This is a genomic window from Sporosarcina sp. P7, from assembly GCF_002743425.1.
Classification (GTDB): Bacteria; Bacillota; Bacilli; order Bacillales_A; family Planococcaceae; genus Sporosarcina.
Window position 1 is genome coordinate 57,672 of the sequence record NZ_PDZF01000007.1, and the last position, 57,671, is coordinate 115,342.

General features: G+C 42.6%; 61 protein-coding genes and 1 other annotated feature (2 of these 62 cut by a window edge). Of the genes, 9 read left to right on the top strand and 52 right to left on the bottom strand.

The window, feature by feature from the left end; all coding sequences use genetic code 11:
• From CSV60_RS08540 to CSV60_RS08565, 6 genes are all read right to left on the bottom strand, one after another.
• Nucleotides 1–484, bottom strand: the 5' end (the start) of a protein-coding gene (locus CSV60_RS08540) for a RelA/SpoT family protein (RefSeq protein ID WP_099629841.1). The gene continues 1,715 nt to the left of window position 1, outside the view; the window shows 484 of its 2,199 coding nt (coding positions 1–484); it begins with the start codon at nt 482–484; its stop codon lies beyond the left edge, outside the window.
• Between the two features lie 149 nt (nt 485–633).
• A complete protein-coding gene (locus CSV60_RS08545; RefSeq protein WP_099629840.1) occupies nt 634–1,146 on the bottom strand; it encodes an adenine phosphoribosyltransferase in 513 nt (170 codons plus the stop codon).
• Complete coding sequence (recJ, locus tag CSV60_RS08550; RefSeq protein WP_099636690.1) at nt 1,137–3,482, bottom strand: single-stranded-DNA-specific exonuclease RecJ; 2,346 nt, start codon at nt 3,480–3,482, stop codon at nt 1,137–1,139. Before recJ ends, CSV60_RS08545 begins: the two co-directional genes overlap by 10 nt.
• 981 nt (nt 3,483–4,463) lie before the next feature.
• Nucleotides 4,464–4,823 carry a LapA family protein gene (locus tag CSV60_RS08555; protein ID WP_099636691.1) on the bottom strand — a complete coding sequence of 120 codons (360 nt, stop codon included), beginning with the start codon at nt 4,821–4,823 and terminating at the stop codon, nt 4,464–4,466.
• 72 nt (nt 4,824–4,895) lie between these two features.
• Entirely contained in the window at nt 4,896–7,163 is a 2,268-nt protein-coding gene (gene secDF, locus CSV60_RS08560; RefSeq protein ID WP_099629837.1) for a protein translocase subunit SecDF, read from the bottom strand.
• A gap of 130 nt (nt 7,164–7,293) precedes the next feature.
• Nucleotides 7,294–7,605: a post-transcriptional regulator gene (locus CSV60_RS08565; protein WP_158232856.1), complete on the bottom strand. Its 312-nt coding sequence runs from the start codon at nt 7,603–7,605 to the stop codon at nt 7,294–7,296.
• Between the two features lie 131 nt (nt 7,606–7,736).
• On the opposite strand from CSV60_RS08565, the gene CSV60_RS08570 reads away from it, so the two are divergent.
• Nucleotides 7,737–9,254 carry a putative polysaccharide biosynthesis protein gene (locus CSV60_RS08570; RefSeq protein ID WP_099629835.1) on the top strand — a complete coding sequence of 506 codons (1,518 nt, stop codon included), beginning with the start codon at nt 7,737–7,739 and terminating at the stop codon, nt 9,252–9,254.
• Here the strand turns inward: CSV60_RS08570 and CSV60_RS08575 are convergent.
• From CSV60_RS08575 to CSV60_RS08605, 7 genes are all read right to left on the bottom strand, one after another.
• The gene (locus CSV60_RS08575; RefSeq protein WP_099636692.1) at nt 9,251–9,886 is read right to left on the bottom strand and encodes a DUF421 domain-containing protein; all 636 of its coding nucleotides are present in this window, start codon (nt 9,884–9,886) and stop codon (nt 9,251–9,253) included. The two genes, CSV60_RS08570 and CSV60_RS08575, sit on opposite strands and share 4 nt — an antisense overlap.
• Nucleotides 9,887–9,994: 108 nt before the next feature.
• Nucleotides 9,995–10,258 carry a preprotein translocase subunit YajC gene (gene yajC / locus CSV60_RS08580; RefSeq protein WP_099630010.1) on the bottom strand — a complete coding sequence of 88 codons (264 nt, stop codon included), beginning with the start codon at nt 10,256–10,258 and terminating at the stop codon, nt 9,995–9,997.
• Between the two features lie 50 nt (nt 10,259–10,308).
• Nucleotides 10,309–11,448 (bottom strand): tRNA guanosine(34) transglycosylase Tgt, encoded by a 1,140-nt coding sequence (tgt, locus tag CSV60_RS08585; protein WP_099636693.1) that lies wholly within the window; start codon nt 11,446–11,448, stop codon nt 10,309–10,311.
• Between the two features lie 6 nt (nt 11,449–11,454).
• Nucleotides 11,455–12,501, bottom strand: coding sequence for a tRNA preQ1(34) S-adenosylmethionine ribosyltransferase-isomerase QueA (queA, locus tag CSV60_RS08590; RefSeq protein WP_099636694.1), 1,047 nt, complete (start codon nt 12,499–12,501; stop codon nt 11,455–11,457).
• 18 nt (nt 12,502–12,519) lie between these two features.
• Complete coding sequence (ruvB, locus tag CSV60_RS08595; RefSeq protein WP_099636695.1) at nt 12,520–13,518, bottom strand: Holliday junction branch migration DNA helicase RuvB; 999 nt, start codon at nt 13,516–13,518, stop codon at nt 12,520–12,522.
• A 19-nt stretch (nt 13,519–13,537) separates the two neighbouring features.
• A complete protein-coding gene (gene ruvA / locus CSV60_RS08600; protein WP_099629830.1) occupies nt 13,538–14,143 on the bottom strand; it encodes a Holliday junction branch migration protein RuvA in 606 nt (201 codons plus the stop codon).
• 483 nt (nt 14,144–14,626) lie between these two features.
• A complete protein-coding gene (locus CSV60_RS08605) occupies nt 14,627–15,193 on the bottom strand; it encodes an NADPH-dependent FMN reductase (RefSeq protein WP_099629829.1) in 567 nt (188 codons plus the stop codon).
• Nucleotides 15,194–15,349: 156 nt separating this feature from the next.
• Between CSV60_RS08605 and CSV60_RS08610 the strand changes: the two genes are divergently transcribed.
• The 4 genes from CSV60_RS08610 (at nt 15,350) to CSV60_RS08625 (ending at nt 19,534) form a co-directional block, all read left to right on the top strand.
• Nucleotides 15,350–15,973, top strand: a complete 624-nt coding sequence (locus CSV60_RS08610; RefSeq protein WP_099636696.1) for a hypothetical protein — start codon at nt 15,350–15,352, stop codon at nt 15,971–15,973.
• A gap of 677 nt (nt 15,974–16,650) precedes the next feature.
• Entirely contained in the window at nt 16,651–16,854 is a 204-nt protein-coding gene (gene tatA / locus CSV60_RS08615; protein WP_099636697.1) for a twin-arginine translocase TatA/TatE family subunit, read from the top strand.
• A gap of 74 nt (nt 16,855–16,928) precedes the next feature.
• The gene (locus tag CSV60_RS08620) at nt 16,929–17,768 is read left to right on the top strand and encodes a gluconate 2-dehydrogenase subunit 3 family protein (protein ID WP_099629826.1); all 840 of its coding nucleotides are present in this window, start codon (nt 16,929–16,931) and stop codon (nt 17,766–17,768) included.
• Between the two features lie 17 nt (nt 17,769–17,785).
• Nucleotides 17,786–19,534 (top strand): GMC family oxidoreductase, encoded by a 1,749-nt coding sequence (locus CSV60_RS08625; RefSeq protein ID WP_099629825.1) that lies wholly within the window; start codon nt 17,786–17,788, stop codon nt 19,532–19,534.
• 189 nt (nt 19,535–19,723) lie between these two features.
• On the opposite strand, the gene CSV60_RS08630 is transcribed toward CSV60_RS08625, so the two are convergent.
• The 33 genes from CSV60_RS08630 to CSV60_RS08790 all read right to left on the bottom strand — a co-directional run bounded on the left by CSV60_RS08630 (nt 19,724) and on the right by CSV60_RS08790 (nt 48,510).
• Nucleotides 19,724–20,449 carry a YebC/PmpR family DNA-binding transcriptional regulator gene (locus CSV60_RS08630; protein ID WP_099629824.1) on the bottom strand — a complete coding sequence of 242 codons (726 nt, stop codon included), beginning with the start codon at nt 20,447–20,449 and terminating at the stop codon, nt 19,724–19,726.
• Between the two features lie 12 nt (nt 20,450–20,461).
• The gene (locus tag CSV60_RS08635; protein ID WP_099629823.1) at nt 20,462–21,331 is read right to left on the bottom strand and encodes a phosphotransferase; all 870 of its coding nucleotides are present in this window, start codon (nt 21,329–21,331) and stop codon (nt 20,462–20,464) included.
• Nucleotides 21,332–21,337: 6 nt separating this feature from the next.
• Entirely contained in the window at nt 21,338–22,438 is a 1,101-nt protein-coding gene (locus CSV60_RS15770; protein WP_143565333.1) for a LysM peptidoglycan-binding domain-containing protein, read from the bottom strand.
• 449 nt (nt 22,439–22,887) lie between these two features.
• Nucleotides 22,888–23,772: a prephenate dehydratase gene (gene pheA / locus CSV60_RS08645; protein WP_099630009.1), complete on the bottom strand. Its 885-nt coding sequence runs from the start codon at nt 23,770–23,772 to the stop codon at nt 22,888–22,890.
• A gap of 31 nt (nt 23,773–23,803) precedes the next feature.
• Nucleotides 23,804–24,259, bottom strand: coding sequence for an ACT domain-containing protein (locus CSV60_RS08650; RefSeq protein ID WP_099636698.1), 456 nt, complete (start codon nt 24,257–24,259; stop codon nt 23,804–23,806).
• A gap of 31 nt (nt 24,260–24,290) precedes the next feature.
• The gene (gene obgE, locus CSV60_RS08655; RefSeq protein WP_099636699.1) at nt 24,291–25,583 is read right to left on the bottom strand and encodes a GTPase ObgE; all 1,293 of its coding nucleotides are present in this window, start codon (nt 25,581–25,583) and stop codon (nt 24,291–24,293) included.
• A 3-nt stretch (nt 25,584–25,586) separates the two neighbouring features.
• Nucleotides 25,587–26,120 (bottom strand): Spo0B domain-containing protein, encoded by a 534-nt coding sequence (locus CSV60_RS08660; protein WP_099629821.1) that lies wholly within the window; start codon nt 26,118–26,120, stop codon nt 25,587–25,589.
• 331 nt (nt 26,121–26,451) lie between these two features.
• Nucleotides 26,452–26,745 (bottom strand): 50S ribosomal protein L27, encoded by a 294-nt coding sequence (rpmA, locus tag CSV60_RS08665; RefSeq protein WP_083031825.1) that lies wholly within the window; start codon nt 26,743–26,745, stop codon nt 26,452–26,454.
• 12 nt (nt 26,746–26,757) lie between these two features.
• Entirely contained in the window at nt 26,758–27,084 is a 327-nt protein-coding gene (locus CSV60_RS08670) for a ribosomal-processing cysteine protease Prp (RefSeq protein WP_085131021.1), read from the bottom strand.
• Nucleotides 27,085–27,090: 6 nt separating this feature from the next.
• Nucleotides 27,091–27,399 carry a 50S ribosomal protein L21 gene (rplU, locus tag CSV60_RS08675; RefSeq protein WP_085131022.1) on the bottom strand — a complete coding sequence of 103 codons (309 nt, stop codon included), beginning with the start codon at nt 27,397–27,399 and terminating at the stop codon, nt 27,091–27,093.
• 13 nt (nt 27,400–27,412) lie between these two features.
• Nucleotides 27,413–27,489: a sequence feature (ribosomal protein L21 leader region), on the bottom strand.
• Between the two features lie 70 nt (nt 27,490–27,559).
• A complete protein-coding gene (locus CSV60_RS08680) occupies nt 27,560–28,177 on the bottom strand; it encodes a metalloprotease (RefSeq protein ID WP_099629820.1) in 618 nt (205 codons plus the stop codon).
• Nucleotides 28,174–28,716 (bottom strand): peptidoglycan DD-metalloendopeptidase family protein, encoded by a 543-nt coding sequence (locus tag CSV60_RS08685; RefSeq protein ID WP_099629819.1) that lies wholly within the window; start codon nt 28,714–28,716, stop codon nt 28,174–28,176. Before CSV60_RS08685 ends, CSV60_RS08680 begins: the two co-directional genes overlap by 4 nt.
• Before the next feature lie 99 nt (nt 28,717–28,815).
• The gene (gene minD, locus CSV60_RS08690; protein WP_099629818.1) at nt 28,816–29,616 is read right to left on the bottom strand and encodes a septum site-determining protein MinD; all 801 of its coding nucleotides are present in this window, start codon (nt 29,614–29,616) and stop codon (nt 28,816–28,818) included.
• Nucleotide 29,617: 1 nt separating this feature from the next.
• Entirely contained in the window at nt 29,618–30,289 is a 672-nt protein-coding gene (minC, locus tag CSV60_RS08695) for a septum site-determining protein MinC (protein ID WP_085131026.1), read from the bottom strand.
• A gap of 19 nt (nt 30,290–30,308) precedes the next feature.
• Nucleotides 30,309–30,830: a rod shape-determining protein MreD gene (gene mreD, locus CSV60_RS08700; protein ID WP_099629817.1), complete on the bottom strand. Its 522-nt coding sequence runs from the start codon at nt 30,828–30,830 to the stop codon at nt 30,309–30,311.
• Complete coding sequence (mreC, locus tag CSV60_RS08705) at nt 30,827–31,720, bottom strand: rod shape-determining protein MreC (protein WP_099629816.1); 894 nt, start codon at nt 31,718–31,720, stop codon at nt 30,827–30,829. The genes mreD and mreC overlap by 4 nt, the downstream gene beginning before the upstream one ends.
• A gap of 24 nt (nt 31,721–31,744) precedes the next feature.
• The gene (locus tag CSV60_RS08710; protein WP_099629815.1) at nt 31,745–32,758 is read right to left on the bottom strand and encodes a rod shape-determining protein; all 1,014 of its coding nucleotides are present in this window, start codon (nt 32,756–32,758) and stop codon (nt 31,745–31,747) included.
• 169 nt (nt 32,759–32,927) lie between these two features.
• Nucleotides 32,928–33,626 (bottom strand): RadC family protein, encoded by a 699-nt coding sequence (gene radC / locus CSV60_RS08715; RefSeq protein ID WP_029053688.1) that lies wholly within the window; start codon nt 33,624–33,626, stop codon nt 32,928–32,930.
• A complete protein-coding gene (locus tag CSV60_RS08720; protein WP_099636700.1) occupies nt 33,626–34,222 on the bottom strand; it encodes a Maf family protein in 597 nt (198 codons plus the stop codon). The genes radC and CSV60_RS08720 overlap by 1 nt, the downstream gene beginning before the upstream one ends.
• 84 nt (nt 34,223–34,306) lie before the next feature.
• A complete protein-coding gene (locus CSV60_RS08725) occupies nt 34,307–34,933 on the bottom strand; it encodes a hypothetical protein (protein ID WP_099636701.1) in 627 nt (208 codons plus the stop codon).
• A gap of 91 nt (nt 34,934–35,024) precedes the next feature.
• Complete coding sequence (locus CSV60_RS08730) at nt 35,025–35,780, bottom strand: prepilin peptidase (RefSeq protein ID WP_099629812.1); 756 nt, start codon at nt 35,778–35,780, stop codon at nt 35,025–35,027.
• Nucleotides 35,781–35,791: 11 nt separating this feature from the next.
• Nucleotides 35,792–36,478 carry a pilus assembly protein PilO gene (locus tag CSV60_RS08735; protein WP_099636702.1) on the bottom strand — a complete coding sequence of 229 codons (687 nt, stop codon included), beginning with the start codon at nt 36,476–36,478 and terminating at the stop codon, nt 35,792–35,794.
• Entirely contained in the window at nt 36,471–37,157 is a 687-nt protein-coding gene (locus tag CSV60_RS08740; protein ID WP_099636703.1) for a PilN domain-containing protein, read from the bottom strand. The genes CSV60_RS08735 and CSV60_RS08740 overlap by 8 nt, the downstream gene beginning before the upstream one ends.
• A gap of 1 nt (nt 37,158) precedes the next feature.
• Nucleotides 37,159–38,151 (bottom strand): type IV pilus biogenesis protein PilM, encoded by a 993-nt coding sequence (pilM, locus tag CSV60_RS08745; RefSeq protein WP_099636704.1) that lies wholly within the window; start codon nt 38,149–38,151, stop codon nt 37,159–37,161.
• A gap of 635 nt (nt 38,152–38,786) precedes the next feature.
• Entirely contained in the window at nt 38,787–39,212 is a 426-nt protein-coding gene (locus CSV60_RS08750) for a type II secretion system protein (protein WP_099629808.1), read from the bottom strand.
• A 118-nt stretch (nt 39,213–39,330) separates the two neighbouring features.
• Complete coding sequence (locus CSV60_RS08755; protein WP_099636705.1) at nt 39,331–40,542, bottom strand: type II secretion system F family protein; 1,212 nt, start codon at nt 40,540–40,542, stop codon at nt 39,331–39,333.
• Between the two features lie 2 nt (nt 40,543–40,544).
• Nucleotides 40,545–41,582 carry a type IV pilus twitching motility protein PilT gene (locus CSV60_RS08760; protein WP_099629806.1) on the bottom strand — a complete coding sequence of 346 codons (1,038 nt, stop codon included), beginning with the start codon at nt 41,580–41,582 and terminating at the stop codon, nt 40,545–40,547.
• A gap of 11 nt (nt 41,583–41,593) precedes the next feature.
• Nucleotides 41,594–43,261 (bottom strand): GspE/PulE family protein, encoded by a 1,668-nt coding sequence (locus tag CSV60_RS08765; RefSeq protein WP_099629805.1) that lies wholly within the window; start codon nt 43,259–43,261, stop codon nt 41,594–41,596.
• A gap of 15 nt (nt 43,262–43,276) precedes the next feature.
• Nucleotides 43,277–44,758 (bottom strand): VanW family protein, encoded by a 1,482-nt coding sequence (locus tag CSV60_RS08770; protein WP_099636706.1) that lies wholly within the window; start codon nt 44,756–44,758, stop codon nt 43,277–43,279.
• A gap of 20 nt (nt 44,759–44,778) precedes the next feature.
• The gene (locus CSV60_RS08775) at nt 44,779–46,275 is read right to left on the bottom strand and encodes a hypothetical protein (protein ID WP_099636707.1); all 1,497 of its coding nucleotides are present in this window, start codon (nt 46,273–46,275) and stop codon (nt 44,779–44,781) included.
• Between the two features lie 17 nt (nt 46,276–46,292).
• Nucleotides 46,293–46,772, bottom strand: coding sequence for a hypothetical protein (locus tag CSV60_RS08780; RefSeq protein ID WP_099636708.1), 480 nt, complete (start codon nt 46,770–46,772; stop codon nt 46,293–46,295).
• Complete coding sequence (locus CSV60_RS08785) at nt 46,769–47,209, bottom strand: type II secretion system protein (RefSeq protein ID WP_099629801.1); 441 nt, start codon at nt 47,207–47,209, stop codon at nt 46,769–46,771. Before CSV60_RS08785 ends, CSV60_RS08780 begins: the two co-directional genes overlap by 4 nt.
• An 89-nt stretch (nt 47,210–47,298) precedes the next feature.
• Complete coding sequence (locus tag CSV60_RS08790) at nt 47,299–48,510, bottom strand: bifunctional folylpolyglutamate synthase/dihydrofolate synthase (protein ID WP_099636709.1); 1,212 nt, start codon at nt 48,508–48,510, stop codon at nt 47,299–47,301.
• 59 nt (nt 48,511–48,569) lie between these two features.
• On the opposite strand from CSV60_RS08790, the gene CSV60_RS08795 reads away from it, so the two are divergent.
• From CSV60_RS08795 to CSV60_RS08805, 3 genes are read left to right on the top strand one after another with little or no spacing between them, the layout of a single operon-like run.
• Nucleotides 48,570–49,436: an ATP-grasp domain-containing protein gene (locus CSV60_RS08795; protein ID WP_099629799.1), complete on the top strand. Its 867-nt coding sequence runs from the start codon at nt 48,570–48,572 to the stop codon at nt 49,434–49,436.
• Nucleotides 49,433–50,221, top strand: a complete 789-nt coding sequence (locus CSV60_RS08800) for an ATP-grasp domain-containing protein (RefSeq protein ID WP_099636710.1) — start codon at nt 49,433–49,435, stop codon at nt 50,219–50,221. The genes CSV60_RS08795 and CSV60_RS08800 overlap by 4 nt, the downstream gene beginning before the upstream one ends.
• Nucleotides 50,218–51,135, top strand: a complete 918-nt coding sequence (locus CSV60_RS08805) for an MBL fold metallo-hydrolase (RefSeq protein WP_099636711.1) — start codon at nt 50,218–50,220, stop codon at nt 51,133–51,135. The genes CSV60_RS08800 and CSV60_RS08805 overlap by 4 nt, the downstream gene beginning before the upstream one ends.
• A 72-nt stretch (nt 51,136–51,207) precedes the next feature.
• On the opposite strand, the gene CSV60_RS15835 is transcribed toward CSV60_RS08805, so the two are convergent.
• Both CSV60_RS15835 and CSV60_RS08810 read right to left on the bottom strand, forming a co-directional pair.
• Entirely contained in the window at nt 51,208–51,375 is a 168-nt protein-coding gene (locus tag CSV60_RS15835) for a hypothetical protein (protein WP_158233166.1), read from the bottom strand.
• Between the two features lie 3 nt (nt 51,376–51,378).
• The gene (locus tag CSV60_RS08810; protein ID WP_099636712.1) at nt 51,379–51,585 is read right to left on the bottom strand and encodes a DUF6980 family protein; all 207 of its coding nucleotides are present in this window, start codon (nt 51,583–51,585) and stop codon (nt 51,379–51,381) included.
• Between the two features lie 158 nt (nt 51,586–51,743).
• Between CSV60_RS08810 and CSV60_RS08815 the strand changes: the two genes are divergently transcribed.
• Entirely contained in the window at nt 51,744–52,328 is a 585-nt protein-coding gene (locus tag CSV60_RS08815; protein ID WP_099636713.1) for a helix-turn-helix domain-containing protein, read from the top strand.
• Nucleotides 52,329–52,377: 49 nt separating this feature from the next.
• Here CSV60_RS08815 and CSV60_RS08820 read toward each other — a convergent pair whose 3' ends face one another.
• The 4 genes from CSV60_RS08820 to CSV60_RS08835 form a co-directional block, all read right to left on the bottom strand.
• The gene (locus CSV60_RS08820) at nt 52,378–52,971 is read right to left on the bottom strand and encodes a dienelactone hydrolase family protein (protein WP_099636714.1); all 594 of its coding nucleotides are present in this window, start codon (nt 52,969–52,971) and stop codon (nt 52,378–52,380) included.
• 649 nt (nt 52,972–53,620) lie between these two features.
• Nucleotides 53,621–54,166 carry a hypothetical protein gene (locus CSV60_RS08825; protein WP_099636715.1) on the bottom strand — a complete coding sequence of 182 codons (546 nt, stop codon included), beginning with the start codon at nt 54,164–54,166 and terminating at the stop codon, nt 53,621–53,623.
• Between the two features lie 71 nt (nt 54,167–54,237).
• Nucleotides 54,238–55,269, bottom strand: coding sequence for a S66 family peptidase (locus tag CSV60_RS08830; protein ID WP_099636716.1), 1,032 nt, complete (start codon nt 55,267–55,269; stop codon nt 54,238–54,240).
• 495 nt (nt 55,270–55,764) lie between these two features.
• On the bottom strand, nt 55,765–57,671 hold the 3' portion of the coding sequence (locus CSV60_RS08835; RefSeq protein ID WP_099636717.1) for a valine--tRNA ligase. 739 nt of this gene lie beyond the right edge of the window; the window shows 1,907 of its 2,646 coding nt (coding positions 740–2,646); its start codon lies off the right edge, out of view; the stop codon is at nt 55,765–55,767.

The following is a 57,671-nucleotide window of genomic DNA, read 5'->3' on the forward strand; positions in this document are numbered from 1 at the left end:
GACGTTGTTTCGCTGCCGGAACATGCTTCAATGTCCGCATATTATGCAGACGGTCCGCAAGTTTAATCAAAATGACACGGATATCCTGTGCCATCGCGATAAACATTTTGCGATGATTTTCCGCTTGTTTTTCTTCATTGGACTTAAATTTTAACTTATCGAGCTTCGTTACACCGTCAACAAGCATCGCGACTTCATCACCGAATTCACGAATAATGTCTTCGCGGCTTATTTCGGTATCCTCTACCACATCATGCAAGAAGCCCGCTGCGACCGTTTCCGGATCCATTTGAAGACCCGCTAAAATTCCCGCGACTTGAATCGGATGGTTGATATACGGTTCACCTGAAGTCCTAAACTGTCCTTCATGTGACTTTTCAGCCATTTCATATGCCCGTCTAATGAAGTCGACGTGTTCTTCGTTCATATATTTGGCGACCAGGTCGTATATGTCTTGCTCTGTCAGGTCTTGATTTTTCGCCATCGACTTACCCCTTTCATCCTATTCCGTAAATATTTAGAAAATATTTTTTAGTAGTATATGTATATTATCACCTATATGTAAAGCGAATCAAACCCAGTGCCTATATTTATATAACAAGAATCCTCCGCATTAAGCGAAGGATTCCCCTATCAGTACGTAATTAACGCCTTGATGTTTTCATTCGTCAATTTTTTTCGGCCGTTCAAGTACGATAGTTCGATCAAGAATGCACAGCCTGCTACTACACCGCCAAGTTTCTCAATCAATTCGACTGTTGCACCGACCGTACCGCCAGTTGCAAGTAAATCGTCGACAATAAGCACACGTTGACCTGGTTTGATAGCATCTTTGTGAATCGTTAACTCATCTTGTCCATACTCTAAGTCATAAAAGACGGAGATGGTTTCACGTGGTAATTTGCCAGGCTTACGAACCGGTGCAAAACCGATTTCAAGCGCATAGGCAACAGGACAACCGATGATGAAACCGCGTGCTTCTGGTCCCACGATGATATCTACGTCCAATCCCTTCGCATACTCGACAATTTGGTCTGTCGCATACTTATATGCTTCTCCGTTATCCATGATCGTCGTGATGTCTTTAAAGCTCACACCCGGTTTCGGATAATCGTCTACAGTCGTTACAAACTTTTTTAAGTCCACAATTTTTCCTCCTCAACAGCTTTCGTCTCACGCAAAGAGTCAAATACATTCTTTAAGTCCTGATATGGAGCATAAAGCAATAACTCTTCTAGTTTGATCTGCTGTTGGCGTTTTTTATAAGATGGCGCTTCTGCCAAATCTCGTTTGCCGGCAGAAGTAAGCATCGTCACCTTACCATTCTCTAGTGTAACAAATTCTAGTTCATAAAACACTTTTGTCATAAACTTTATCACATCTTTTTTCCAACCTTTATGTTTGGAAAGCATATCGATTTGATTGTATATATCAAATGTCTCACGTTTCTTCAAAAAGCTGTAATACCAACCAAATTGTTGGCGATCTGGTATTTTTTCGAAGTACATCGAATCATGCACATGCAGATGAAGATACACTCGGTCAGCAAGCGTTGCGCCCATCACTTGCTTCAACTGTTCTTCTGCCTGAGGCATATCGAGCAATACGATAGCAGAAGATGGATGAAGGGTATCGCGTCCAACTAAAGCAATCGAAATGTCTTTAAAGAACGGAGTAAAATGTTGGATGGCTTCTTCACTGAACGCAATAAATTGGGCTTGATCCGGAATCATCGGTAACCATCTAGCAGGCTCTCGGATTCCACGGTAATCGAATAACTGCCACTCGTCACACTTCACATCTTCGACAAGTAGCTGTGCTTTCTTATTACCGTTCCATTCATTAATCTGTAAATCACCTGTCAAACTCAGCTTACTTTGCGGTGCCATTTCGTCAGCCAGTGCCCCCGCACCGAAATATATTGCATCTAGCCGCTCATTACGATCGCCCATTTCAAGCTTTAAATGATCTTTCGCTGAACCGATTTTACGGACAGAGATCGTGTCAAGCTGTTCCAATAAGAAAACAGGTTTCGGGAATCCCATTCCGAACGGCCGGATTTTCTCGAGCGCTTCGATAGAGGCAATATCTATTTCATCCAATGCTAGTGGTACATCGATGGATAAAATAGGTTGTAAATCCTCTTTCCTCAATACTTCTTTCGCCTGCTCATTTAAATTCGAACGCAATAATTCGACGTCTTCTATTTTCAATGACAAGCCAGCAGCCATCGCGTGACCTCCGAAGTGTGGCAAAACCGATGCATTTTTCGAAAGTTCCTTATACAAATCAAAGCCCTCAATACTGCGAGCGGAACCTTTCGCCATTCCCGTTTCACGATCGAGCGACAAAATGATCGAAGGACGGTAGTATTTCTCCGTCAGTCTCGATGACACGATGCCCACGACACCTGGATTCCAGCCTTCACCTTCTATGACTAGCACGTGAGGCACATGATCGCCATAACGAACTTCCACTTGCTCTTGCGCTTCCTTTGCAATTTCTTTCACTAATTGTTGCCGTTCTTTATTCAAATCATTCAATTCTTCCGCAATTCCCAATGCTTGCTGCTCATCTTCCGCCTTTAATAAATCAACCGCTGGATCAGCATCACCAAGTCTGCCCGGTGCATTTAGGCGGGGACCGATCGTAAAACCGATCGTTTCTTCCGATAAAGCATTCTGCTCATGACCGCTCACTTGCATCAACGCCTTAATGCCAGGACGTTGTGTTCGGCGTAATCTGCGGATTCCTTCTTTCACCATATACCGATTTTCATCTTCTAACGGTACCAAGTCCGCGATCGTACCGATAGCTACGAATTCCAACAAGTCTAGCGGTGGCTCTCCTAGTAAGGCAGAAGCTAGTTTGAACGCCACACCTACACCCGCGAGTTCCCCGAATGGATAATTGCCTTCCGGATGACGCGGGTGAATAACCGCATCCGCATCAGGTAGGACATCGCCCATTTCATGGTGGTCCGTCACGATAATCGTCATTCCAAGCGACTTCGCGAATGCAACTTGCTCAATGCCTGAAATTCCGTTATCTACTGTGATCAGAACTTCTGTGCCTTCTGTATGTAGTTGTGCAAAGAAGTCGCTGTTTGGTCCGTAACCGTGTTCAAAACGGTTCGGGATGGCAAAGTTCACTTTTGCACCGAGACGTTCGAGCGCTGTCATGAGCACCGTGACGCTTGTTACGCCGTCCGCGTCATAATCTCCAAATATTGTAAGTTGCTGTTGTGTATCGATAGCATGCTGGATGCGATCGACGGCTTTTTGCATGTCATGTAATAAATAAGGATCATGCAAGTTGGACTCGTCCATATACAAGTACGCGTTTGCTTGTTCGCTTGTGGTAATTCCGCGTGCGACAAGTATTTTCGTCAGCATCGTAGAAAGCTTCAAGTCCTTTGCTAGCAGCTTGACGAGTTCTTCATCTGGCCGATCGATTTGCCATCTTTTTTTTGATTGTATCAATGCTTTCACATCCTCTGTTCTTATTATAGCTAATGTGGGTGGAGACTAAAAGGAAACGGGATGGAAAGATGGGGAGTAAGAACAGGATAGCATCGTTTTCCTCCTATAAGATCTGCAGAGGTAGTGATATAAAGAGTGAGAGATAGCAGTTAGCGTCATAGGCATAGTAGGCTGTTGCTCGAGTGGGCTTGGATTTGCGAATTTGAGAGTGCTGTAGTTGTACTTGCGCTACTGAGTGGTCATGATGTAGATTGTGGTTCTAGCAAAATAAGAAATTTTGTATATTACCCAACAGAGAAATCCTTATGGCAGAGCGACTACGCGGATGCCGGTCTTGCTCACTTTTTGTTGGGGACGTGGCTCGACTGATTATCTGGCACTAAAATTAGCGAGCGTTCACTTTCTAGACTCGCGCAGGCACGTGGGGGATTGCCTCCAGCCCTGAGCCAGCTGGCGATAGAGCTGCCAGTTGTCTCAGGGCCACGGCCTACCCCGCAGTTGTGCCTGCGCTACTGCGGGGTAATGATATAAGTTGCGGTTCTAACAGAAATAAAAACAGCGACATTGTGATACCTATCACTTATTTCTTGCGAGTGAAGTGTATGAACTGTCCTACACACAATCTAACGAAGGCGCCTGCTGTGGTAGGTGAAGCAAGGAGACAACCAGGCGCAATTCCTGTCTCGCTCCTTGCGAAAGCCATCCACCAGCGTCATAGTGGGGACAATGAACGCCCCGCCTCCATTGCCAGCAAAATCACAACCCAGCTCCGCTTATTACGCACTCCTAACAGAAACATAATCCAACAAGCACTTAAGCACTTAATCGATAAAAAACAACTACCAGCACTGCCCTACACACTTTCCAACGAAGGCCATCGCCCTGCCACTTCTTACTTCCCAACTAAAAGCACATTAAAAGAAACAACAGCAAAAAAGCCACAACAAGTCGCCAATCGCGACCTACTGCGGCAACACCTATTCAATACAACTCTCGCGGCGGAACAATCTCCGCCTCAACTAACGGTGGCTCCATCAACGCGTCGATTCGGTCCTCCATCTCCTGCATCTGCCTTCGCTGCGCAGTCAACTCCTTCTCCTTCAATTGCAACTGTTTCTCCAATTCCTTAACACGTCGTCCATTTCGGTAGGACTTATAAATAGCAAAGAAACCACTAATAATCACACCAAGCAACGCTGACCCAAGAATAATCAACACCAGCGGAATCATCTCCGTGCCAAAGAAATAATTAACTGGAACAGATTCTACATTAAAAACAGCAAATAATGCAATGAACACAGCAAATAACAAACCGACTAAAACCGTCCACTGAAATTTCATATTGATCGTTCCTCCATTCAAAAAAGCAGGATATACCGAAGTATACCCTGCTTTGAATATGGTTCAAACGTATTACACAACCGGTTCGTCTGAGCCCCATTGTTTTTTCTCTTTTTCTACTTTTATTCCACCATTCTTCAAAATTTGCTTTCTCTTTAAATCAAACCAAAGTTGTGCAGAGATGAAGATGGAAGAATACGTACCTGCAAGTAAACCGATCAATAATGCGATGGAGAACGGTCGAATCGATTCTGCACCAAGTGCCATTAATGCCACTACAACGAAGACTACTGTCAGAACTGTGTTTACTGAACGGCCAAGCGTCTGTCGCAATGATTTATTGACAATCGTTGCCAATTCTTTCTCTTCGCTAATATGCTTCGAGCGATTCAAGTTCTCACGTATTCTGTCAAAGGTGACGATCGTATCGTTAATGGAGTAACCGACAATCGTCAGTACCGCCGCAATGAATGTGATGTCTACTTCGAGTCGCAAGATACTAAAGACGGCAATCATGAAGAACGCGTCATGTAGTAAACCAATAATCGCCGCTAGACCCATGCGCCATTCAAAACGTAACGCTACATAGATGATGATCCCAAGAGCCGCAAATGCCAGTGCATAAATCGCATTACGCACGAGCTCTTTACCTACTTTATTGGAAACTGTTGAAACGTTCGGCTCTGAACCAAATGTTTCAGATAACTCTTTTTTGATCTTATTGACTTCTTCTTGTGTGAAGTCTTCTTTATATCGTGCAACCGCAATGTTCTTTGCATCGCCCGAAATGACGACGTCAGACGTTGGGTGGCCGATGTCTTCAAGAAGATTCGTTACTTCCGTCTCATCTAGCTGTTGTTCAGCAAGTATTTCCACACGTGTACCACCAGCAAAGTCGATCCCCAAGTTGAGCTTAAAGACACCGAGCATGATCGCACCGACAATTAATAGGATAATAGAGAGTGTATAGAAACGTTTTCTTGAATGAACGAAATCGAAACGGTCGAATTTGGTTGTGAGATCAAGTGTCTCATAGCCTTCATCTGCCGAATGAAGATGTTTTTTGTTCAATCCGAACCAGCCAACTTTATTGTCGAGGTATCCACTGTGAACGAGTAGTCCGAGCAATAGACGCGATCCCCAAACCGCTGTCAGGAAACTGACCAAGATACTAATGATGAGCATCGTTGCGAACCCTTTAACAGAGCTTGTCCCGAAAACGAACAATACGACTGCCGCAAGAATTGTCGTGACGTTCGCATCGAGTATTGCGGCGAACGAAGACTTCGCTCCGGCTGTGAAGGACGTTTTAACTGATCTTCCGACACGTAATTCTTCTTTGATCCGCTCATAGGTAATGATATTGGCATCGACTGCCATACCGACCCCAAGCATTAATGCTGCGATACCAGGGAGCGTCAACACCCCATTGATCAATGTAAACACTAGCAAAATCAAAAAGATATAAACAGACAAAGTGACAACTGCCACAATCCCTGGCAAACGGTAATAGAGTACCATAAAGATAAAGATTAAGCTGATACCGACAATTCCAGCAAATATCGTTTTATCCAACGCTTGTTCACCGAATTGCGCACCAACAGAAGTCGAGTAAATTTCCTCTAAATGAACAGGTAATGCACCTGCGTTCAAAATACCAGCCAAGTTTTTCGTCTCTTCAATAGTGAAGTTTCCTGAAATTTCGACATTTGAAGAGTTGATTGTGCTAGAAACATACGGAGCCGAAATAAATGCGGGTTCTGGTTTTGCAGCTTCTTCAGCAAAGGAGTTTTCACCTTCAATGAAGTCCATCCAAATAACTAGCACGTTGTTTGGCTTCATGGCCGCAATTTCAGATGTAACTTCTCCAAATTTATTTGGATCTTTCATTTCCAATGTAACAACAGGATTGTTATTTTCATCGAAATTGGCTTTTGCTTTACCTGCTTTCAAATCATTACCGTCTAGCATCAATTTGTCATCCGCATTACGGAAGGAAAGATTGGCTTGAGTGGATAATAATTCGCGGGCAGTTTTCTGATCTTCTACCCCAGCAAGCTGAACTCGGATTCGGTTGTTTGATTCGATTTGAATGCTTGGTTCATTTACACCGAGCACGTCAATACGATTCGTCAATGCACGGGCCGTATCGGCAACCGTCGACTCCGTAATCTTTTGTCCTTCTTTCAATGGTTCCACTTGGTAAAGAACTTCGAAACCACCCTGCAAGTCAAGACCAAGCTTGACATCTTTTAAAATCGGACTCGTCGTGGAAAATATCGTTGATGCCAAAATGACGATAAGCAGCAAAAACGCGACGATCCTTCCTCTGTTTTTCATATTTCCTTTTCCCCCTCATATACTAGAGCGGCATAGCACCTGTTATGTACTTTCTTCTCTCATTGTACAACATACCAATTATGAAACAGTAGGTTGTCCGTGTCAAATACTTCATGATAAGAATTGCAAATCAATCCATTTTTTTGGGCGAAAATAACACAGACCATTCTTCTTCACTCAATTCCAAAACGTCTTCACTGTTCCGTTGAGCCTCTGTTTGCGTATGGGTCATGAACTGTGCCGCAGTAATTGCCAAAACATCTGAAATCATTTCATACGAACGCATTGCAGAAACTTCTTTTTTCCGCCACTTCTTCTCCACTAAATATTTTAGTAAATCTTCTTCCGTAATCTCCGAGTAGCCATAAAACGTCAATTCTTGCTTTTTGCTTTCTAGTGCAGGGAGCAACTGTCTGTATAAATCTGTCAACTGTTGATCCAATGCCACTTCCCCCCTCGTGAATAGTTCCGGAATAAAGTTAATTATATCACATACACTTAACTATATTTGGGTTTTGCACAAGCATTCGTATTATATCCGAAAACGTGGCAAATCAGAAGGAGTGGTGTAGGGTGTCATCATTTATTCGGGGGACGATCTTTTTGATGGCGGCCGTGTTTTTATCAAAATTACTCGGCTTCGTCTATCGAATTCAATTTATGCGGGTTGCAGGAGAAGAAACCGTCGGGATCTATATGACCGCATATCCGGCGTTCGTCTTTTTCCTTTCCTTAGTACAGCTTGGCGTACCCATTGCGATTGCGAAGGTCATAGCGGAAATAAAAGCGCAAGGTGGTACGGTACAATTACGACAAGTTATGAGAACCGCCACATTTATCACCATTTTATCCGGTGCAGTCTTCATTCCCGCATGTATTCTGTTCATTCCTTTTCTAGCCGAGACTTTACTTGGTAACAGTGCGACTTCCACTGCGTTATATGTAGCCCTCGCCATCGTACCTATCGCTTCACTTGGTGGTTTAATCAGAGGATATTTCCAGGGGATTTCCCGTATTGAAGAAACTGCCTGGGCACAAGTCATCGAACAAATCTTCCGGATTTTATTGATCACATGGATGCTTCCGTACATTCTAGCTCCTAACGATCCGATGATGAATGCAGCGTATGCTATGGCGGTGACATTCCTCGCTGAAGTCGTATCGGTACTTTATCTTCTGTACAAATACCGTCAGCAGCAAAAGAAAGAACCGAAGCCACAAAAAAAAGAACCGCGTTATCCGATGGAGCCCATTCTTGAAGTGGCACTTCCATCGTCAGGCAGTCGTCTATTTGGGACGTTCACATGGTTCCTTGAGCCTATTATCTTTTTACGCGCTCTCTCTATGGCAGGCGTCGGAACAGTAGCCGCAACATCCTTGTACGGAGTAATTTCCGGGGTACTTATTCCGCTTTTATTGTTTCCCGCATTCATTCCGTATGCATTATCTGTCGTGCTCGTTCCAGCGGTCAGTGGCGCAGCCGCTTCTAGTAACGTCAAAAAGTTGCAAGAACGTATTCATTTAGCATTGCGTTTATCCGCCTTAACGGGCGCATTTGCGGCTACAGTTTTTTATATGCATGGGCAAGCACTTGCTGAAAAACTGTTCCACATTGTAGATGGCGGCAGCTATATGACATTGCTTGCACCGATCTTCTTCTTTTATTATATACAAAGTCCACTTTACTCGATTTTACAAGCGACGGGCGATGCGAAAGCCGGTATGATGAACTCGGTTTACGGGGGGATTGCAAAACTTGCGGTAATGTTCATCTTGGCATCGCAACCAGGACTTCAAGAAACTGGCGCAGTTCTCGCAATTGGTTTCGGTGTACTCGTTACATCTTTCCTGCATATTGCCACACTCCGTCAAAACAAATCGACTGCCACTGGATTTTCGATGTTCGCGATGACCTATATCGTATTCTTGCTAACCGTCATCATCCGCCCGATTTTCATTCCTGTCGGTTCGCATCATCTATTTATCGAATGCTCCATTACGTCGGGCATCCTGTTCGCTTTATTATTGCTGACAAGACAAATCAAAACACAGGACTTTGTCATGCTACGAAATTTAGTTAAACGCTATTAATCACGTTTCAATTGTACTCTTATTTGCCCTTGTTCATAGGAGCAATAGAAAATCCTACTCAAATCGGTGATATTTCTTGCATGCAACTCTTGCAACAGCCATTCTTCCGTCTTGCCGATCAACTCCAGGTGTTCGGGCTGAATTTCACCGTCGAGCACGATTCCGACAATCGGCAAGTCACCGTCTTTTGTGAATACAGATAAATTTCCGGAAGATTCGAGATACGCAAACGTTACATTGTGAATCGAACCGACTTGATTTTCGCGTAATTGTTGAAACAAGTCATCAAGATTATAACGTTGTTTACGCATCTCTTCTTCTTGAATTACCCCATGTCGAATAATCAGGGAAGGATCGCCATCGACTAGATCTCGAAACTTTTTACTTTTTAAAGAAATCATCGACGAAATATATTGAATGATCAGCAATAGAAGTATAGGCAGGACCCCTTTGATAATCGGTTTATCGGGAGATTCCACAATCATCGCAGCTACTTCCGCCATGATAATGAAGACGACGATATCGATAACGCCCAATTCACCGACTTCTCGTTTCCCCATAATACGCAATGTTACAAGAAGAAAAACATATAAAAATACCGTACGTAATCCGATGATGAGTAACTCGTGCACAGTCTATCTGCCTCCTTCACACTTAGTGTGCCGGCAGATCTTTTTTCTATACGTACACAAACAAAAAAGCGGCAATCTATGGATATACCACTAGATAACCGCTTTTACTTATGACGCTGTTACAACTCTGCCTACTGCTTGCTTGTCAAAACGCAAAACTGTAGTGTCAGATACACGCAAGAAAACAGAAGTCTCATCTACTGCATCCACAGTTCCGTGAATACCACCGATTGTCACTACTTCGTCTCCACGTTTTAAACTAGTTTGCATCTCTTTCGCTGCCTTTTGTCTCTTTTGAGCAGGACGAATGAGTAAAAACCACATAATAGCTACCATGATTACTAGTGTAAAAATACCACCGTATTGTTCCATCATTATACATTTTCCCCCTTCCTGATGCATCATTTTTTATTATACAAGATTTAAAAGTTTTTTGCATTCGGTTTGTTAAAGCCGTATTGCTCAAAAAACTCTTCACGGAAATCACCGAGGCGATCTTCACGTATAGCCTGGCGTACTTGCTCCATTAAATTCAGCAAAAAGTGCAAGTTATGGTAGGACGTTAAACGTATGCCAAATGTTTCACCCGCACGAATTAAATGACGAATATATGCCCGACTATAGTTTTTGCACGCATAACAATCACAGTTCGGATCAAGCGGACCAAAATCTCTTTCGTACTTTGCGTTTTTGACAACTACGCGACCTTCACTTGTCATCAACGTACCGTTACGTGCGATACGCGTCGGCAAGACACAGTCAAACATATCGATTCCACGCATTGCGCCGTCGATCAACGAGTCCGGTGATCCAACACCCATCAAATAACGAGGCTTATCTTGCGGAAGAAGAGGTGTCGTGAAATCCAGCACATTATTCATAATATCTTTTGGCTCTCCGACAGACAATCCACCGATTGCATAGCCTGGGAAATCCATGGATACTAAATCACGTGCACTTTGCTTACGTAGGTCTTCAAACTCGCCGCCTTGTACGATACCGAATAATCCTTGATTATGAGGACGTCCGTGTGCTTCTAGGCAACGCTCTGCCCACCGTGACGTACGCTCGACACTTGCTTTCATATACTCATGCGTCGCGGGGAATGGAGGACATTCGTCAAACGCCATCATAATATCGGCTCCAAGATCATTTTGGATTTCCATCGCTTTTTCCGGACTTAAAAACAGCTTATCTCCATTGATATGATTCCGGAAATGAACGCCTTCTTCTTTAATATCACGGAATTTACTAAGTGAAAACACTTGGAAGCCACCGGAATCCGTCAAAATCGGACGATCCCAGTTCATGAACTTATGTAGTCCGCCCGCTTCTTTGACGATTTCATTACCTGGACGTAGCCATAAATGATACGTATTACTTAAAATAATGCCTGCACCCATTGCTTTCAATTCTTCCGGAGCCATCGTTTTGACCGTAGCTTGTGTTCCGACTGGCATAAAAGCAGGTGTTTCAAATGAACCGTGTGGCGTATGAACAATTCCAAGTCGCGCACCCGTTTGTTTACATGTTTTGATATGTTCGTACGTAATAGCTGCCAATTAATCTCATTCCTTTCTTGTAGCAGGGCGGATGAACATCGCGTCCCCAAAACTGAAAAAGCGATACTGCTCTTTCACTGCTTGTTCATATGCATTCATCACATGATCGCGTCCGGCAAATGCCGACAACAGCATCAATAACGTAGATTTAGGTAAGTGGAAATTCGTCACCAACCCGTCAATCGCTTTAAACTCATACCCAGGATAAATAAAAATCGAAGTCCAGCCACTTGCTGCGACTACTTCTCCATTATTCTCCGAAGCAATTGTCTCAAGCGTCCGAGTAGACGTCGTACCCACCGCCACTACGCTGCCACCACTAGCTTTTGTCTTTCGAACCAGTGCCGCCGTTTCTTCCGTCATCACATAATATTCCGCATGCATCGTATGGTCTTCAATGGAATCCACACTAACGGGACGGAATGTACCCAGTCCGACATGCAATGTAATGAAAGCGATTTGAACACCTTTTTCACGCAATGCATCTAAGATTTCATCCGTGAAATGCAAACCTGCTGTAGGTGCTGCTGCAGAGCCGCGCTCTTTTGCAAAAACCGTTTGATAACGCGTCTGATCTTCCAGCGTCTCAGTAATATAAGGCGGCAACGGCATCTGTCCGAGCTGATCGAGTAGCTCATAGAAAATACCGTCATAACTAAATTTGAACTCGCGCCCACCTTGTTCACCGAGTGCTGTACATTCAGCCTGCAACAAGCCGTCACCAAACGTCACGACCGTCCCCACTTTTATACGTTTTGAAGGTTTGACCAACGTTTCCCAGCGGTCATCCCCTGTTTCTTTTAACAATAACACTTCAATCGTCGCACCGGTTTCTTCTTTCGTACCGATCAAGCGTGCCGGCAATACTTTTGTATCATTCAACACTAGCAAATCCCCTGATTCCAGTTCATCCACTAAATCACGGAAATGCTTATGTGTCACGCTACCGTTATCGCGTCCCATGACAAGTAAACGGCTCGCTGTGCGATCCAAAAGCGGGGTTTGAGCTATTAACTGTTCTGGTAAATCAAAATCAAAGTCTTCTACTTCCATCATGCTAACTCCTATCTGTCATTCAGGAAGCGGATAGCCGAAATGCTCGTAAGCCTTTTCCGTCGCCATCCGCCCCCTTGATGTACGTTGAATAAATCCCATTTGTAATAAATATGGCTCATAAACGTCTTCGATCGTTACGGACTCTTCGCCAATACTCGCAGCGAGTGTATCGATACCAACTGGACCGCCACGGAACCGTTCGATCATGCTATGGAGCAACTGATGGTCGATTTGATCGAGTCCATGGTGATCCACTTGCAACATATCAAGCGCTTCTTGTGCAATCGAAAGCGTAATGACTCCATTGCCACGCACTTGTGCGTAATCGCGCACTCTTCGCAGTAGACGATTGGCAATGCGCGGAGTTCCACGAGAGCGTTTTGCCAGTTCCACAGCTGCCTGTGGATCGATGTGCACGTCAAACAAATTCGCACTTCGAATCACGATCTCAGTCAATGATTCCACTTCATAATACTCTAGTCTAAGCGGTACACCGAAGCGGTCACGTAACGGTGCAGACAATGCCCCTGCACGCGTCGTTGCGCCAATTAATGTAAACGGCGGCAAATCCAGTCGCACAGAACGCGCTGTCGGACCTTTCCCAACCATGATGTCTAGACAAAAATCTTCCATCGCTGGATACAACACTTCTTCAATGGCCCGGTTCAGCCGGTGAATTTCATCGATAAACAACACGTCACCCGGCTCCAATGAAGATACCACTGCCGCCAAGTCACCCGGACGTTCAATTGCAGGGCCACTCGTCATGCGGACATTGACACCCATTTCATTGCCGATGACCGTAGCGAGCGTTGTCTTTCCAAGCCCAGGAGGACCATATAGCAACACATGATCCAAACATTCTTCCCGTTTTTTTGCCGCCTCGATAAAGATGGATAAGTTATCTTTCGCCTGCTGCTGACCGATATATTGTTGCAATAATTGCGGGCGTAATGATTGTTCAAAGCCTTCATCAAAATCCGTCACTTCATTCGTCAGTATGCGGTCATCCATTGGAACCACCTCCATCGTATTAGCCTTGTTTCAATAGTAATTTTAATGCCAGTCGCATATAGCCTTCTGTATCGAGTTCTTCTTTCTCGAGTTTAGGCTTCACTTTCTTCAGTTCACGATCAGAATAACCAAGTGCAGTCAACGCAAGCATCGCTTCATCGAGCTCATCACTTTCAGCAAGTGTCAATAGCGTGTCTTCGGAATCCGGCAAATCAATTTCCGTAAATAGATCATGAAGTTTGCCTTTTAAATCCAAAATCATCTGACGCGCTGTCTTCTTGCCGACACCCGGAAATTGCACGAGGAACGCTTCATCTTCACGCTCAATCGCACTCACTACTTGAGAAGGCAAGCCGTTCGCAAGAATTGCGAGCGCGCCTTTAGGACCGATTCCCGAAACGGTAATCAGTTTACGGAACAGTTCACGTTGTTCTAGCGTCTTGAAGCCGATCAATAACTGCGTATCTTCACGCACATGCAAATACGTGAACACTTGCTGCACCTCGTCGGTTATGTGGAACGCAAATGGATTCGGCGTCATAACTTGCCAACCGATTCCCGATTGCTCCAGCACAACATATTCCGGTGTCACGCGTGTTACATGGCCTTTTATGTAATCGTACAAATTATTCTCCCCCTAAAGTATACCTGCTATTATAGCATACGAACGGGTTTTCTACCTGTTCAACCTCTAGAAATTTGCATAAATAAAATAGGAATGTACTTTCACTAATTTACGTTCAACAGCGCATACTTTGGAGTGGTGACGGAACTTGTGTGTGTGATGGGATGGAAGCTCCAGTTGGGGACGCTACCCTCACTTCGTTCAGTCCAGGGTCTCGGACTCACGCTGATCCACCAGGAAGAGCCGTAACGAAGAACGGCTTTTGCGAGTAAAAGCGAAGCGTTAGGAGCATATCTTTGCACTAGCGAACAGTTGGCTCACCGCGTGTCCTCTAGGATAGCGTCCCCTCCGAAGCACCAATCCCTCCCCTTAGTCCTCTGCCAGCCTTTTGTTTTCTTATCGCATACTATTTCGCGCCAAAAAAGAGCTGTCACCAGTCGTCATTTAAAATAATGACGACTTGGACAGCTCCATTCATCCTACTCATGCGTGAGCGATTGCTTGTTGTTTCTTATGGAATGCGATGAAATTCTGTACGACCGTATCGAGGAACGCGATCGTGGCTTCATCCGTAATATTTCCTTCTTCATCCATTTTTGTATGAACAGCACCGATATATACTTCATTACCTGGCAATAAGTTTGGCGCTAGTGCTGGGTTAGAAAGAATTTCGCGTAAGTGGATCTGTGCTCTCACTGAACCGAAAACTCCCATTGATGACCCAACAATAAAGCCTGTTTTGCCGTGTAATGTAAAGTCGCCGCCACGTGACAACCAATCCAATGCGTTTTTCATTGCGCCTGGAATAGAGAAGTTATATTCTGGTGTCGCGAACATCACTGCATCTGAATCTTTCACGTCATCTTTGAATGTTTGTACGGCTACAGTTGGTTCGCTTTCAATATCAATAGAGAACATTTCTAAATCGTTGATGAGAACCGGTGTAATTTCCAATTCCTCTTTATAACGCTCAGCCATGAATTTCACTAATTTTAAATTGTATGACGTGGAACTTGTACTTCCGATTACCGCTTTGACTTTAATTGTCATGATGAAAATCTCCCTTGTGTTTAATCTCTGCAGGCTTTATCATAGCGCTTGCTTATTTTTATTTCTAATAATTTGCTTAGCTGTTGAAACCTTGATCACCATGTAAACGTATACATATAAAGAAGTGCCACACCTCATCTTAAAGGAGGAAGCTCTATGCGAAAAACTATTTACGTAAACTTTGCTCTGTCGCTGCTACTAGTCGGTTGCAATTCAGAAACCAAAAAACCTACTCATGAAGTGAAGCCATCCGATGAAACCGTGATCGAAGAAATAGCTGATGTTCCTACATCATTGCCAAAACGTGAACCGACGAAGGATGTTGTACTATCTGTCGAAGGTGAAGACTCCACTATCACCATGAACCTCGTCGAAGGTAGCGGTGCACTGTATTCGTTATATATCGATCCCGAGCGTTATACGTTTGAGAACGGTGAGAAAGAAGATAAACTCACCCCGATTGCCAAGACGCCTACTGATTATCCTGAGGTACATATGACATTTCTATACCTCGAAGATCAAACTCCAGAAAATGTAAAGGAAGATGTGAAACAAGAATACCGGATGCCGCTTGAAGAAAAGACTATTTCCGCACCGGTACACGCCCTTTCATTGCACGGTACTGCAGGAGAAAAATCCGATAGCGAAGTCGTGACGATCTATATAATAGAAGTTAAGGGAGGCATATTGCTTATTAAAGAGAACTATTTCCTTGAAGCACAAGAAGGCCATGGTGCACGATTCGAACAGATGTTGGAGACATTAGAAGTATGTAAATAGCAAAAAGTAACCAAAAGAATTACTTGACCTCTTTAATTGATTCGTACACATGCAAGCCACTACCTAATACGTCTTCATTCGCTGTGGAATGAAGACGTATTAGGTAGTTTAGTTGACAGCAAAATGAATTCGCTTGGACCTATACTATTCATCCAGTCAACTTCGCAAACCGCTAGGATCTACCAACTCCAAATCCTCTTCTACATAGACTATTCCCCTCTTTGAATTAGCTACGTTTTCTTCTTTTCTATGTCCTATCGCCATTCTATATTTGTATTAAATCTAGTAAAAGCGTCAATTGAATGAAAGAAGTACTATTTTATATGGCAACCATTCATCACATGTGACACCTATCATTTTCCCACTATTTGGTTTTTTCATTAATTTATCTTAGATTTACAATTAGGCAAGATATGTCATTCGCCAACTTTAAAGCTGCCGTTACTTCTACTTCTATGAGTATCTCAAGGTATTCATAGTAAATTAATTATGCAGACTATTTCATGTATTCATACAATGAAGATACGTAAAATGCTTTGTAAAATTACTTTGCATTTTTTGTCGAATAACACTATCATATATGAGGGCCAGAATTCCTTTACGAATTTAGCAAACTAGCCAGAGCTCTACCCATACATTATAAATATGTAAAACTACTATTAAAGGGAGGGAGTTAGATGAGTTTGGCGTCCATCGGTGTACCAGGATTAATAATCATATTAGTAATTATCTTAATTTTATTCGGACCGCGAAAATTGCCGGAAATTGGTTCCGCTGTCGGGAAAACCTTAGCAGAATTTAAAAAGGCAACAAATGACATTTTAGAAGAAGACGACAAAGACAAGAAAAATGAATTGGAAAAGTCTGAGTCAATAAAGTAAGTAGACGGTGCGATTACACTTGCCTCGGCAAATGTCGCCACATTTAATGACAAATGTGAAGGAGGAACTAAACGATGACCAATAATAAAAATTCCAATCAAGATACTCAAGATTTAAGTCGAAGAAAGTTTTTGAAGAGTGGCGGTCTTGTCGCTGGTGGACTTTTAGGCGGCTCTCTCTTTGGTGGCTTGCTAACAAATCAGTTCCAAAAAGGAACGAAGGATGAAGCGACACCACAAGCAGACAAACCAGTCTCGTTTGATGCACGTACGTTTTTCAGTCGAAATGAAGACTTTGCGTTGCTATCTGCTGCAACTGAAAGAATCTATCCAGAGAATAAAAATGGAATGGGTGCAATTGAACTAGGTGTGCCGTACTTCATTGACCGTCAATGTGCGAGCAACTGGGGAAGAAATGCGGATGATTATATGCACGGTCCTTTCCCAACGGTCATAAAAACTGACGGATATCAAGAAGAAAAACGACAAAATAACGAAGTCATCACATCGTCTTCCGTCGTGAAAGTACCTGCTGGAACGGCTAACTATCAAACTAAAATGACAAGAGGCACATTTTTCCTTGAAGGGCTTACCGCTATGGAGAAAACTTCACAAGATAAATTTGGTGATCGTTTTGTCAATCTTGAACCTGAACAGCAAGATGAAATTTTACACATGTTTGAAAAAGGTGAAGTAAAGTTCAGTGGAGTAGATTCCTCAGACTTCTTTAGATTGTTGCGTCAAACAACTATCGAAGGCGTCTATGCAGATCCTGTTTACGGTGGAAATCGTAATATGGAAGCTTGGAGGATGAAAGAATACCCTGGGCCAATCATGAGCTTTTTAGATAAAATTGAAGAAGAAGAGTTTATTGTAATGGAGCCTTCAAGTTTACGTAACTACCAAGGGCTTTAATTGAGGAGGACGCATAAATGGCTAAAAAATTAGAAAAAGTAGACGTTGTAGTCGTTGGTAGTGGTTGGGCTGGCGGTATCGTTTCAGCTGAACTTTCCAAAGCAGGCTATCAAGTCGTAATGTTGGAACGTGGTAAAGATCAAACACGTTCAGATTTTATAGGTGTTAAAGACGAACTACGTTATTCAAATAGATATGAAATGATTGAAAAATTAACTGGCGATACGATTACGTCTCGTGTTTCGATAGGTGATGCTGCATTACCTGTACGCTTGCAAAAAGACATGAATACGGGGACGGATCTTGGAGGCGGAAGTATGCACTGGGCAGGTTCCGTATACCGCTGGCGTTCTTATGACTTCGAAATTCGTTCAAAAACCATTGAACGTTATGGAGAAGGTAAAATTCCAGAAGGGATGCAAATCCGTGACTGGGGAATTACGTATGATGAACTAGAGCCGTATTATGCTAAATGGGAACAAACCGCTGGGATTTCAGGAGAACCAGATCCACTTGGCGACAAGAGATCAAACGAGTATCCAAACCCACCAATGTTAGCTTCACCTGCGATTAAACTATTTAAAGAATCGGCAAAAGAACTCGGCTTACACCCGTATCAAATGGCTTCTGGAAACATGTCGCAAACTTATACGAATCCTGACGGTGAAACATTGAACCAATGTATGTTCTGTTCATTCTGTACGATGTACGGCTGTGACTTCGGTTCAAAATCGGATCCTCTTGCAACCGTTATTCCGACTGCTCGGAAAACAGGTAACTGTGAAATCAGAACCAATTCACTTGTCCGAAGAGTTATACATAAAGATGGTAAAGCGACGGGCGTTTTATATACGGATACAAGAACTGGTCAAGAATTCGAACAACCAGCTGATGTTGTCGTTCTTGCGGCATTCACATTCTCAAATAACCGCTTACTGATGTTATCGGATATCGGTGAAATCTATAACCCTGAGACTAGAAAAGGAACGATTGGCCGTAACTTTACGGGTCAATTCAACAGTACTTTCCTAGGGGCTACAGGATTCTTTAACGAGAAAAAATTCAACTACTACATGGGTGCTGGTGGATTAGGTGGCGCTTTAAGCGATTATGACGCTGACCTATTTGACCACACTAATTTAGACTTCATTCACGGTGGCGGAATCGAACTTCGACAATACGGAGATGCGGCAATTAAGAATAACTTTGTTCCTAAAGGCACACCAACATGGGGTGAAGAATTTAAAGAGAAATCACTCTTCTATGCTTTCCGCACATTAACGGTGTGGTACTCGGCAGCAGTTATGCCTTGGTGGCACAACTATATGGACTTAGACCCTACTTATAAAGATGAGTTCGGAGATCCATTATTACGTATTACAAACAAACTAACAGACCAAGATAAGAACATTGCGAAATTCGGTATCGAAAAATGTGCTGAAATCGTTGAAGCAATGGGTGCGGATATTATTGATAAGGACGAATTACCAGACCAATTTGACCACTCTTACTTCGGTATGCACTATATTGGCGGCGTAGCTATGGGTGAAGATCCAGAGACGTCTGCGGTAAATAACTACTTGCAACTGTGGGAAATGGAAAACTTATTCGTCGTTGGCGGATCTGCTCTACCTCACTTTAGTAGTCATCACCCTACACCAACAATCGGTGCGCTTGCATACCGTGCAGCTGAAGGTATTGATAAATACTTAAAAGAAAACGGCGGTCTCTTAACGCAACCAAAAGCATCTAGCGTCAAAGCATAATAGCTACAACACAACCCCTCACTTGGCAGTATGAAAGTGAGGGGTTATTTTTTTCGAATCCACTGCACATTCATCTGCCGGTCCATTCAGAAGCAATTAACTCGGGCGATAATGAATCCCATTGTCCTTGTGAATAACAAAAAGCCCGTCAACAACTTTACTTACAAGTTGTTAACGGGCTAACAGTCCTTACTCATCCGATGCATTAGAATAGACGTTCTGGACATCATCGTCATCTTCTAACGCATCGATCATCTGCATAAACTGTTCTTGCTGCTCTTCACTCAAATCCGCATAAACGGACGGAACCATATCTACTTCTGCTGAAATAAATACTAAATCTTCCGCTTCGAGCGCTTCTTTTACATTCAGGAATTCAGAGGATTCCGTCAGAATTTCAAATCCGTCTTCTGTCGAAATAACATCTTCAGCCCCTGCTTCCAAAGCCGCCAGCATGACTGCGTCCTCGTCCGTTTCTTGCGTACGTTCGATGAACAGACGGCCTTTGCGTTCAAATAAATAGTTGACAGAGCCAGTTTCTCCTAAACTACCGCCATTTTTATTGAATGCCACGCGCATATTGGGTCCCGTACGATTGCGGTTTTCTGTCAAGGTATATACGAGGACGGCAACACCGCCCGGTCCGTATCCTTCATAGATTACTTCTTCATAGTTTTCATCCGCACCTGAACCTGTTGCTTTATCAATTGCCCGCTGAATAACATCATTCGGGACATTCGCACTCTTTGATTTATCGATTGCTAGACGTAAAGCTGGATTCGTGTCTGGATCATCTCCGCCAGACTTTGCTGCCACGTAAATTTCACGCGACATCTTCTGAAAGATCTTTCCTCGTTTTGCATCCTGTGCGCCTTTTCTATTTTGGATATTCTTCCACTTTGAATGGCCTGCCATGGATCAAACCTCCTACTTCATCATTCGCTCTATATCATACCATAATCTCGGCCAATGTGAGAGCGCAGTATCTGTGAAATGCAGAAGTTTGCTAGCCATCCGTTGCTGTTGCACTAATGGCAACGACAACAGATGTAACCATTCGCGAAGTACTTCATTCGGATATAATAGCTTCGCAAGAGACTGGTTTGATAAAGTTTGCAGCGCCGGATGCTCACCCATCAAAAAAGTCGGATTATAGGAAATCTGTGGCAACACACGATGCATCCACAACACACGTTCATCCTCTTCCGTTCCAAGACACGCTAAATCAAAATCGATAAAGCGGATATTCCCGTTCGAGTCACGCAAAATATTATGATGTACGACATCACCATGCAGCAGCGTCAAGGAATGTACAGGAGGCGGTTCTTTCTTAGCTATGTGCAACGCATCCTGTCCGTACTTTAACAACTGGTCAATCGTTGTGGAAGCGAGAAACGCTCCACACATTTCCCGCAACTCTTCAAACCGTGCAAGCCGAACTTCCCACTTTTCAATCATATGATAATGCGGTAAACAGGAAATCGATTGCCAATCAATCGTATATTTCGTATCATGTAATGCTTGCAGTGCACGGAACGAATCAATACGGTCAATTCTGCGCTTAAAGTTGACCGCTTTCGCATTTTCCAGCCACGGCTGCATGATCAACAGTGGATCCGATTTATCGACAATCGGCAAGATATACGGAAAATGTTGTGCACTAAGTAATTGATGAACTTGCCGAACTTTCACAGCTTGAGCAAGTGATGCATACTTTTTTACAGAATACACCGCTCCGCCGGATTCCATTTTCCAGACATTCTTTTTGATTTTAGTAAATCGTTGATTGTCTGCCATACGCGGTTACTGGTTTCGGTGCCAGTCCTCCTGTATTGGCATCGGTTGATGTGGAGGTGTATTACACCCACAATCACCCTGATAACCTGGAGGTTGTTGCCACATCGGATGCATTGGCATTGGCATCGGCATCATTTGCGGATACGGCATCCATTGCATCGCCGGCATGCATTCCGGTTGTGTCGACCATTGCGGCTGAACCGGCCAATTTGGTGAGCAATATGGCTGATTTGACGGACACCATGATGGCGGTACATCTGCTTTAGGCGGCATCGTCGGTTGTTGCGGCATTGGCTGCATCTCAGGCGACTCCGGTTGTGGGATTGGTTGTGGCATCGGTTTCATCTGTAATGAACTCGATTCGATCAACTGCCAGCCATCTGGCATAGGTGCGGGCACTGGTTTATGATGATGAGATGACTCTTCACACCATTCCGGTGACTCTTTTGGCGGCATCGGTTTGATTGGCGCCTGTATTGGCGGTGGCATCGGTGGCATAGGCTGCATCGGCGGCATCGGCTGTTGAGGCATATGTGGATGGCAGTCCGCATCAAAAATTGGCATCCATCCGCAAATCGGGAATACTGCTTGCCACATCGGTGGAGCCGGCATACTTGGCGGCATCGGCATATGAGGCACTGCCGGTGGAGCCTGCTGTTGCGGCATCGGCGGTGGTGGCGGCGCCGGCTGTTGTTGCATTGGCTGTACTTGTGGCAAAGGCTTCTGCTGCATCGGTGGCATCTGTGGCGCTTGTGGAAGCGGCGGCACGTGATGCTTCGGTGGTTTCGTTTGTGGAGGCGCCGGCTTAGAAGGCTTCTCCTGGTGTGGCGGCTTCATCGGTGCTTGGTGATGCGGCTTCTCCTGGTGCGGTTTCTCATGAGGTTTTTCATGGTGTGGTTTTTCATGTGGCTTTTCGTGCGGTTTCGTGTGATCACCTTTATGATGAGGCTTTTTCTTATCCATCGGCAAAAATATTTTCATGCCGGGAACGATATAGTCAGGATTCGCCAGGTGCGCATTCACCCGTTTCAATTCCTCGAACGGTATACCGTATTGTCTTGCGATCTTCCATAATGTATCACCCTTGACGACAATATGAACTTCCACTAACAATTCCCCCTTCCATCAATCCATCGTATGAACGGACGCCTACTTTTGTGACAATATGTGTAGGCTTCCTCTCTTGTTATGTATATTCATCAGGGACTTGTTTATTCCAAATAAAAAACCATCCACGGTAATAGAGGATGGTTGCGAATTAAGTCCGTTCTAATAGTAAGGTAGGAAGATAGTGCATGGGATTTCCACTCCAGCTGGGGAACGCATTCTGGAGGGCGCGGCCCGAGCTTCCGCTTCAATCCTACGTTTATAGTGGATGGACATATATCTCTTATTTACGAGAATGTATGAATTAGTAAAGCCCTTAAACATAGCTAAGTTTAAGGGCAGTTCTAGTTGTATTTCAAGTGTAGTTAACCATTACTAGTCATTGTACAATAAAAATGTCGATAGGTATTATCTAGTCACATTGCAAGAGATTACCAATCTATCTTATCTCAAGAAACAAACTCCCCAGACTCATAGACATAATACGTACCTAGGGAACGCGCTGTGCAGCCGAGTGCAGCCAGCTCTTCCATCGCACCCTTCATCATCGGATGCTCTTCTGACTCATTAATATCAATAATAAAGAAATAATGACCAAGACCCGTCTTCAACGGCCGTGACTCGATCTTGCTCAAGTTCAACCGACGCCACGAGAATACCGACAGAATTTGATGTAGCATCCCTGGACGGTCGTCTTCAGGCAACTTCACCATCAATGTCGTCTTAGATGAAGAAGCATGCTTCGAATGCTCCATCTTCTCCTTACGCAGCGACAACACGACGAAACGAGTATGGTTGAAGTGGAAGTCATGAATATTCTCTTCTGCTATATGTAAACCGTACGTTTCTGCCGCCAAACGGTTGCCAATTGCCGCAACACGCAGTTCTGGCTGCTCAGAAATAGATTTTGCTGCCGCTGCAGTAGACGTCGTTTGAATCAACGGAATCCTGCGGTAACGATACTGCAAAAACTTATGACATTGTGCCAACGCATGCGGATGGGACTGAATCGAATCCAATTCATCCAAATGATCCTTCTGCGATTTATTCACCAACATATGCTGCTCAATCGGCATGGAAATTTCAGCAGTAATAAACAACTCTTCACTATTGAATAAATAATCAATCGTCAACGGTACAGAACCTTCGAGTGCATTCTCCAATGGAACGACCGCATACGCGACGTGTCCTTCTGTCACTGCCTCTATACAATCCGGAATAGTCGGACGTGGTGTTAAGCCTTCCATGCCGAATAAATCGGACGCTGCAATATGGGTGAAGGATGCTTCGGGTCCCAAAAACGCAACGGAAGGTACATACTTCTTTTCGGTCATCATTCTTTCATCTCCCCACTGATTTAAGAGGTCAGAAAACCCCTGAACTAATTAAGTCAACAGAATCAATAAATCGAGGTGCTTTGAGTCGCTGTAAAAATGCTTCTACTTTAATTTCCATTTCCGTCACATCCAGTGATAATGTAATATTGGCGCGCCCCTGGACAGGAATCGTCTGGTGGATCGTCAATACATTACATTTCGCCTCCGTGACGACTTCCAAAAGCACAGCTAAAGAACCCTTTAAATCTTCCAGTTGAATAAAAATCGTCAAAATCCGGTCCCGTGCGATTGATTCGAACGGGAACACGGCATCACGATACTTATAAAAAGCACTCCGTGACAGACCGACCCGTTTAGTTGCTTCTTGGATCGTTGTCACTTCGCCCCTTGCCATCATTCGTTTAGCTTCGAGCATTTTCTGCATCGACTCGGTCAATACATCTTCGCGCACTAAATAAAACTGGCCTTCCCCGATTTGTTCCATTTCGCTCCCCCCAAAACGAGCCATTTCGACCTTACTCCAAGAACTCGAATTCGTAACTCATGATACGTACGATATCGCCGTTTTTCGCACCACGTTCACGCAATGCTTCGTCGATTCCCATTCCACGCATCTGACGAGAGAACTTGCGAACTGATTGATCGAAGTTGAAATCGGTCATCTGGAACAAGCGCTCCAACGTATAACCAGACAACATAAACGCTCCATCATCGTCACGCGAAATAATGAAATCAGGTCCAGTTGATTCGTGTTTATACAATACAGAATTGCTTGTTTCCTCATCCGCATCTGTCAACATAGGGAATTCCGGTGTGGTTTCAAGGAGGTCTAAAATGGCATACAGCAATGGATCTAAACCTGTTCTTGTCAATGCGGAAATCGGGAACACTTGAATCTCTTCATCACCGAGTGCCTCTTTGAATGCCTCTAGATTTTCTTGTGCATCTGGCATATCCATTTTATTCGCCACAATTATCTGTGGACGTTCAGTCAATCGCATATTGTACTGTTCCAGTTCTTTATTGATCGTCTGATAGTCTTCGAACGGCTCACGGCCCTCAAGTCCCGACATATCGATAACATGCACGATAACACGTGTACGTTCGATGTGACGTAAGAACTGATGTCCAAGTCCGACTCCTTCATGTGCCCCTTCAATCAACCCTGGTAAATCCGCAATGACGAATGTACGGTGATCATCGGTTTCAATCATTCCGAGATTAGGAACTAGCGTGGTAAAGTGATAATCCGCGATTTTCGGCTTCGCTGATGAAACGACCGATAGTAACGTCGATTTCCCAACACTTGGGAATCCAACAAGACCCACGTCAGCGAGAACTTTTAATTCAAGGATGATATCCCTACTAACGCCCGGCTCACCTTTTTCAGAAAGCTCTGGCGCTGTGTTCTGCGGCGTAACGAAACGGCTGTTTCCGCGTCCTCCACGCCCACCGCGCGCGATGACTGCTTGCTGGCCATGTTCAACCAAATCTGCAATAATCGTTTCAGTTTCCGCGTCTTTGACGACTGTGCCAGGCGGAACTTTAACGATCATATGCTTACCGCTACGACCGTGCATATTCTTACTTTGACCGTGTTCTCCACGATCCGCTTTAAAGTGACGCTGATAACGGAAATCCATTAACGTACGCAGCCCTTCATCCACGACAAAGATGACGTCTGCGCCTTTCCCGCCATCCCCACCGGATGGTCCACCATTGGCTATATATTTTTCACGACGGAACGAAACCATACCATCGCCACCGTCGCCACCTTTTACAAATACTTTCACGTGATCCACAAACATAATTTATAATCCTCCTAATTGTCCACTGATGGTAAACGTCCATTGATTCGGTTCACCGAGGACTTCGACCGTAAGCTGAGATGAATGTTCTGGGATGTCTAGTTGCTTTGCGTACAGCTCGGTAAATGTCAGTTGCATACTCCAAGATGCATCTTCTGTTGTGACTTCAATCGTCACAGGACAATCTGCATAGCGCTGAATTTGCGCTTCCACAGCCAGCACGACTTGTTCCAAGTAGTCGGCCAACAATTGGTCCATTTCACTTGAATCAATTTTTTCAGTAATATCACAATACAGTTGCACCTTTAAAACCGGATATCGCCACTCAAGTGTCGTGATCCACTCCTCAGTAAGAGGCATGTCTAATCTCTGAAGCAAAGCTTGTCGCTGCATGTCCGCTGTTTTCTCAAGTATACAGTTTCGCGCATCTGTATATTTCCCCATATCAATATTCATGAGGATCAATTGCAGATCATTCATGTGATCGTGTCGACTATATCTCACTGCCTGCGACACATTTAGCTTATTCTTCCCCATATTTTCACCACCAGCTGTTTTCGTACTTCTTAGTATAGCATTTTCGCGCGCAAATCACTAAAAAAATCGTTATGGAGGGACAAATTACTTGAAATGTATGTCCAATCATCATGTTAAATTGGTCAAGCGCTCATTATTCCCCCGTAAGCGATCAATAAACCCTTTAGCCGCTCATAACCGTGATCAAGCGATCATACATACTTGCTATCCACTCTATCAACCAGGCTAAGCGCTCATACTTTCCTGCCGTCCGCTCATACCCCGATAATCTTGACATAAGAAAAAGGACTGCAACAAGTGCAGTCCTTTTTCACATTGTCATGCTATCCAATTAAGCTTCTTGCGTTGCTGCTGGGTAGACACTGACTTTCTTTTTGTCGCGGCCAAGACGTTCGAAACGAACGACGCCATCGATTTTTGCGAATAGAGTATCATCTCCACCGCGTCCAACGTTTTCACCTGGGTGAATTTTAGTTCCACGCTGGCGATAAAGGATTGATCCACCGGAAACGATTTGTCCATCTGCGCGCTTAGCACCAAGACGTTTCGAATGTGAATCACGACCGTTCTTAGTAGAACCTACACCTTTTTTCGATGCGAAAAACTGAAGATCTAAACGTAACATAGCTGCCACCTCCTACTTTTCAAAGGATAATTTTATATAATCTGCATAGTCTAATTCAATCGTTTGTAAAGAAATAATCATTGCTTGCAGGAGTAGTTGAACTTGCGCATCTTGTTCCGTTACCGGAAATGCCACACGTAAGTATCCACCATCCGCACCTTGATCCACATCGGGTTCAATCGAAGTCAACTGCATAATAGCATTTACCGCACCAAATGATACGGCAGAAGCACCAGCACAAACTAGATCTTGTCCGTGTTCGGCAAAGTTTGCATGACCATCCATCTCAAAAACTGAGATGCGCCCAGAAGGCTCTTTTATAATTCTGACATGTATCATGCCGGATTATAGATTGATTCCGTCAATAACGATTTTCGTGTATGGCTGACGGTGTCCTTGTTTTTTGCGATAGTTTTTCTTCGCCTTATATTTGAAAACAACAATTTTCTTTGCGCGGCCTTGCTTGACAACCTTACCTGTTACAGTTGCGCCTTCTACGAATGGAGCACCGACTTTAACGTCATCTCCGCCCACCATTAGCACCTTGTCAAAAGTTACCACTTCATCAGCTTCACCAGCAATCTTCTCAATGAAGATCTCTTGGCCTGCTTCAACTTTGATTTGTTTTCCACCAGTTTCAATAATTGCGTACATACTTGCACCTCCTCTAATTATACAGACTCGCCTTGACAGGTGATTCAACCTACGAATACTTGAACCTGTTTAGTGCGGTTGTAGCACGGGTGCTACAATCAATAACAGTAAAATATTATCACATAGAAAAGAGCAGGTCAAGCATTCTTCCTAGAATCTTTTAAAAGAAGGAAGTTTCTTTTTTAGTGAGCTGTTCAAAGACTCGCTCATACCTTCTAAAACGATAGGAAATAATGTTTTGCACTGCTAAAAAAGAGGTGATTATTACGAGTGGCATACTATCGGGCAAGTACGCAATTAAAAATGCACAAAGCGATGCAGACACGACGATAGAATACAGTAGGAAATTTGAGCGAGTGGTGTATTTCGTTGCTTCCGTCTCTAGCAAAATAGACACTACTTGTCCACCATCAAGTGGCAGAATGGGTAGTAAGTTCACGCTTAGCAAGATCATCTGAATCCTTAAAAACTGCGTATCCCCCGGGAATGTCAAACATATGCCAAGTACTAATAAAACGGCTGTCGCGACAGGTCCACCTAGCGCCACGATCAGCCGTTGCTGTTTATTTGCCAACTGCCGATTAACAAATTGTAACTCCCCTCCATACGGTAAGATGGTACAACTCCTAATTTTCATTCCGACGTGTCGTGCGGCCAAAACGTGTCCAAGTTCATGAAAAAGTAAAGAGAATAAGAGCATCGCATACATTGACACACCACCGACAATCATGAAAAATAAAAAAATCGGCAACAATACCGGATGAATACGATACTTCATTGCTGGCCGCCCGACATATACGTTGCCAACACGGTAGGCTCCAGCGGTATCCCATTACGTTTCACGCGGATATATACTGCCTCCTCTGCCATTACCGCAATCTCATCCCCAAGTCTCACAGCTGTGTATGGAAGCGTTGAGAACGAGCCTACAAACCCATACGTTACTTCATCACCGTTATCGTACTGAACAGTCACCGTCTTTCCTGACTGCCTGGTATAGCCTGTAAAGACGACTAGTCCGCTTCCTTGTGAAGTAATCGACATAGGTTGTGTATACGAGATAATAGCTCCGTCTTGATAGGGTTGGAACGATTCGTACGTCTTTAATGGATTAAATGCCGAATTCCCTGATACCGTGATGACTTCATCTTCTGATATCAAGGAAGAAACCCACTTCTTCATCACCACAAAATCTTTCCCTGTCGTCACATATTGCGTAATAGGTATATTGATTAGCTGACGTTCTTCCAGTTTTGATAAACCTACAACAGACACCAACAGCACAATGGCCATGATCCATTTTGTTTTCCACTTCATCACGTCCCCTCCCTTACCTGCAGTGTATGAAAAGAAGGAGAAATAAATGACGAATGAAAAAACTCAGCACCGTAAAAGGCACTGAGCTTTGAGTTTGTATTATTTACTGAACATATTCTTGATCTTGCCGAAGAATCCTGCTTTGCTTTTCTCCATCGTCATCAACGGCACAGACTCACCTAAGATGCGTCGTGCAATGTTGCGATAACCGATTGCAGCAGGGTTTGTCGGGTCCATCACGACAGGTTCGCCTTTATTTGAAGCAGAAATAACGTTTTGATCATCCATTACGATACCTAATAAATCAATCGATAAATGCGTCGTGATTTCATTGACATCCAATGTTTCGCCGCTTTCCATCATACCGCTTCTAATGCGGTTGATAATCAATTTCGGCGGTTCAAGTTCTTCTTCTGCTTCAAGCAGTCCAATAATACGGTCTGCGTCACGTACAGCAGAAATCTCTGGAGTCGTCACGACAATCGCGCGGTCCGCACCAGAAATCGCATTTTTGAATCCTTGTTCAATTCCTGCTGGGCAGTCAATTAAAACATAATCATAATCCTGTTTTAATTCTAAAACGAGCTTCTTCATTTGTTCCGGATTCACGGCACTCTTATCGGTCGTCTGTGCTGCTGGCAGCAAGAACAATCGATCCTCGAAGCGCTTATCTTTCACAAGGGCCTGATGTACTTTGCAACGCTCTTCCACCACATCGACCAAATCATAAATAATTCGGTTTTCCAGGCCAAGAATTACGTCCAAGTTACGCAGACCGATATCTGTATCGACTAAACACACTTTTTTCCCTTGTAACGCAAGAGCGGTACCAAGATTGGCTGACGTCGTGGTTTTTCCAACGCCACCTTTACCAGAAGTAATGACAATTGCTTCTCCCAAATTATATACCTCCCTTAAATGTAGCAAGGTCCGGACGTAAATATCGGAGCTCCTGAAGACGGTCTATCGCAATCTGCCCATTCTTTTGAAGATACGCACATTCCATTTCAGGTTGCTCAGAAAGAATCGTCAATTCGTCGGTCATGATTTCGATCTTATCCGCAATTTTCAGATGCGTCGCCTCCAGCCAAGATGCAGCAATGACTGCGTCTTTATTGCCTTGTGCTCCCGCATGTGCAATGCCTTTGACACGACCCAGTACATAAATACTGCCGCCCGCAATGACTTGCGCACTCTGATTCACATCACCGATAATGACCAAATCGCCATCAGCCTTTACGACCTGACCCGATCGAACGATTCCTATATAGGTTTCGGACTGCTTCTCGATCAACTTTCTCTCACACTCTTTTAACGAAATGACGTCACTATGTACCTTCGAAACTCGCAAATGAGGGGAAGTATGAATGACCGATTGAATCTTGTTCATGTCTTTCTCGTCACAATAACGATGCCCTAGATGCAACTGTACTTCAGACACACCTTCAAGTACGCTGCTCTGAACTTTTTCTTTCAACTCACTTAGCAATTCGGTAAATGCGCAATGGTCATCCAATCGTAATACTAAGCCGTCTTTTGTTCCTTTTATCGTTATCAACTGTGATTTCGTCACCTACATCACCTCACAATACTTAAAAACCTGCTTGTTTTTGAAAAAATCTTTTCTCTGTAATCTGTTTGAACATATAGCCGAACATCACGATAAATAATGAATTCGCAATCATTGTCGGAACGAGTCGACTCGTAAAGAATTCGCCGAAATCAATGGACGTTAACGCAATCACACTAGCAAAAAAGTACGACAACAATTCCAGTAACACAATCATTACTACTGATAATACCATAACCGTCACGGTATGACGCTCAATTTGTCGAATTACTAACGCCGCAACATAACAAATCAGTGGATACATGAATGTGTATAATCCAATAATATCAATATGATACATATCATACAACAGTCCAAGGACAAATCCGTAAATAATCGCTCGCTTGCTTGTATAATAAGTCGCAATGAAAATTAAATAGACAATTAGGAACCTAGGGACCGTGACATATAAATTACCGTTAATTTCAATCGGTGAAAACAGACTGAAGATAGGTTCTAGGAAAAATAATAGGATAGCAATTAACGGAATGATGAATCGGATCATGACTCATCGTCTCCTTTAGTCGTTGCGGAGTTGCCCCCGTCAGTCCCATCGACAACCGTCATGGAACGCTTTGCGATCATCACATGATCTAGTTTTGAGAAAGTAGCTGCCGGTTTTATATAGGCCAGTTTCGTCAGTCCGTAGTCGTCCGTAGAAACTTCGGTTACTTCCCCTATTAAAATGCCTTTAGGGAAGATTCCTCCAAGCCCTGAAGATATCACTTGCATCCCTTTTTTTACATTGAAGCTCGAATCTAGCCTCTTCATGATCAATTGTCTCGAAGTCCGATCGTATCCTTCGATTAAACCAAACATTTCTTCTTCGCCAACTACCATAGCCGCCACACGGAAATCGCTATTTTCCGTTGAAATCAATTCGACTGTTGACGTGAATGGAGTCGACAAAATGACTTTACCAATCAGACCTTGCGCCGTCATGACCGCCATATTGACGTCCACTCCAGCTGTCGTTCCTTTGTCTATGATAATCTTCTCTTCCCATTGATCAGGATTGCGTGAGATCACCGTGGCTTGTATCGGCTCAAATGCGCGCAGATCTTCTTGCTTATCAATAATTCCACGTAGCTTCACATTATTTGCTTTGACATCCACCAACTCCGCTTGCATGGCGGCATACGTTTCCAGACGCTTTTTTAATCGTTTGTTTTCTTCGTATGTATTAAGCATCGTATCAATATTTTCAATCAGTCCCGTCACAAAGTGGGCTGGTTTCGTAACGAGCGACTGCCCGAAACCTACGACATCCTTCACTGCTTGTTCCGGTACATTTGCATGATTTCGGTCGCGAAGTGAAAATGCAATTAATGCCACAAGGACGATTACTCCTACTAATAAAATGATTAATCGTTTATTGGAAAAAAAACGCGGCATTGCCTACATCTCCTCCAATTAATATTATGATTGAATTTTTTTAATGAGTTTTAAATTATCCAAAGCTTTACCTGTTCCAATCACTACGCAGTCTAGCGTATCTTCTGCTACAAATGCAGGCATTTTTGTTTCTTCAGAAATTGCTTTATCGAGATTACGAAGTAATGAACCGCCACCTGTTAAGACAATTCCACGTTCCATAACGTCTGACGCCAATTCAGGTGGTGTCTGTTCCAGCGTCTTTCTCATACCTTCAATAATCAAATCCATCGGCTCACGCAACGCTTTCGTGATTTCCTGCGAATTAATTTCCATCGTTTTCGGCAAGCCTGTCAATAAGTCACGACCGTGGATGTCCATTTTCTCCGTCTTATCTAAATCAAATGCCGAACCAATTTGCATTTTGATGTTTTCGGCAGTACGTTCACCGATCATCAATTTATATTCTTTACGGATATACGTTATGATAGCTGAATCCATAGAATCTCCACCAACACGGATCGAAGTACTCGTCACGATGCCGCCTAGAGAAATGATGGCCACTTCCGTCGTACCTCCGCCTATATCGACGACCATACTGCCCGTTGGTTCCCATACTGGCAAATTCGCACCAATTGCAGCCGCAAAAGGTTCTTCGATCGTATATGCTTCTTTCGCACCCGCTTGACGTGCAGCATCGATCACCGCGCGTTGCTCAACCGATGTAATACCATATGGCACACAAACCATAACGGTCGGTTTCGTCCATGAATTTCCTGCTGATTTTAGCGCTTCTTTTAAATAATGACGAATCATGGCAGTTGTTGTTTCAAAATCTGCAATGACTCCTTCTCGCATCGGGCGAATTGCCACGACTGAAGTCGGTGTACGTCCGATCATGGCATGCGCTTTACTGCCTACCTCTACGATTTCACCGGTCGTCGTATTTTTCGCTACGACAGAAGGTTCCCTTAGCACAATACCTTTATCCTTAATGAAAACTAGAGTATTGGCTGTCCCCAAGTCAATTCCTACGTTTCTTGATCTGAAACCAAACAAGTCAATTCTCCCTTTCTATAAAACCATCATCGGTATTCTTAAAAGCATACACCACATTATAACGGAAAGGTAACTTAATTTACAGTGTCACCCGGCCAGTTTGCAAAAAACATCGAAAAAGAGACTGATTTACCAGTCTCTCTACTTTCGCGCGACAATTTTCACGCTTTTAGATGTACCCTTTGTCTTTTAAACTGATGAATTTCTGATCACCGATAATGATATGATCGAGCACATCCACGCCCATGATCTGACCCGCTTCCATCAGTCGTTTCGTCACTTCGATGTCTTCCCTCGAAGGTGTCGTGTCGCCACTTGGATGATTATGTGAAATAATCATCGATGCGGCCGACCGTTTAAAAGCTTCACGGAACACTTCACGCGGATGTACTATGGAAGAATTCAAACTGCCAATGAAAATCGTTTGCTTATGTAACACTTCATTTTTTACATTCAAAAATAACACCACGAAATGTTCTTGATTCAACGACGACATATCCGTCATTAAATAATTCGCGGCATCTTCCGGTGAACGAATCTTATAGCGTTCGTGCGGGGCCGTTCGATACAATCGCTTGCCGAGTTCTGCGGCAGCCAATAACTGCACCGCCTTCGCTTCACCAATCCCTTTAATTTTGGTCATCTCGTCCACTGTTAACTCTTTCAAATCTTGTAAACGGTCAATTGTCGACAACACACGGTTGGCGAGTACGAGAACAGATTCCGAGCGGGAGCCGGTGCGCAACAGAATCGCCATCAGCTCTTGGTTGGATAAACTGCTCGCCCCTTCTCGTATTAAACGCTCACGAGGCCTGTCAGCGATATGCACATCACGGATCATCATTTGCGGAGCTAAATCAAGCGGCATTACGCACCACCTTCTAAAGTTAGCAACCCTTCCTGACGCATCCGGTTGACTAGATCACTGATCGGCAACCCTACGATGTTTTGATAATCGCCTACCATATTTTCCACAAACAGCATCCCTTGCGTTTGGATGCCGTACGCACCTGCTTTATCTGAAGCATCTCCTGATTCCACATATGCACGAACGAGCTCTTCATCCAGTTTCCTGAACTTCACTTGAGACAAACCAGCAAACTGTATCGTCTTCCCGTTCGCAAGGATCGTCACACCTGTAATCACTTCATGTAGCTCTCCAGAAAGCTCCATCAAGAAGTCAATGGCTTGCGCGTCATCTTCTGGCTTTGGGAACACTTTGTCATCTTTCACTACAATTGTATCTGCCGCAATGATGATTTCTTCTTCTGATTCAACTACCGCAAGCGCCTTTTGCTCAGACAGACGAACCGCATATTCATATGGCTCTTCCGGTGTAAACGGTAAATTCTCGTCTACATCGCTCGGTCTCACGATAAAATCAATTCCTGCAAGCTGTAATAATTCTTTACGTCTCGGCGAGGAAGATGCGAGCACAATAGGTTTTAAACTACTAAATTTCATTGGAACAACCCCCTTTTTCCTAGTGTACGCTATTCCACGCGATTTGAAAAAAGGGCAAAATTCAATTCTCCCCCGTATATGGGATCAAAATTGAATTTTGAAGCACGGGTCTTGATTCGAGTAATGCGCCAACAGATGCAGTCTCGCGACAGAGGAATCCTTTGTAAATGCAGTAATGGCGGTCATTTTCTTCGCAAAGTCTCCCCCTTTTTTCGCGTCTTTTGCATCTTTAGACAATTCAATTTTCGATAGATCCTCAGCAAGCAACGCTTTTCTCACCTCGCCGGCATCCGCAGACTTGCAAGTGCCCGGTACGATTGTAATTCTCTTCTTAAATGCATCTTCGCCTTCCTTCAAAATTACATCACTCTCGTTCAGCCAAACCGCTCCCCAGACATAGAACTGTCCCCCCGCTGGCACGATAGCCGTACTTGCGAGACTCGGATTGTCCGCCACGAAATCCGTCGCTGCCTCCTGACTGGAAAACACACCATGCTGCTTAACGAACATAGTATCTCCACCCTCAGCCGCTCCGCCTTGCTCGTCTGTCTTCGGCCCAGTCGTCGCTACCGTCTCATTCGCCTTATCCTTTTTCTCTCCCGTAGTCGATATCGTCAGCCCGATCACTAGTACTGCGACCAAGCCGATCGCTATCCCTTGCACTAACGCCCGAATCACAATGTTCTTTGAATACGTCCTGCGGAAATTCATTCCATCACTCCACTAGTTTTCTTTCACCATATCAAAATGAACGTAAAAAAAGACGAGACTGTTGTCGTCTCGTCCATAAACATTTACCGATTTAGTTCAACAAACCTGTATACCAACTGACAAGCTGCGTCCCATAGAAATAAGCAATGAGTGCAGCGACCGCAATCGAAGGACCGAATGGCACAGGTGTTTTACGTCCTTGCTTCGTCTTTTTTAAGAAGATCATGCCGACAATCGCGCCTATCAATGAAGCGAGAAACAGCGTCACTAACGTCTGCATCGTTCCGAGCACCAAACCAATAACGAAAAACAACTTAATATCGCCACCGCCCATACCACCGTTCGACACGAAGGCAATCAATAGCAACAAACCGAACCCCACCGCAGCTCCAAGCAAGCTATCCCACCAGGGCGTCAGCGGACTGACGAAGCGCAAGATGAAAATTGCAATACCAAACGGCAATAAAATTTTATTCGGAATCAACATATACTTTAGATCGGATACCGTTAAAATAACCAACATGGAAATAAATAACAAAGCCACAACGAATTCCCATTGAAATCCGAAGTGTAAGAACGCACAGACGAACAGCACACCCGTGATCAGCTCCATCACGGGATATAGAGCACTGATCTTCTCTTTACATCCACGGCACTTCCCACGCAAAAATACGTAAGAGAAAACCGGCACCAGATCTACTGCGGTCAGATTACGATCACATGTCGTACAGCGAGAAGGTGGTGACACGATGGATTCCTTTACCGGCAAACGTATGCCGACTACGTTAAAGAACGAGCCAAACGTAATGCCGTAAAGGAAGAAAAAACTACTATAGAGCCATTCCATGGATTACCTCCTTACCCCGCTTTCTCAGTACCTGTCATTTTATTGATCGTCGTTGGATCGAATTTCATCGCAGGTGGCGGCGCGTCTACTTTCGGCGCCTCATTTTGTAAATTGACAAGATCCGGACGGAAGTACGCATGGAATGAAATCACAACTTTCATTTCACCGATATCCGATTCCTCTTCCGTTTTCTCGGCAGTCGCTTCGAATTGAATCGTCTCTACATTTATCAGTCGAATCATTTCTTCAATCTCGTAAATGAACGTATCGACTTGCTTATATGTATCTGCAGCGAGTGTCACTTCCATCAAAACAGTTTCAAGATTTTGTACATTTTCAGGCAATAATTCAATATTGAATACTTCTTTCGAGAAATTAATTTCTTCTATTCGACTATCGGACTTTACTTCCGCCTTCTCCAGACGAATCAGCAATGCATCTTCTAACGGAATGACAGGCACAACTTTTTGAAGTGGTGCAGACGTTACAGTTTCATTTACATCTCTATTCGCTAATTGTTTTTGTAAGGAAAACAACACATCACGTTCTGAAGCAAACTGAGCCGCCGTCTGATCCTTCATTTCTTTTGCTGGCAAAAAGACGTTCGTCACCGTGTAATAGACAAGTGCAATAAGGAAAATGGAAGCCAATACGACTAAACCAATCTCCATCTGACGTTTAGATAAATATTTATTCAACCGTATCGCCTCCTTCCGTATTCGCATCTACAGGAGGTTGTAGTTCTTCAGGGGCAGGTTCTTGTGGTTTCTCTTGCGGTTCTTGAATCACATCAGGATCAACGTCTGCGTCTGTTCTTGGTAGCGCACGTTCATCGACAAATTGAATGAAATAAGTAGCAAAATATCTAGGCAAGACATTCTCCCGCTCATCGATGTCTAGTTTTTCCGTTTCAATTCCTTCGAACGTCGCGTCGATCACTAACGACGAAGCTTTCATTCGGGTTAGATAAAGCGCCGGCTCCATCAAGTCATCAAACTGTACTTTCAATGTCACTTCATTGGGCGCAGTGAACGTTAGCTCTTGGAAAAACCCTCGATCTGGCAAGGCTTTCGTTAGATCATCTATAAGCGGTTGTGTTTTATATTGGTGCCCTTTTAGAAACTCTACAGTCGCTGCTAATTGTTCTTTTTCCTGACCGAATGCAGACAAATGCATTTGGGACGTTATACCTTCTTGTTGTTTCTGTATTTCATACGTGGATTGTTGCAACGTCCCCGCTTCATCATCATATTTTTGCGCAATGAAATAAAGCACAATCCAACTAAGGAATGCGACTAAAAGTATTGCAATCGCTATCCAAAGAAAAGTAGCCCTCTCACGGATCTTTTCCGGCAGTAGATTTATATCAACTAACATATTACACCTCTTCCTTCAGCGCGAGACCAATAACCCGGTGGAAATCCGCAGTAATTTCTGTTCCGTCCACACAACTAATCGGCTCGTTCACTAAGGGAAGTGCTTCGATCGTTAAACGTTCTCGTACCATCTGCAATAATTCTTCTTGTTGTGTATATGTACCATTCCACACTAGATGGGTAATAGCGGAATCATTCTCCGCCAAATTAAAGCGATAGAAGTTCGCTAGCTTCTCGAGTTCCATGACAATCGTATCCGGCTCAACTCGTTGCTCTAGCTCTTCGCCTGTTGTCATGCTAAGCGGTACTTCCAGTTCCATCGAGCGAATGAACAAAGGATAATGGGAATAGAAAATAGACACAGTCAGGCTACGACCACGCAAATCAGCAAGGAGAATATGTTCCGACCCCTCAAATTGGTGGACATGATGTGCCAGGCGATACAGAGAAAGCGGTGCAATATCCGCCACAACAGGCTCCACTTTTACGGACTTCAGCACTTCCTCATAGGTCTGCATAATACTTTCTTTAGACGCAATCAAAATCGCTTCATTTTGCGATTTATTAGCTGTATAAGGAACGACATCAAACACCGGATCGTCAAAAGGCAAATAAATCGTCGAACCGATCTCGATAAAGAAATGGCTTTTCAGCTCTTCATCTTCCACCGTGTCAGGATACGCAACGCGTCGGATGATGACATATGTATCAGGCGCAAGAAACGCCACGTCACGCTTCACAAGATTCCAATCTTTCACAACCTCCGTCAGAACATCGCGGAGCTTATCCCCTTCGGCTATTCGGCCTTCCATTATGATATGTGCTGGCAACAACAATTCTTTCGCGATTTCCAGCACGATCGGATTCAAGGACTTTATACGCACGTACCGGATCGCATCGTCGTCAAGAGTTAACGAATGCACACGCTTTTTACGGCTGAGTGTAGGTATAGAAAGTTTGGAAAGTGGGCGTTTTAGTTTAGAAAAAATTGACATAAATGAACTCCTTCCAGACGAGCAAACGCGGGGTGTTTGGTGATTATTTCCTAGTAAACTAGTTATGGTAAGTATAGCAAAAGTGTTGGGAGAAAGGAAGACTGGTAGGAAGAGCTTACGAAATATTAAGCATTGTAATTAATCACCTGATATGGAGGGTAATTCATCACATTTTTCAGTTCTAACTTTTGTGGATTTCTCACTATTATTAATCATTTCGACAGTGGTTTTCGAAATTTAACGTCATTTTCCTCGACGTATGCTTTACTACAAATCCAAAGGGGTTAGCTTCAACAATCCACAATATGTAATTGACTAAGTTTTCGCTTTAAAGAGAACACAGTTGAATTAATGGAAGAATACCTACAGAGTTAATATAATAATTAATTTCAATGTGTTCAATAAAATATGAACTAGCAACGTTTAGTAATATAACCGTTAGCATCTTTAACGAGCGTAACACGACGAGTGTCGGCAAGAAGTTTCTTCACAAGAGTACAATCTTATAAGTTGCACAATTGAATTTATTGAATCTATGATTATTCACATTTCTAAAAAAATTGATTTTTAAAAAACTCTGCAGGGAATATCTGCAGAGTTTTAATGAATTAAGTAATATAATTATGGAAAGATACTTATCTCGTCACTTCAACTGTACCGGTAGTTCCTTTAACTGCAGCATCAGTAATATTTTTAGAAGTCGAACCTTTGAAAGTTACTGTAACACCTTTTGTCGTTGCGGTACCTACTAAAGTATTTGATCCGCCATCTACTTTTGTAACTGTTGCTGATGTAAGGCCACCAACTTCATTTAAAAATCCTTCTGTAGTTAACTTCGTAAGGTCAACTGACTTTTCACCGTTTTCTGCAAAGTACATCTGTGCAGCAGATAATACATTTTGTCCATCAGACTTTAATGCATTAACCTTAGAATTCGTAATAATATTCCCAATAGCCGGCACCGCAATCGCAGCAATAATACCCAAAATAACAATAACCGCTAATAGCTCGACAAGTGTCAAACCTTTTTGATTCAATTTCTTCTGCATAAACTTTTTCATATAATTCCCCCCCTCTTGTCTATCATACTTTATGAGTATAGTATACCAGAGACACTAGTAAATTAAAACTAGTTTAATTGAAAAAACTTAAAATTATTACTAACTTTTGTTATTTCCGTTACAAATTATCTATCTGCTCAAACATACTAAACATCGGTAACATGATTGCCAAAACTATAGTCCCGACTACTGCAGCTAAGAAAACAATCATTAAAGGCTCTATCAAAGCCTTTAAGCGGTCTGTAGCTGCTTCTACTTCTTTCTCATAAAAATCGGCAACTTTTGCTAACATGGAGTCTAAAGAACCAGTTTCTTCGCCAATTGCAATCATATGAGGAATTAATGGTGGGAATGCCCAGTGATTTAACATGGGTTCTGTCAAGGAACCGCCACGCTCCATGGATACTCTAGACTCACCAATCACTTTTGAAATGACTTCATTCCCCACCACCCTTTCTGTCATAGACAGGGCCTGTAAAATTGGTACAGAGCTCGAAAACATGGAACTTAATGTGCGTGTCATCATGGCAAGGGAAGACTTTTGAGCAATACTACCGAATATAGGTAATTTCAACAAGATAGTATCCAGAATATATTTCCCTTTTGGGTTGCTTCTGAACATGATGTACCCAACAACTAGAATTGAAACTATAAGAATGAACAAGTACCAGTAGTTTGCAATCCATTCACTAGCTGCCATTACCGCTCGAGTTAGCCAAGGTAGTTGTCCACCTATGCTATCAAACATATCTAGGAACATCGGTACGACGAACCATAGAAGAAAAATGACTACAGTGATCGCTATAATGCCTACTACAACTGGATATGCCATCGCTGATGTGACTTTTTGTCTTGTACGATACGCTTTCTCAAAATGCTCTGCTAATTGATCCAATGATTCATCTACCGTACCCGAAACTTCTCCTGCCGCCACCATGTTTAAAATTAACGGCTCAAACACTTTAGGATGTTTTCCGAAAGCTACAGATAACGCTGTACCTGTGCGTAAATCTTCTTGAACTGCGGTCAAAATCTTTCGAAATGCCGCCTGCTCCACCTGCATAGATAATATCCTTACTGCATCCACAATCGTGACTCCTGCTTGAAGAAGTGTAGAAAACTGCCGTAAGAACATAATCAATTGATCACGCTTCACCGGACTACCGATCGTAATATCCTTCGTTAGCATCGTTTCTTTCTGCTCAACAAGATTTACTACACGAATTCCCTGATCTTTAAGTTTAATCGCTGCATCTCGCTTATTCGTAGCCGTCACTGTACCACGGCGAATCGCTTTCGCATCTCGCCCTTCATATGTAAAACGAGCCACTCTTAATCATCCCCTTGCATAAACGGCAATGCCGCTTCATACGAAATGATTCTCTGATCCATCAAATTCTTTACGGAGTGGTCCATCATATGCATTCCAAGTGCACGGCTTGTCTGAATGACGTTCGGAATCTGGTGAATTTTCTCAGACCGTATCAAGTTTGATACAGCGGGATTATTAATCATAATCTCTGTCGCCGCACGTCTTCCTTGCTTATCCATAGTCTGGAATAATCGCTGGGAAACGACTGCCTTTAAAACACCTGCCAACTGCACGCGAATTTGTGCCTGTTGCCCATGAGGAAATACGTCTATAATTCTATCAATTGTCGAAGCGGCACTCCATGTGTGTAACGTCGCAAGAACTAAATGACCGGTTTCCGCAGCAGTGATAGCCGTAGAGATCGTCTCCAGGTCACGCATCTCACCTACTAATATGACATCCGGATCTTGACGTAAAGCAGCACGTAAGCCGTCCGCAAACGACAGTGTATCAAAACCGACTTCCCGTTGATCGATAATAGAAGAACCATGCTCATGCATATACTCAATTGGATCTTCTAACGTAATAATATGCTTTCGCATCGTTTCATTCATATAACGAATCATTGCCGCAAGTGTTGTGGACTTACCCGAACCAGTTGGCCCTGTAACTAAAATTAGTCCTTGTGCAGTGTCAGATAAGCTCTTCAACGTTCCCGGCATATTCAACTCATCGATCGTAGGTATCTTTGTAGGAATCGTCCGAAATGCTAATGATATCGCACCGCGTTGTTGGAATGCGTTGACACGGAAACGAGAAACGCCAGCGATTTCATAAGAATAGTCAATCTGTCCAGCTTCTTTAAATGCAGGAATCATCTTTTCTGGAATCGTTTGATAAGCAATTTCTTTTGTGTCTTCCTCGGTCATAACGATTTCACCAAATCGTTTCAAATCACCATGTACTCGGAAAACTGGGGGCACGCCAACAGTCAAATGAATATCAGACGCTTTGATAGTAAAGGCTTCAGTTAATAATTGATCAATTCTTTCGGTCACCGCAAACACTCCTAATCTATCAAGGCCACTCTCAACACTTCTTCAGTAGTGGTAATGCCTTGTTTCACTTTTTCCAAACCATCATCTATCAGGAAAATCGTTGCACTCTTCTCTGCGATTTCACGGAATACAGTAGGCGATGCGCTATTGTTGATCGCATTACGCATTTCAGCATTGATGATCAATACTTCATGAATCGCAATCCTTCCGCGATATCCTGTCATATTACATGCAGAACAACCCGCACCGCGATGAATCGTTTCAATCGTTTTCCTACGTCTAGCGAAAATTTCTTTTTCACGATCAGTAGCTAGCTGTGTAGTGCCGCAGTCCCGGCATACACGTCGGATCAATCGTTGAGCTACAATTGCATTAAGGGAGGCAGTCAAAAGGAATGGCTCTACACCCATATCAAGTAGCCGTGATATAGATGCAACCGAGTCATTCGTGTGGATTGTGCTCAAAACCAAATGTCCTGTCAAAGAAGCTCGTATCGCAATTTCTACCGTCTCTTTATCCCGAATTTCTCCTACCATGACCACATCAGGATCTTGACGCAATATAGAACGTAACCCTTTCGCAAACGTTAATCCCACATTCGTATTCACTTGAATCTGATTAATTCCTTCCAATTGATACTCTACCGGATCTTCAATCGTAATAATATTTACCTCTTCGCTATTTAACCGATTCAACGCCGCGTATAATGTAGATGATTTACCCGAACCAGTAGGTCCAGAGATCAACACAATACCGTTCGGCTTCTCAATTTCTCCAAGAAAACGTTCCAGATTCGTTGGACCAAAACCAAGCTTTGTCATATCATTCAATGAGCTACTCAAGTCCAAAATACGCATAACGACTTTTTCACCAAAAACTGTCGGTAAAGTTGATAACCGTAGGTCGATTGGACGGAAATCAATCATTACTTTGATGCGCCCATCCTGTGGCATGCGTGATTCAGTAATGTTCAAATTCCCCATGATTTTGATTCGGGCTAGAAGCATAGCCTGCATATGCTTCGGTATGACCCGTTCAGTCTGCAGTTTTCCATCAATTCTGAAGCGGATGATGACTTGGTGTTCTTGAGGATCAATATGAATATCACTCGACTTCATAGAAACTGCACTAGAAATAATCTGGTTCACTAGACGTACAACAGGAGAATCATTATCAACGATGTCATCCTGTTGCTCTGCCTGACTAGCAGATGTTTCGGGTTCTTCAAACAGCAAGTCATCAAATAATTCATCATCATAATATCTAGTGATTGTTCGTGTAATATCGTCTTTTGACGCAATTGCAGTATCAATATGGAAACCAGTAGACAACCGTAAATCTTCAATCGTATTGTAATCCATCGGGTCCGCCATGGCGACGAATAATTTATCTCCATCTTTTTTTAACGGAACAATCATTTTTTGCTGCGCCAAACTTTTAGGTACAATATTAAACAACTTCGGATCAAACGGATAACGGAATAAGTTGACGTGAGGAATTCCTAGCTGGAACTCTAACACTTCAATCAACTGTTGCTCCGTAATATACCCGCGTTGCAATAACGCATCACCTAGTCGCTCATCGCGAGTTTTTTCTTTCAACGTACTCATTAACTGCTCGTCCGTCAGCAAACCGGATTCTATTAATAAATCTCCAAGACGCTTTCTAGTTGTCGCCATCTCAATCCCCCTCTATCAATCGATTGGATCACCATTCTTGTCGACTTTTATAAGATTGCCACCTTTATCGTAATCATATTTCACATCATCTTTTCCAGTCGGGACATTTGTGTTACTTGAACCACTTCCATTAACTGCTCCCGAACCGCCGCTACCCGTTCCATTACTTGAAGAAGAACCCGTATTGCCCGAGCCTGGGCTTCCATCGCTACCTGATCCGCCACCATTTGAAGAAGTCGAACCTTTTCCGTTAGATGAAGTAGACGGGTTATCTGTCGAGCCATTACCTGATGTGTTTCCATCGGTATTGCTTGAAGCACTATCCACATCACTCTCAGGAACTTTCTCTACTACCTTTTTTAAACTATGTCGTTCAATAATCGGTTTTGGCGCATAGAAATCTATTGACACATCTTCCATTTCTTGCAATGAACCATTCAATAGAATATTCCGTTTAACCGCAACCTCCATGCCTTTCTTGCCTTTATCCACCACTTCAATCGCCCCTGCATTTACAAAGGCGCTATAACGGATAACCGTTTTCGGATCATACTTTGTGATTTTCTCCACTTCGGTATCGTAACGATGCACAAACGGTAGACCTTCAATCGACAGCTCCAATTGAGCGCCTGTCCAAGCCGTACGAATCGTGAAGACGGTTTGATTGGGGTTCGTGAACTGAAAATCTAAATCGAGCTTACGATTGATCGCTGCTTCAAATCCTGGTTCAACGCCCGCAGGTAATTCAGATGAAATATTGCGTTCATCTATAACCCAATTCGTCTGCAATGCTGCTTTATACAGAAGAGAAGACATAATAGTCATCTGTAAATCTGTCGCACTAGCAGACTCTTTACCGCTCAAATATTCACGGAATGAAAAGGTAGAATTCGGCTGAATTTCTAAACCATTCAAATCGTCCATCAATAAACGCAAACCTTTTTCTAACTCATCCACTTCATATGCGGCAGTAGCAATCACTTGTTTCTGCTCGTATAAATCAGGTATAAAATCCGCTATATATACTTGTTGTGGCATAATGCCGCTCTGTAGCTGAACTTCTAGTTGTGCGGCTATTTTCTCCACGTCATCTTCACTGAATGAAAGCGAATGGAAATTTTGTTTCATTACCGTACGAAGCCCTTCCCTAGAGACATTTGCGATTAATGAATTATCCACTCCACTTTTCGCTTCGTTTAGCGTAGCGTCTGGATCAAAATGTACTACCTCTGCCGGAACGTCTACTCGAAGATCTTGCACAATCAGCTGCATGGCCACGTTCTGTTCAAGCTCTAAAAAATCATTTACTAATTTTTCTTTCGCCTCTTTACGATTATGCTTTGATATGTCAAACGGGCCCGCATACGTGTGTTTACTAAACTTTTTAAAGTTTGAGAAGAAGCCGTCCCCTGCATAAGCTTGTTGGGCGAAAATGGCGGAGATGACTAGTAATAGAGCACCTAAGACGAGGCTAATTTTGTATTGTTTTAGTTTCATAGTAAATCTCCTGACTTTGATTAATTATATGTAACATCGATTTCAGGAGGCTCCCAATTAGGGTTATCTGTAATTCCCGAACTGTCGCTTCCACTTCCACCGCCAACACAGTTATCATATAACGCTTGTGGATTAGTTTTAAATACAGATTCTTTCACCGGAATTAAGTTTGTATATTTACCCATAATATTTTGGGGGTTGGCTTTTTCCTCCACAAAATAAATTTTACTATTTGAATCCATTGTTTTCAGATCTATCTTATTAAAATCAATATTTCCACCAACGCAAACTTTGGAATTGTTTTTAATAACAAGCGACTTCTCTACAACTAAATTCCCCTTAACAACTAAGTTGGAATTGTATATACAACCTGCTTTCTTCATTGTAAGTTCTTTACCGACTACCATAACTGACTTGCTAGTTAGCGCAAATTTTTCTCCAGTGTAGTTACCGTCGACAACTATTTTCATGTTTTTGAATTCGGTATTTTTCCCGTCCATAGCTCCTTTTGCATAAAGTATAGAATTCGAATAACCCGAGCTAGCATTCTTAAATTCAATACTTCCGGTTGTATATAGATTTGCTTGATTAGCTCCATTTAAGTTTTTCAGTTCAATATTTCCCTCAGCATACATGGTTATGTTATTCATAGTATTCATATTAGGTAGCTCAATGTTTCCTTTTGAATATATTTGCGTATTCTTAAAATCTATTCCGATATTACCATTTCCTTTTGTATAACCGAATGGAAAATACACAATGGAATTTATTGCGGTAAAATGAGTATCAGTAGATTTCTGTCCCAAGCATTTTTCATTGTTAGGATTAATAGTACATGGTGTAGTTTGCTTATTGCTTTCAATTAAACTTTGAATGTCCACAACGGGAATCGTCAAAGAATTCCCTCCATTGTTTGGCGGGTTGGAAATACTATCCTCAACTAGCAACGGAAAATCAAACAGTAGCTCAAAATCCAAACTTTTCGCTCGTTTGCTTCCTTTTCCATATTCCCCCAGAACTTTGCCTTTGACTAGTAAACCTATATACCTATCCGCGGAGTCTTTTACTCTAGTATAGTTTACAGGTCCTAAAATACTATATTGTAAAGAATCTGTTGTATCTGGCTTCGTTTTTTCAAGATTAGTGAAGTGAAGGTTGAGAAGTTGATCAACCATTTGATTTTGCCAGTTTTTTGCCGCTTGCTTAAGCTCTTCTTGTTTTTTTTCAGGTGTTATACTTTTGTTATTTATCATGATCTTATCGCTCTCATAGTCCAACTTTGTATTGTTCCAAATTTTACGTCTTTCTGCTTTAAATTTATTTATATACAGCCATTTATAATAATCTACACCCATTTCAGCAGCAGTATATGCCAGATGGTTGTCATCTACAATACGTTGCTGTTTAGCATTGCTAATCGATCCCCTCATGAAAACAGCACTACCTATCATGATAAATATGATGACAAGCAAGACAAGCACTAATGCATAGCCTTTTTCATTTTTAGGTAATTGCACACGACCGCTTCCTTTCCTCAAGGGGCTTCCTTATATCTGGATAATTCCAATGGGATGGATACTTTCAATTTATCGTTATTTGGATCTACAACCCAAAACTTTGATATTTCTAAATTCCCTCTCTTTGCGTTTACATAGAATCTTTCTTCAGTAGCTTCTGGATTTTTTTGATCTGTATAATACAGAAAGTTCGTACTAAGAATATAATCTTCTATAGTTTGAGATGACGTTCGGCAATTTCGAACGCTCACTCTTTGAGGCTTCACAACAAATTCATAACTTGAACACTTACGATGTAAACGTTGTGCTTCTGTCGCAATATAATTTGCCTCTTGCTGTAAGCGTAATTTTGCCGTCTCCGATGTATTCATTCGAGTACTTATTGAGAATGTTGTCCAGATAATTACAGATACCAAGGAAACAAGTAGTAGCGTTGCTAATAGTTCAACAACAGACATTCCTTGCTGATTCTTTCTTATTGTCCACTTTACATTCATAGAGCCCCATCCTCCACATAACCAAACGTCTCACTAATTTCCTTGCTATTCTCATAAATAGAAATTTGCAATCTATGGAGTGTAACAGAAGTTTCTGTGAAAGATTTCAAGTCTGATGGTACACGGTATTTCACACGGTATTCGTATTTAGGTTCATCTTGACGTGTATATGTATAAAAAATAAAATCAGATGACGATTCAGTATCTTTCTTTAGAACTGAAACCCCTTCATTATTCTCTAACGGCATCGGATTCTCTTTCCAAAAAATCAATTCTTTTTTAGCCAAATGGATCGTTTCAAGTTTAGATTCTGTCCGAGTATTAAATACATTCATTTGAGAAAAAATCGTCATGAAACTAACGAATACAATACCCAAAATTGTCAAAGCCGCTAGAATTTCGACTAGTGTAAATCCTTTTTCTTTCGTAGTATTCATGACATGACATTCCTCCCGTTTATATTCTCCTACTAAAACTAAATACCCTTTCCTAAACGTAATGGTCTATAAAACTAACTTTATTAAGCCTATTGTCTCATTAAACTACTTAATAAGTAAAGAGAGCCAACAACTACCTTTATGTATTTTTTCGGACATGTTAAATCCACTTCTTCAAACGAAATCATACGACTTGCCTCAATCGGGCAAACCGCTTGTAAATCCTTCGCTTTTGCAGCTTGTGCATGCGAAAAATCCACAAACGTAAAACTATTCGCAAGTGGTGCTAAAATCTCCAACGTTGCTTTATAATCTTTCGTATTCAACATTCCTACAATCCAATCCACTTTCTTTCCTGGAAATTGCTCGGAAATAGTACGTACCAACATACGCGCAGCAGCAGGATTATGAGCTCCATCCATATAAACGTGTTCTGCAATCTTTTGGAATCTAAACGGCAAAGCTACATTTGCTATAGCTTTAGCCACATGATCTTGTTTTAAAGGAACCCCTGCCAATGATAAAGCTTCTAGAGCAACCGCAAGATTAATTGCTTGATGTGGCCCTTTCATATTACGCACCGGAATTTCAAATGTAGACATACCGCAGAAGGTCTCCGTCGTTCCTTGCTTCATTGTGAATTCTTCGTCATATGCGCGTACTAAACTTTTATTCGACTTCGCCTCTGACAAGACAATCTCTTTCGCTTCTTTTGCTAATTCCCCTATAACGACTGGAATATACGGCTTAATAATGCCGGCTTTATGCGCGGCAATCTTTTCAACTGTATTACCAAGAAACCCCGTATGATCGAGAGCAATCGACGTGATGACGGACACTAAAGGCGTCACCACATTCGTGCTGTCGTATCTACCACCCATCCCCGTCTCAAGCAAGACGTAGTCCGGTCCTGCATTACGGAACGCTAAAAACGCTGCCACCGTCAGCAATTCAAAGTCCGTCAGCAAACCGCTCAATCCTGCTGCTTCCATCTCCTCAAACACATATTCCAATTCCTCTTGCGCAATCGGCTTTCCATTGATCCGAATCTGATCATATATATCCAATATGGCGGGTGAAGAAAACACACCGGTCTCAAATCCATGCGCTTGTAACACCGCTTCCATTACTGCAATCGTCGAACCTTTCCCGTTCGTACCCGCCACATGAATAATCCGCAAGTCTTTCTCGGGGTTCAATACACTCGCCAATGCCTTTTCTATGGCATCTAATCCAGGTTTAATCTCGTCGTCACTCATTATGTCAAATTGTTTTTTATATTCATCAAGTTTTGGAATCAAAGAAATTCCTCCTGTGCTAAAATTAAGTTATATACAGTATAGCAAAGGTGGCGTGGGGATTGAAAAGTTGTTGGGTTATTTATAATGGTAGTTTAACGAGTGATAAATTTGCCGATCAAGCGCGGCTTGTACAAGAAGCGGCAGAAAATGTTGGGGTACAGGCGACACTCTTAAAAAATTATGAGGTGCAGATGGATGTGCAAAATCAGATAAAAGATGCCCCTGATTTCGTCGTCTTCCTCGATAAAGATACATTGCTTGGACAGTATTTAAAAAATGCAGGAATCCCCGTCTTCAATGATCCTGAAGTTATTGAGACATGTGATAATAAAGCCAAGCAGTATCTTGAACTCGCGAAGCACGGTGTCGCGATGCCGAAAACGATCATCGCACCGAAGGTCTATCCAAACTTTTCGATTGCAGATAGTGGCTATTACGAGAACGTCCTTGAAACGCTCAGCTTGCCCATGATCATTAAAGAAGGTCATGGCTCATTTGGTATGAAAGTGTATTTGATCGAAACGAAAGAAGCTTTCTATGAAAAAGTCGATGAGTTGCGTGGTGTCGATTATGTCTTTCAAGAGTTCATCGAGACAAGTAGAGGGCGGGACTTACGCGTCAATATAGTGGGCGATCAAATCATTGCGGCCATGTATCGCCATTCAGAGACGGATTTCCGCGCAAATATTACGAACGGCGGCGTAGCTGAAGTTGTAAAATTGACGTCCGCTCAGGAAACATTGGCTATGGAAGCTGCAAAAGCAGTTGGTGCAGAATTCGCAGGAGTAGATTTGTTATTCGGTGCCGATGAACAACCCCTGGTTTGTGAAGTGAACGGCGCGGCACATATCCGCAACCTGTTGAACGTCACCGGTATCAACGTCGCTGATGCAATGATTGCGTATATATTGGAGAAGATTAAATGAAAGGTGCCATCTACTATAATGAGGAGGAAGCGAAGCGGAATCATGCGTTTATCGACGATCTATTAAAAGAAGCGAAGGTATTAGATATGAACGTGGAGTTGATAACGGATTCACCTGCTGAACCGCTTGATTTCATTTTATTCCGCGATCGTGATCCTGAATTAGCCTTAGAATTGGAACAAGCCGGTTATCGTGTGTTCAATCGAGCGAGTATACAAAAAATCGCCAATGATAAACTACGCACATTTGAACTGGCTTCCCTGCTTGGTATTCCCGCAGTCCCCACATTCAGAGTGGATCAACTTCCTACATTGCCTTTTATACTGAAAACACGCGGGGGTCACGGCGGAAGCGAAGTATTTCTATGTGAATCTGCACAACAAACAGAAGATATCCTAAATCAATTCGATCCTACTAAACTAATTGCACAACCTTTCATCGAATCTGACGCGACGGACATCCGTGTGTTTATGCTCGGTAATGAATTGTTAGGTGCAGTGAAACGAACAGGCGCGAAAGATTCATTCAAATCCAATTACACATTGGGCGGCACCGTGGAAAAGTATACGTTGAACGACACTGAAACCAAACAAGTTCAAACGATTTCCCGGGCAATTTCTAGCGATTATATCGGCATTGATTTCATACTTCCAATTAAAGGCGGCTGGTTACTGAATGAAATCGAGGATCCCGTTGGTGCCCGTTCACTCTATCAAACACATGAGTTTTCAGTGGCGAAGAAATTATTGGAGTATATCAAAAATCAGTTGAGTGATGAATCATGAGGAGAAAACGCTATACTAATTTAGATAACGTAGATACGCGTAAGACACTGCGAGAACTGATTCGGTGGCAGATAGAACGTAATGAGGGAAAGAAAGATTTACGTATCGTAATCGAGCAAGCGCCAGATAAAGAAATAGAAAAACTCGCTATTAATCGGTCGAAAGCATCCATTACTTGGATTGGACACGCTACATGTTTGATTCAAATCAACGGGCTCAACATAATTACGGACCCAGTCTGGGCAAAGCGGATGGGTTTTCAGAAACGATTGACGGAACCAGGAGTCGCACTCGTTGAATTGCCAGAGATTGACGTTGTAATTATTTCACACGGACATTATGATCATTTGGACTTTGGCACGATCAGACATCTAAAAGGTAATCCTAGCTATTTTTTTCCAGTTGGCCTACGCAGTAAATTTCAGATAAGAGGATTTAAAAAGGTCATCGAAGCGGAATGGTTTGACTCATTCGTGTTTGAAAGCACAAAGTTCACATTTGTTCCAGCACAACATTGGACAAAACGGACAATGACGGACACGAATACTTCGCACTGGGGCGGCTGGATTATCGAAAGTGCTGAACAATCGATTTACTTCGTTGGGGATACGGGATATTTCCGAGGTTTTCAAGAGATTGCCAAGAAGTTCACTATTGATACGGTGCTCATGCCGATTGGAGCGTACGAGCCGGAATGGTTTATGAAGGAAAGTCACTTAACACCCGAGGATGCAGTGAAAGGATTTTTGGATCTAGCTGGAAAGACATTCATTCCGATACATTATGGAGCTTATCATTTAGCGGACGATACAGGGCCGGAAGCTGTTGAAAGGCTGAATGCTGAGTGGAGAAGATTGCAGTTGGATGAAAATCGATTAAAAAAGTTGCTTATTGGGGAAACGTTGTGGTTGTAAACATATGGGCTGTTACCGAAAGTCATTATGATATTCGGTAACAGCCCTTTTACGTAGAGAGATGTACTCCATTTAATCTCTAGCGTTGACTTTAGCTAGGAAAGCCGTCATTAGCCATAAAAGGATCGGTATGATACTCCACAAGAAAAACTTCCAATTACTCGTTACTACTGAAAGAACGAAGAAAAAGACGAGTGCTAAAAACACAATTGCGACAGCGTACGTTTGAAGTTTATTCATTTTCTATCCCCTTTCCAATAATGTACTTCCACACCATGGGCAAAATGAAATCTCGATACTTGAAGTACCTCCATCATGAATTAACAATCCGTAATCTTGATCTGTTTTATCAAAAAGAATCAATTGATCAGGACAATCATACGGGTCTTTGTGTACGTCACATGTAAAAGTTGCATGATAAGCCACGTCTTCACAACAATGCTGTTTCATTTCTACTCACCTTGCTTTCTACTATCTCAGATCTACTCTTTTTATGTTTTCTAGTAAATTAACCACGCCAGTATATATAAGTGTAACAAACTCCACGGAACGTTTGTTGATGCCTGTTGGATATTCGCCTATGATAATAGAGAGCAGGAGGGAAACCGATGGATACAAGTAAAGTTGGAGAATTAATCTATACATTACGCAAAGAAAAAGGATTCACCCAGAAACAATTAGCCGATCAAATGAATATTTCGGATCGAACGATTTCAAAGTGGGAGCGCGGATATGGTTGTCCGGATGTAACACTTTTATCCAATCTATCTAAGCTACTTGGTGTGAATATAGAAAATATTTTAGACGGTGAAGTATTGTCTAATGAGTTTATAGGAGGAAATATGAAAAAATCAAAGTACTTTGTCTGTCCATCTTGTAATAATATTGTATTAGCAACGGGCAATATTACACTATCTTGCTGTGGCAGGAAACTCGAAGCGCTACAAGCGATGAAAGCGAGCGACGAAGAAAAACTTACGATTGAAGAAGTCGATAATGAACGTTTTATCTCAAGCGACCACCCGATGACAAAAGATCATTATATCTCCTTTATCGCATTCGCGACTGGCGATCATGTCCAGATTATCAAACAGTATCCTGAATGGAGTTTTCAAACACGTCTACCTTTGAGAAAACATGGCACACTGTTATGGTACGATACACAGTTCGGTTTATTCTATCAATATATCTAAACAGCAAAAGCACTTCTATTCATGAAGTGCTTCCCCCTACACAATTCTTTCAATTATTTCTAAAGAAGTCTATCGTTTGCTTAAAGGTAATATGAGCTAATTCTTCATTGTATGCAAAAGCGTATGGATCACTAAATCCATGCTTCCCATCGTACGTATATACCTCCACATTCGGCTTTTCTAATTTCAAAACCATTTCTTTCACATCAAATGACTTCTCGGTATTCGGAAAGTACAACAAAGTTGGACAAGTGGGGTTCATTCCTGCATAATCTCGTATTCGTGATCCGTAGTATCCAACCATCCCATCTACGCACTCTTCTTCGCTGCAGAGCCAAGCAATTGTCGCTCCTACACTGAATCCAAGTATAAATACTTTTTCGTACTGGTCCTTCATCTCCACCAATAACTCTTTTACCTTACGTGCGTTGTTTTCGAAACTATCATGCTGCATAAAATTTTCATAAGCTACCTCTTCTTGTGAATAATCAAAAGGTGTTTCTTGAGGCAACAGATTTGGGCAGATCACATCGTAGTCCTTCTCAGACAACGCAACACATATGTCTTTCATAAATTGATTGATACCGTATATTTCATGAAGAACTATGATACAAGTTTCGGAAGTAGATTTTGTTTTACTCATTCTATTTTCTCCTCACGTCATTCATAAAACGTATTTTCTAGAAGTTACTGACTTAACTGTACGTATAGCTACTAGCGCAGATACTGCTTATTTATACTACCGAATTCCCCTTGTCTAGACTGTAGCTTCTATCATTACATCTCTTCTTTCTTAATGAAATGGGAGAGATCATACTAATTAGCAAACCAGTTTACAACCAATCAACATTCCAAGTGGTATCAGACTGTCTAATCATGACTGAGCGCACTTCGGTTTTTTCTTAGCCAACGAACCTAGATTAGTTTTCTGATCCAATCTCTTTATGACAAAGACTACAATTAGTGACGGTACAATGAAAGGAAAAACAATACATAGAGTTTCACTAATTGCTTGCATAGCTAAACTCCTTTCCGCTTAGATCTATAATTATATTATGTAAACTAGATCGGTTAGTGGAAGTGTGGAAAATACTATGATTCCTAACTTCCCGAATATCTTCAACATCTTTCTATTTTTCAGTTTTCCTTCTAAATATCACTCTTTTGTATCGTACCAACTAAGCGCTTTTCGCTCTAATTCCTTCACAAACATACTTTTCCCTTCTATATAAGATTTTAAGTCGTCAGGAAATATGCTAGCTAGTCTCTCATATGCTTTCTCCCTACCATTATTAATCTTCCCAATAAAAGATCGCATCCAAGACTAGATATTGTCGCTCATTCCGATAAATCGTCGGTATTTTTGTTTTAAACAATAGTGGCGTACTCATCTCATTCGCAGCTAATAATTTGTAATTAAACTCTTGTAAAGCTTTCTGTAATTCTGTTGCTAGTGTTTCCAATTCCTCACTAACAGCTAGCGAAGTAGGTGTATCAAGTATTGAACCATATCCACCACTTACTTCCTCAGCCGTCTCTATCCGAATTGTTCTACACCTTACATCTTCACCCATTATAGCAACTGATGCTAGACGACTTACATCAAGTATAATACCTTTTATCTCTATCTCACGCATTCCATACTTTTCTTGTACGGTTATATAATCTTCTTTCCGATAACAAAAAAACTCCACAAAGGAAGCATAGCCGCTGCCGAAATGATCCCATTCCGCTTCGCAGACCACATTGTGGATACGACAGATTCGATAAAATAACCGATTGATATGTGCCAAGACTTCCTGTTCATCATCACTATCATAAGGAAAAGTATCCCCCATAATCTCCCCTTCAATGAACATTTGTAACTGCCGATCAGTAAATATTATAAACACCCCATTTCTTAACTATTTTACTCAACGCCACTCTCTACAATTGAAAACGTCTTTCGTATACAATCTATTTTCGCCAACGCTCCATATGGTAAAATGCATTTAGGTTCCGTATGACCGAAGTTCAAGTTATACAAAATAGGCAAATGCTCCAAGTCATACTCTTTCATCACAGTAAGGATTTCCTCTTTATACTCATCAAAGTATTTCTCGTCTTGAGGCTTCGCGAAAATTATCCCATTCACATGATGTAAAATTCCTTGTGCTGCATAATTTCTTAACCAGTATCGAATCAAACTAGGATCAGGCTTCTCTTCGGATGTTTCAAAGAATACTATACTATCGTTCCAATACTTGTCTTCGGGCCAAATCGCCGTACCCTTCGCAAATTCCAATACTTCGATACATCCACCAATCAATCGGCCTTGCACAATACCAGAGCCCTGAAGTAGTTCGTATCCAGTATTCTGATTCATCGTACGCCGCTTACTCTTATTCGACTCGATCCATTCCAACCGCTCGCTTGTCCATCTTTCAGCCGGTTGTATCTCACCTATGATTTCATTAGAAAAGAGAATTCGATTCACCATCTCGACCGTGTAGGAATCCATTTCAACATTCTCGGCAAAATCAGTTAATATTGCGGGTCCGTAGAATGAAGAAATTCCCGCTTTATGACAAAATAAATGCGATACCGTAACATCAGAGTATCCCATGAAGACTTTTGGATTTTCTCGTATTACGTCAAAATCAATGTATGGAAGTAATCGGATACTGTCCTCCCCACCGATATTCGCAATGATCCCTTTAATATTGGGATCGCTAAATGCCGCCATTAGATCTTCTGCACGAGCTTTCGGGTTTTCATAGAGAAAGTCGGCTCCTTTTAAACTGTTTGGCATTGGCACGATAGTTAGTTCGAATAGATCTTCTAATCTCTTTACGCCTTGTTCGTACCGCCACCTAATTTCCGGTTCTCCTGCGCCTCCCCACGAAGGGCTCACTGTTGCGATCCGATCACCACGTTGCAATTTCTTCGGTTTAATTAACATGCGCTTCTCCCCTTTACATATTCATAGCTGTAAAGTAAATATACAGTAGATACACGGCCGGAATACACGTGGTAATACATCCTATAATGCGGATTTTTTTAACTTAACTGCAAAGCTAAGCCGACTTAACAAAAAATCCATAAACAACCTTCTACACACGGTCTAAATATTATGAATTCAATTATACCCATAAGAATCCAATAACACTATTTATAGGGTACTATGTTTTTATAAGAACATTGACTTAGATGGTTTTGGTTTTTACTTATTAAACTATTTCCTCCTCAAAAAGTAGGAATTCAGGCATAGGAACGGCAACTCTCAGAGCATTAGTCGGACAAGCGAGACAACCAAAGAGGGCAAAGCGAACTGGTTGGCCTACCGCGCGCACTTTATGAAGGCATCCTTTCATCCCACCACTCTCTACTTCAACATTAAAAAAAGCCCATTCAACAGCATCACACTGTCGAATAGGCCTTCTTTTTTAAACTACTTTTAAATCTCTTTCAACTCTGCAATACGACGCTCAACCGCCGCGTACTTCTCCAAATAATCCTTCTCTTTCGCACGCTCTTCTTCAACAACTGACTCAGGTGCTTTCGCAGTAAAACGTTCATTCGACAACTTGCCTTGAACCCGCTTCACTTCACCTTGCCACTTGCCAAGTTCCTTCGTCAAACGAGCCAACTCTTCGTCTATATCAATCAATCCTTCAAGTGGCAAGTACAGCTCTGCACCCGTCACGACTGCTGACATCGTTTTGCCTGGCGCATTCACTTTCACACCAATTGTTAATGTTTCAGGATTACAGAATCGCACAAGATAGTTACGGTTCTCTTCAAGTACCGCCACGGTCTTCTCGTCTTTCGCTGAAATATACAAATCGACTTTACGACTCATCGGTGTATTCACTTCTGCACGGATATTACGCACGGATTTGATGATATCCATCAACAATTTCATATCCGAAGCACGCGACTTGTCCATCATAGCCGCATCCACTTCAGGCCACTGTGCTACTGTAATCGACTCACCTTCATGGGGAAGGTTCTGCCAGATCTCTTCTGTTATGAAAGGCATCAATGGGTGCAATAAACGCATCGTCTGATCTAAAACATGCGCAAGAACCGAACGTGTCATTTTTTTCGCTGCTTCGTCTTCACCGTATAGTGGCAATTTCGCCATTTCGATATACCAGTCACAGAAATCATCCCAGATGAAGTTATATAACGCGCGGCCCATTTCACCGAACTCATACCGGTCAGCCAAGCTAGTTACCGATTCAATTGTTTCATTCAAACGAGTTAAAATCCATGCATCTGCAACAGATTTCTCTCCTGACAAATCGATTTCTTCATATGTCATGCCATCCATATTCATTAAGGCGAAACGGGAAGCATTCCAAATTTTATTGGCAAAGTTCCAGATCGCTTCTACTTTTTCTGTAGAGTAACGTAGATCTTGTCCTGGTGAAGAACCTGTTGCCAAGAAGTAACGCAATGCGTCTGCACCGTACTGCTCAATTACGTCCATTGGATCTACACCGTTACCGAGAGATTTAGACATTTTTCGCCCGTCTTCCGCGCGTACTAATCCGTGGATCAAGACATCCTTGAATGGACGCTCTTCCGTGAATTCAAGAGCTTGGAAAATCATGCGGGACACCCAAAAGAAGATAATATCATATCCTGTAACAAGGGCATCTGTTGGGTAATATTTTTTAAATGTTTCGCTGTCAACATCTGGCCATCCCATAGTTGAAAATGGCCATAAGGCAGATGAGAACCAAGTATCTAGTACGTCGTTGTCCTGAGTCCAGTTTTCTTCATCAGCTGGTGCTTCTTGACCCACATAGATTTCACCTGTTGTGTTGTGATACCAAGCTGGAATTCGGTGACCCCACCATAGTTGACGAGAAATACACCAGTCATGGACATTTTCCATCCATCCTAAGTAGGTTTTCTCGAAACGTTCAGGAACAAACGTCACTTTTTCTTCTTCATTTTTCTGCAGATTGATTGCTTGCTCGGCAAGTGGCTGCATATTGACGAACCATTGTGTAGATAGATACGGCTCCACTACCGCGCCACTTCGTTCCGAGTGTCCGACAGAGTGCATATGGTCTTCAATTTCAAATAGCACATTCATCTCTTGTAAGTCTTTGACGATTTGTTTACGGCATTCGAAACGATCCATGCCTTCGTACTTGCCTGCTAATTTATTCATCGTGCCATCTTCATTCATGACGAGCACACGTGGCAAGTTATGACGGTTACCTATTTCAAAGTCATTCGGGTCATGCGCAGGTGTAATTTTCACTGCACCGCTTCCGAAATCCATTTCTACGTAGTCATCCGCTACGATCGGAATCTCGCGTCCTACGATTGGCAATTTAACCATCT

Excerpts from the sequence above, each read along its gene's own strand:
- CSV60_RS08780 (WP_099636708.1), bottom strand. The coding sequence starts at position 46,772 with ATGAATGTAAAGTGGACAATAAGAAAGAATCAGCAAGGAATGTCTGTT.
- CSV60_RS08730 (WP_099629812.1), bottom strand. The coding sequence starts at position 35,780 with ATGGAATGGCTCTATAGTAGTTTTTTCTTCCTTTACGGCATTACGTTT.
- rplU (WP_085131022.1), bottom strand. The coding sequence starts at position 27,399 with ATGTACGCAATTATTGAAACTGGTGGAAAACAAATCAAAGTTGAAGCA.
- CSV60_RS08825 (WP_099636715.1), bottom strand. The coding sequence starts at position 54,166 with ATGGGGGATACTTTTCCTTATGATAGTGATGATGAACAGGAAGTCTTG.
- yajC (WP_099630010.1), bottom strand. The coding sequence starts at position 10,258 with ATGGAACAATACGGTGGTATTTTTACACTAGTAATCATGGTAGCTATT.
- CSV60_RS08685 (WP_099629819.1), bottom strand. The coding sequence starts at position 28,716 with ATGAAGTGGAAAACAAAATGGATCATGGCCATTGTGCTGTTGGTGTCT.
- rpmA (WP_083031825.1), bottom strand. The coding sequence starts at position 26,745 with ATGTTACGTTTAGATCTTCAGTTTTTCGCATCGAAAAAAGGTGTAGGT.
- CSV60_RS08620 (WP_099629826.1), top strand. The coding sequence starts at position 16,929 with ATGACCAATAATAAAAATTCCAATCAAGATACTCAAGATTTAAGTCGA.
- CSV60_RS08625 (WP_099629825.1), top strand. The coding sequence starts at position 17,786 with ATGGCTAAAAAATTAGAAAAAGTAGACGTTGTAGTCGTTGGTAGTGGT.
- CSV60_RS08830 (WP_099636716.1), bottom strand. The coding sequence starts at position 55,269 with ATGTTAATTAAACCGAAGAAATTGCAACGTGGTGATCGGATCGCAACA.
- CSV60_RS08770 (WP_099636706.1), bottom strand. The coding sequence starts at position 44,758 with ATGAAACTAAAACAATACAAAATTAGCCTCGTCTTAGGTGCTCTATTA.
- pilM (WP_099636704.1), bottom strand. The coding sequence starts at position 38,151 with ATGTCAATTTTTTCTAAACTAAAACGCCCACTTTCCAAACTTTCTATA.
- radC (WP_029053688.1), bottom strand. The coding sequence starts at position 33,626 with ATGCCGCTTGATTTAGCTCCGCAAATGATGATCCGTGATGTGCATATC.
- CSV60_RS08605 (WP_099629829.1), bottom strand. The coding sequence starts at position 15,193 with ATGACAATTAAAGTCAAAGCGGTAATCGGAAGTACAAGTTCCACGTCA.
- CSV60_RS08815 (WP_099636713.1), top strand. The coding sequence starts at position 51,744 with ATGGATACAAGTAAAGTTGGAGAATTAATCTATACATTACGCAAAGAA.
- CSV60_RS08720 (WP_099636700.1), bottom strand. The coding sequence starts at position 34,222 with ATGAAATTTAGTAGTTTAAAACCTATTGTGCTCGCATCTTCCTCGCCG.
- CSV60_RS08800 (WP_099636710.1), top strand. The coding sequence starts at position 49,433 with ATGAAAGGTGCCATCTACTATAATGAGGAGGAAGCGAAGCGGAATCAT.
- CSV60_RS08750 (WP_099629808.1), bottom strand. The coding sequence starts at position 39,212 with ATGAAAAAGTTTATGCAGAAGAAATTGAATCAAAAAGGTTTGACACTT.
- mreC (WP_099629816.1), bottom strand. The coding sequence starts at position 31,720 with ATGCCGCGTTTTTTTTCCAATAAACGATTAATCATTTTATTAGTAGGA.
- CSV60_RS08810 (WP_099636712.1), bottom strand. The coding sequence starts at position 51,585 with ATGAAACAGCATTGTTGTGAAGACGTGGCTTATCATGCAACTTTTACA.
- mreD (WP_099629817.1), bottom strand. The coding sequence starts at position 30,830 with ATGATCCGATTCATCATTCCGTTAATTGCTATCCTATTATTTTTCCTA.
- CSV60_RS08680 (WP_099629820.1), bottom strand. The coding sequence starts at position 28,177 with ATGAAGTATCGTATTCATCCGGTATTGTTGCCGATTTTTTTATTTTTC.
- pheA (WP_099630009.1), bottom strand. The coding sequence starts at position 23,772 with ATGACCGAAAAGAAGTATGTACCTTCCGTTGCGTTTTTGGGACCCGAA.
- CSV60_RS08635 (WP_099629823.1), bottom strand. The coding sequence starts at position 21,331 with ATGGCAGACAATCAACGATTTACTAAAATCAAAAAGAATGTCTGGAAA.
- CSV60_RS08765 (WP_099629805.1), bottom strand. The coding sequence starts at position 43,261 with ATGGCGACAACTAGAAAGCGTCTTGGAGATTTATTAATAGAATCCGGT.
- CSV60_RS15835 (WP_158233166.1), bottom strand. The coding sequence starts at position 51,375 with ATGAATAAACTTCAAACGTACGCTGTCGCAATTGTGTTTTTAGCACTC.
- CSV60_RS08820 (WP_099636714.1), bottom strand. The coding sequence starts at position 52,971 with ATGAGTAAAACAAAATCTACTTCCGAAACTTGTATCATAGTTCTTCAT.
- CSV60_RS08555 (WP_099636691.1), bottom strand. The coding sequence starts at position 4,823 with ATGAAATTTCAGTGGACGGTTTTAGTCGGTTTGTTATTTGCTGTGTTC.
- CSV60_RS08725 (WP_099636701.1), bottom strand. The coding sequence starts at position 34,933 with ATGAATTTCCGCAGGACGTATTCAAAGAACATTGTGATTCGGGCGTTA.
- CSV60_RS08805 (WP_099636711.1), top strand. The coding sequence starts at position 50,218 with ATGAGGAGAAAACGCTATACTAATTTAGATAACGTAGATACGCGTAAG.
- tatA (WP_099636697.1), top strand. The coding sequence starts at position 16,651 with ATGAGTTTGGCGTCCATCGGTGTACCAGGATTAATAATCATATTAGTA.
- CSV60_RS08670 (WP_085131021.1), bottom strand. The coding sequence starts at position 27,084 with ATGATACATGTCAGAATTATAAAAGAGCCTTCTGGGCGCATCTCAGTT.
- ruvB (WP_099636695.1), bottom strand. The coding sequence starts at position 13,518 with ATGGATGACCGCATACTGACGAATGAAGTGACGGATTTTGATGAAGGC.
- CSV60_RS08660 (WP_099629821.1), bottom strand. The coding sequence starts at position 26,120 with ATGGGGAAGAATAAGCTAAATGTGTCGCAGGCAGTGAGATATAGTCGA.
- CSV60_RS08785 (WP_099629801.1), bottom strand. The coding sequence starts at position 47,209 with ATGAATACTACGAAAGAAAAAGGATTTACACTAGTCGAAATTCTAGCG.
- CSV60_RS08740 (WP_099636703.1), bottom strand. The coding sequence starts at position 37,157 with ATGTTAGTTGATATAAATCTACTGCCGGAAAAGATCCGTGAGAGGGCT.
- queA (WP_099636694.1), bottom strand. The coding sequence starts at position 12,501 with ATGGAAGTAGAAGACTTTGATTTTGATTTACCAGAACAGTTAATAGCT.
- obgE (WP_099636699.1), bottom strand. The coding sequence starts at position 25,583 with ATGTTTGTGGATCACGTGAAAGTATTTGTAAAAGGTGGCGACGGTGGC.
- CSV60_RS08630 (WP_099629824.1), bottom strand. The coding sequence starts at position 20,449 with ATGGCAGGCCATTCAAAGTGGAAGAATATCCAAAATAGAAAAGGCGCA.
- secDF (WP_099629837.1), bottom strand. The coding sequence starts at position 7,163 with ATGAAAAACAGAGGAAGGATCGTCGCGTTTTTGCTGCTTATCGTCATT.
- CSV60_RS08610 (WP_099636696.1), top strand. The coding sequence starts at position 15,350 with ATGCGAAAAACTATTTACGTAAACTTTGCTCTGTCGCTGCTACTAGTC.
- CSV60_RS08650 (WP_099636698.1), bottom strand. The coding sequence starts at position 24,259 with ATGGAACAAATCGGGGAAGGCCAGTTTTATTTAGTGCGCGAAGATGTA.